Origin of the sequence: Candidatus Chlorohelix allophototropha, from assembly GCF_030389965.1 — a bacterium.
Classification (GTDB): Bacteria; Chloroflexota; Chloroflexia; order Chloroheliales; family Chloroheliaceae; genus Chlorohelix; species Chlorohelix allophototropha.
Genome location: NZ_CP128400.1, coordinates 980,416 through 1,038,086, shown reverse-complemented (window position 1 = coordinate 1,038,086; position 57,671 = coordinate 980,416). Strand labels below are relative to the sequence as shown.

Genomic DNA, 57,671 nt, shown 5'->3' with positions numbered 1-57,671 from the left:
CGATAATAACAGGAGAATTAGCTGGAAATGGATTTACCTTTAGCCGGGTTGAGGGTGTTATCGCTGGAACAAGCAATAGCTGTGCCGTTGTGTACACGCTACCTTGCCGATATGGGCGCGGATGTAATTAAGATTGAGCGACCGGAAGGAGGCGATTTTGCGCGTCAGTACGACAGCGCCGCTGGTGAGAATGTAAGTAGCTGGTTTGTGTGGGCGAACCGGGGCAAGCGCAGTCTCGCACTGGATATGAAGCAGCCTGAAAGCCTTGAAATTGTACATAAACTGTTGGCACATTCAGACATATTTTTGCAAAATCTTGCGCCGGGTGCGGCGGAGCGGTTGGGTTTGGGAGTTGAGGCTTTGCGCCAGAAATACCCGCGTTTGATTATATGTACTCTGAGTGGTTATGGGTTGAGTGGTCCCTACCGTGATCGGAAAGCCTATGATTTGTTGTTGCAGGGTGAGGCTGGGGTGTACGCGCTGACAGGAACGGCGGACGACCCGATGAAAGCCGGAATTTCGGTATCGGATATTGCGGCAGGGCTGTATTGTTTTTCCTCAATTTTACTGGCGTTGCGGCAGCGTGATACCACCGGGCAGGGGAATGTTATCGAAACCAGTTTGCTCGACTCGACCGTGGAATGGGTTGCGCCCTACCTATATTATTCTATGTACACCGGGCGTACCCCTCAGCGTTCTGGTTCACGTCACAATGTGATAGTGCCTTACGGTTTGTATCGTGCCAAAAATGGCAGCGTAAATCTGGCAGTGCAAAATGAAGAACAATGGCGTAGATTGTGTCGGGTGGCGTTGGTACGCCCCGATATTGCCAGCGATCCACGCTATGATTCTAATGAGAAGCGGGTGGCAAGACGTGAGGAATTAGAGGCTTTAATCGAGGAGATTTTTAGCGAACTGACGGTGGAAGAACTCGAAAAGCGATTGGAAGAAGCGGATGTACCTTTCGGGCGCGTTAATAGCTTAGAAACGGTGGCGCAGCATCCTCAATTGAGGGCGCAAGGGCGTTTTTCCACACTACAAGTTCCAGACGGACGTATGCTGGAGGCGCTGGTGTCGCCTTTTGGGTTAGTAAACCTGCCACGGGAACTAAAAGCTGTTCCCGCGGCAGGACAACATAATTCCGAAATCCTGCGCGAACTCGAAGAATTCGAGGCATAAGAAAAACTTCTATATCTGTCAATAACGCAGATATGGCTCAGGATTAAAGCTTTTTACTTCATCGTAAAAAGGGGATTATCGGGTGGCGTGGTGCCGTTCAGGTGATTTGAAGAGTAGACTAATTTTTAATGCTTTTAAGGACAGCGTCTGCCATACGTAGTTCTTCGCCTAAGCGAAAATATTCAATGGTATCGCCTGCTTGCTGCGCTTTGTTCATCAGGCGGCGCAATGTTGACACCAACCCTTCCAATTCGTTAGTACTCATTTTTAAGCTCCCCGAAAGACGTTAAGTTAATAAAAAGGGAGACGGCTTATGCCGCCACTCCACGACTAAAATGTATAATTCAAGGGTACGGGCAGACTTGAGCTAAAAATCTCACTCACAATGTCTGTTGGCTTTGCTCTCCTAAAGTTTAGGTATAATTGGATTATAGCAGACAGAATTAAACGGTAAAGGGGTTAGCCGTCTTATTTTATTGTGTGAAATAATTTGCTATGATTAATTGGTTTTTAATAGAGGTAAATGATAGGTAAATAGTGGCACTTTTTACTAGACCCGCCGATTAATATTTGAGAACCTTACACGTTCATCTGAGCCGAAACAATTATTGTTGAGCCGAAACGAAAAACTGGAGGAAAAAACGTGTACAAGCTGAATCCTGATATTGAAACTGCGGGGGAATATATTGAAGAGGTTAAAGGACACATGAGTGAAAACGAACCTCGCGGGCGCGGCAGACCGCGCGGTTCCGCCCAGAACAGGCAACCATCCAGCGATAGTGAACTGGTGTCTGCCTACAAGGCAAGAGCGGAACAGTTCGGCGCACGTAGTGAGGAAGCGGCGGAAGCATTTAAACCTATTTTTGAGCGGTATTGGAACCAAGCTTATTTTTGGGCGTTGAGTAAAATCGGTGCGGTTTATGCCGAAGACTTGGCTCAGGATACTCTTCAGACCGTTTGGGAGCGCTTGAACGGACGCGAGGTGGTTACAAATCTGCGGGGTTTGGTGCGCCACTCTTTTGAACGCGAATATGCTACCCTGTTGGAAAAGCTTTTGCAAGGGCGTAAGTTGCAACGCGCCAATCGCCACGAGGAAGGTCAAGAAGAACCTTCCAAACTAAAAGGGGCAGTGGTACTTTCTCTCAATGTTTCTGCGCCGGGGGTGGAAGGTGAAAGCGCCGAACTTATTAACTTAGTGGAAGATGCCTCCGCAAATGTACCGGACTCGGCAATTCGGTTGGAGCAAGTCAGAGTTTTGCACGATTTGATTGAACAAATGCCGCCCAATTATCGCACACCGCTGGTTTACCAGTGGCTACTTGGCAAGAAAATCAAGGAAGTGGCGGATGAATTGGGCTTGACGATGGATCAGGTTAAACACAATACATCTCGCGGCATCGTATGGCTCCGCAAGCGCATGCCCGGTCAGGCGCAAGACTGGCTACTATAACGGCGGTGGAAAGGTTGTGAAAGTCATGGGAAGAAGCGAATTACCGGGTGATGAACAGACAATCAGTGAACGGGAAGAGTCATTGGCATTGGCGGTAGCGGAATTTCTGGCAAAGCGCAACGAAGGTCAACCCATCGAGATTGATGCTTTTGCGAGTCAGTATCCTGAGCTTGAAATTGAACTACACGAATGGTTAGTACTGTTTGAAATACCGACACTCGCCGGACGCGCCATGCCTGACAGGGGTAAAGCGTGGGAAAGGTTTAAAACTAAAGTTTTTACGGGCGAAATTGTCGCCAGCCCTAGCTTAGGCGAATATATGCAACAATCTGCCGCCTTAAACGCAGGTGAATTAGCGGGTAGCGGGCTAAGCCCGGAAGTGGTGGAGGCGTTGAAAAAAGACGCAACACCCTTGAATGATTTGAAGAATTATGGATTGGCAGATTATGCTGCTCTGGCAAAACGCTATGGGGTAAAGGATGCAGCTTTCCCGCGTTTGCTGAAATGGCTGAAAAACGCGGTGAAGAGCCTGAGTGTACCAGCAACGCCAACCATGCGGGGAATGGCGTTTGCTCGTGATAGTGAAACCCGCACGCAGAATTTGAGCGAGGCGGAAATCCTTGAGGCGCTCAAAGGGGAAGAAGAACAGGAGTAAAAGCTATGACAGGGTATAGGGGCGGCAGATGGTCGGGCAGACCGAACCTTTACCAGATAGAAGAACGCGCCGGCAAGCTCATCGGCGAGTTTAAAGGTAGGCTGGAAGAAGCCGGACTGGAAGTGCCGGACATTCCGCCTGTTCCGGTGGAATATCTGGCATTGACGCTGACTGATTTTACAGTGCGAGGCGTAAAGGCATTGGAATGTGACGGGCGTTCGCTTTCGGGCTTACTTGACCCGGAGGCAGGGGAGATTTTGTACGAAGAAAACGAATCGCAAACACGCCAGAATTTCTCAATTGCACATGAGCTTGGACATTACTATTTACACTATATTCCGGCGCTTGAAGTTGCCCAACAGCCTACCCTGTTCGAGTTGGAAGAAGAGGGCGCAGCGGAAGCCGTGCGCTTCTTTCGTTGCGATTCCACCGAAATGGAAGAAGAGCAGGATAGCGCCCTGAAAACCATATTGAACGATGCAGAGGCACAGGCGCGGCTGGCAAAGATTATCAAATTCAAGCAGCGTGCCGATCGGTTTGAATGGGAAGCAAACGTTTTTGCTTCCGGTTTGCTGATGCCTCGCGAACTGGTGCAATGGCTTAACAAAAAACATGCCGGAGATGTAAAAAGTATGGCGCTGGAATTAGGTGTTTCGGTTTCGGCAATAAACTATCGGCTAAATGGAATGGGCTTGCGCCAGGATGAATTCAAAGGGGTTCGTTCGCGCAAGGCAGAAAGCCGCAAGGGAACACCGGGACAAGGCACATTTTTCTAAACCGGAAGATAGAGCAGGTAGTAGCAACTTTGCGATTATATCCTGTGCTGGCGAGGAGAAACATATGCCACCTTTACTGGCTGTATTTCTGGTTGTGTTTTTGGTTACCCTACTGACTTTACATTCGCTATATGCTCGCCGAATTTCACGGAGGGCGTATTTTTTTAGTTGTACGCTTTTCGGTTTGCTAGTATGGCTTGCCGGATTGCCTAAACCTTATCCTTCACAGGACGCAGCCTTTGCCAGTTTGGGAGTATTGGGCTTGGTGGGGGTAGTAGCGGGTTTGGTGGGCTTGGCGTTGCACTGGTCAACTCTCAAACTCAGAAAACAGCCTCAGCCTGTAAATGGAATAATCCGAATAGCACGCTTTTCCTCTCGCAAAAGAGTGCAACGCGCACACCCATTACCTTCACCCGCTTCTACTCGCCAACTGGTCTTTTGCGCCGAATGCGGTTGTTGGACTACGGCGAACTTTACTCATAACCATTCCCGGCTTAGATAGGGCAATCTCGAATAAAACTTCAAAGGATAGGAAACGAGGTAAATGCCTCGTTTTTTGCTTTATGCTAAAATGAATCGATTATTAGCCCGTCCGAAACAAGAAAGAACGGCTTACTACAGGAGCGGTTATAGTGGAGAGAGTCACCGTAATAGGTTCAGGGCAGATGGGGGCTGGAATCGCGCAAGTATTTGCGCAGGCTGGCTTTAGCGTTTGCATGCAAGATATTAACGCACCTCAACTGGACGCGGCTTTTTCTCAGATTGCAAAGTTCATCCGGCGCGGCGCTGAAAAAGGGCAATACTCGGCTGAAACTGCCGAAGCCGCTATAGCGCGACTCACTGCTACTACCGCGCTGGAAGAGGCGGCGCGGAGGGCAGATTTGGTAATTGAGGCTGTCTTTGAAAATATGACGGTCAAAAAGGAACTTTTCGGAAAACTCGATGCTATTTGTCCACCTGAAACTATCTTCGCTAGCAATACCAGCGGTCTATCTATTAGCGAAATGGCGGCGAACTCAGGGCGGCCCGACCGCTTTGTAGGGATACATTTTTTCAACCCGGTTCCGCTCATGAAATTGGTCGAAGTGGTACGGGGGGCTGAAACCGCTGAGGATGTAGTGCAGCAGGCGTTGGAACTGGTGGAACGGTTGGATAAAACCGCAGTGGTTTGCGAAGATTCTCCCGGCTTTATTGTGAACCGAATCAATCGCCCAGTGTATTACGAATCCCAATTGCTAATTAGTGAGGGCGTAACCCCACAGGCGATTGACAAGGCGCTGGTGTTGGGCGCAAGTTTCCGTATGGGTCCGCTGACTACCAGTGACTTGAGTGGGGTGCAAATTGGGCTGGCGGTGAGTGAGAATCTGCAACAAGAGTTCGGCGACCCCAAATATCGCCCGATTCCACTGATGCGAAAACTGGTGCGGGCGGGGCATATAGGGCGACGAGTTGGCAAGGGCTGGTATCTCTACCCGGAAAGCAATAGCGAACCGCAACCACGTTGGCAGGATATAGAAGTGCCGTCAATGGTTGCGCCTGAGCGGATAGCTTTTTGCGGGGAAACGGAGGAAGCCCGCCGTTGGGGTGGCAAGTTTGCACAGGCGGGCTACCGGATAGTAGAACCCGGCGAGGCGCAGGTAGTGTTTGTGCCGGAAGAATACGGCGAAGATTACAAAGAGACTTTTAAAAGAGTGGCGCAGGCAGCGCATGAGGACGCTATACTGGTTTCGCTGAACCCCTTATCATCTGTCACGGAACTGGGCGCGTTGGTGGGTCGTTCCGAAAAAACGATTGCAGCATGGTGCCCGCTGGTGTGGGTGCATAGCAAGTTTTTTGAAATCAGTATGGGTATAGATACTGACCCCGAAACGGCGGGACTGATTCGCGCCCTGTTTGATAAAATGAATTACCATACGGTGGTGATACCGGAGGTTCCGGCAGGGGTGGTGTTAAGGGTGATAAGTTGTATGGTGAACGAGGCGGCTTTCTGTTTGCAGGAAAAACTCGCTACTCCGCATGATATTGATGAAGCCATGCGGTTGGGTATGAACTATGGGCATGGTCCTTTTGAATATGCTGATCGCAGCGGGCTGGATAATATTTTACAGGTGTTGGAATATCTACAGGCTGAAACTGGAGACCCGCGCTACCGCCCTGCGCCTTTGCTACGTAAAATGGTGCGCGCCCGGCGACTTGGTATGGCTGCGGGGCGCGGTTTTCATGACTATTTTTAAGAAAAGATGAGTAGTACCGAGGAAAGCGCCCCGCTGGAAACCGAGTCAGCGGCAGCGGTAGGCGAGGAAACATCGCTTCCTGTTTCTGACAAACCCCGCTGGACAGAACTGGCGCTGGTTTTTTCTGTGGCGTGGTTATTCTTCGTGGCGCTAACCCCGCATATTATTCAGTGGCTAAATCCGGTGACTGGAGATGAGCCTTTTTACCTTATGACTGCGCAGAGTTTGCTGGCAGACCACGATATAGACGAAACTAACAATTACAATCGTCACGATTACTGGAAATTTTCCCCATCCTGTGACGAAATAATGCACCCCGGTTGGGCTGCTTCGCTCTATGTACCGGGAGTACTTGCTCCGGGTTTGCGCATCTGCCTGCCTCCCTATGACGAAATTTCGGTAGACTTAACGCCCCACTTTTCTAGTCAGACAATTCGCAGCGGCAATTATACCAAACACGGGTTGGGACTCTCGGTTTTAATATTGCCAGCTTATGCGCTGGGCAATATTTTCGGCATCCGGTTGGTGGTGGCGCTATTTATGACGGCACTGGCGGCTTTGCTAGGGTTGAATCTTTGGATGTTGGCGTGGGAGACCACCGGAAAACGCTCGGTGGCATGGGCGGTATGGGTATTGCTGACTTTCAGCTTACCGTTATTCGGTTACGCCTTCCTGATATTTCCGGCGATTCCAGCCGCATTGTGTGTAATCTATGCCTTCCGACGCATCCGTTTAGCGGCGCAAGCGGAAGACAAACGCGCAAATAACGCAATACAAGCTTTCATGATAGGTTTATGTTTGGGCTTTTTGCCTTGGCTGCATTCACTTTACATAACATTTACTCTTTCGCTGGCGACTTATTGGTTGCTAGGTGGGGCTTGGCGTTTTCGGGCTGAGAAAAAACGACTGGTTGCTTACTTGCGTCATCGCGATAAAGTGTGGGGTTTGGCGGAATCGGCGTTGCTGCTGCTGCCCGTATTAGTGCTTGGAGGGCTGCTGGCGACTTACTATCTCTATTACTTTGGAAAGTTGCTGCCGAATGAGCAAGATCACGCCGGATTCGTTGAGTGGGTTAATGTGGGGACGGGTGTGTTGGGTCTCTTTCTCGACCAAAAATGGGGTTTACTGTTCTACGCCCCTATTTATCTATTGGCGTTGTCCGGTCTTGCTCTGCTGGTGTTGCCCACTACCAAACAATTAATTTCGCGTCGCAACCGTCAAGATTTTATCTGGTTGGCAATAGTAATATTACCCTATTTTAGCTACATAGCTCGGTACAAACAGTGGTGGGGCGAGTGGTGTCCTCCTGCTCGTTACCTGACACCCTTCCTGCCTTTGTTGGCGTTACCGCTAGGGTTGACGCTGGAGAGTTTGTGGAGAAACTGGCGTGGGCGCGCGCTGGTGAGCTTTGTAGCAAACTGGAGTTTTCTTGTTAGCCTTGCCTTTGCGATTAATCCAAAGCTCTTTTACCACTGGCAAGATAATCAACCCGCTAAGTTGCTGCTCTTTTTGCAGGATAATATCGCTTTCTTGCACTCTGCCAATATAGCAAGCTGGTTTCCTTCCTATGTGACGGTGCTTGAACCGGCACATGGGTTGGATAATACACCTATCCAGGCAATTTGGGTACTAATTTTTACGTTGGTAGGGATTGGCGCAGCATATTTGAGCGTACATATCCCTAAGAAGAAAAAACACTTACAGCCTTGAATTATGGTATCATAGCAACCTGTAGCCGGGTGCAGACGTTATAAAAGAGGTGAAAAATTCTGCCAGGCGGGTTTGAGTGAGTTTGATAGAAACCAAAGAACAGACAAAAAAAATAACATCCGAACCGTTTTACCGCAAAGAAATGCCGCTGGCGTTGCTGTTTCTGGCAGGTGTTTTGTTGCTGAAAGCCGGGCTTACCCTGCTGCTATACCGCAGCGGCTACCTCGAATATGATGGGGATGGCTTTACCCGCTCGGTGCATGCTTGGGAATGGTTGCAAAATCCACGACTAGAAGTGGATGCATGGCTGCCGCTTCAGTTCTGGCTTAACGGCTTTCTCATGAATTTTTGGTCAGATTTATACTGGCAACCTCGTGCCGTTAACCTACTGGCTTCCTGTATTACCACCTTAAATCTTTTTTTTCTAGCGCGTTGGCTGTTTGGCAAGGGCTACGGCTATGCCTGTGCTGCGTTGGTGGCTCTTTTCCCTTGGGAAATCAAATTTGGCATGAGCGGGATGGCGGAAAGCCTCACCCATATGTTTTTGAGCATAGGCGTGATGTGGTTCGCGCGTTGGCTGCAAACACGCCGCCTGCTGCATCTTTCATTTGGCGCGTTGGGTTTGCTAGGTGCAACCATGCTACGTTACGAAGCGTGGTTTTATAGCCTTGCCTTTTGCGGGATAGCGCTGTTTCTTGTCTTGCGAAAAGCCAAGTTCTCTTGGAAAATTCTGCCGATATTAGCAATACCCTTTAGTTTTGCCTTTATCTGGTGTCTGGCAAGTTGGCTACAACTGGGGAAACCGTGGGGTTTTGTCAGCCTGACCAGCGAGATTAATGCCACGCTGGCTGCCGATGCGAACCAGAATGCGAACCTGTTAGAGCGTCTGCTATTTTATCCCCGCACCATGTTTAACCTGATGCCTTGGCTCACCACACTAGCGGTTATTGGCACTGTGTTGTTGGTTATTCGAGTGCGGCAAGCGCGCCCATATCTCGCCTTAGTGTGGGGCGAGTTCTGTATATTCATTATTACCACCCTTCCAACCAATAATATTGCGCCGGGCAGCGCACGTTATCCGGTTTCTAACTTGCTGTTGTTGTTGCCGGTAGTGGTTTGGCTGGTGAGCCGTGCAGTGGCAATAAGCACAAAGGCACTCTTTAAAAGCGTTTCGGAACGGAAATTGCAATTAATAACAATACTTGGCGGTGGCGCAATATTCGCGGTAATGCTCGGCTTGTTTGCAGAGACCACATTAGATCGTGCCGACGCTTTCCCGGATGGGAATGTTCGTCAGGTGGCGCTATGGTTCAAAGAACAGACCGAAAGCGGGAATTTACCTACCAACGTGGTTATTCCGGTGCATTTCCCCAACCCGAAAGCGGCGAACGGGGGCGATTACAGCTATATCTATGCCCTAACGGTTTTGACCAATCGCCCGGATGGTTGGCATTTCCCCAATTCTAAAGCACAAGGCTTGCGGGTTATCTCAGAAATTGAAGGCTTTTCGCGGACGGTGGTAGATGATAAGCCCTATGCTTGGTTGCATATTGACACTGCCGGGAATAAACAAACGATAGATGATTTAAAAGGTAGATACCATCATGTAGCAAGCTACGGCGCTTTTTCGATTGTTAGCGGGCCGCTCTACCGTCCGCTTAGTGTAACGCCACTCGAAGGGACGCTTGATCAGACCTATATTTTTACCGGAGATGGTTACGACCCCAACGAAAAAATTTCGGTGTGGGTAAGCTGGGACAATCAGGCGCAGAGTTTGCCTATCGTTATAGCAGATGCACAGGGACGCATCACCATTACATTCAAGCCTTTTAATGCGGTTACACAATCCGTAACGGCGAAGGGTTTGCAGAGCGGGCGGCAGGGTTTTGCCGAGATAAAAGTCAAAGCTTAATTCAAGGAGCAACGGGGATGTCTGACGATACCGACCGTGAGCAAGAGCGCACTGCCTATCTCAAGAAAATGGAAGCGGAGCGCGGCTATTTGCTGGATTTCCACAAGCTGATGGCGCATTATGATTTGGATTTCCTCAAAAGTTACAATGATTTGCTGGCGGCTGCCTATACTTCCCCTCGCTTGCTGGATGCCCGCACCAAAGAATATATAATCACCACTGCAATCATCGTGGCAGGTAGCAGCGCGGAACACATTATCACCCACCTCAAAGTGCTAAAACGGCTCGGAGTAACCGCTGAAGAGGCTCTACAATTCCTCGAACTGATCTTGCCACCGGCGGGCGTACCCGTCTTTATGAACGCATTGGAGTTGTGGAAGCAGGTTTGGGAGGTCGAAAAATTTGACTAGAGTAAGCTCAGGTGCTATAATCCCTTCTTGCGCTAATAAATCCAAAATAATTGCGGAAGTAAGTAATAAGAGGTAATAGCTGAAATGTCTAGACCAGCATTAGAAATAATCAATGAAATAACCGCGCCGATGTTACGCAGCGATATCCCGGATTTTGGCCCGGGCGATACTTTGCGCATAGGCGTTAAGGTAGTTGAAGGTAACAAAGAACGCATCCAGCAGTTTGAAGGAGTGGTAATCAGCAAGCGCAACGGTGGAATCAATAAATGTTTCACAGTACGCCGTGTCGCTACTCACGGTATCGGAGTAGAGCGCACTTTCCTGATTCATTCTCCTCGCATCGACAAAATCGAAGTTGTGCGTCGTGGTAAAGTACGCCGTGCCAAGCTCTACTACTTACGTGGTTTGAGCGGCAAAGCTGCTCGTATTCGTGAGAAGCGAGAAAGTAAATAATATAATAAAAAGGACGCGCTTCGGGCGCGTCCTTTTTATTATTCTCCTGTTATTGTTTCCACCAAAAGAACAGCTTTTGCCACCAAGATTTTTTTATTTCCGGCGTTCTAAGACGCTCCTCAGCTTTTTGTTTGCTTCCTCTCAAGAAACCGCTATCATAATCGCTGCGAACAATGGTTTTGTACTGGAACATTGAACGACGATGTACCAACGCAAACGGCAACTCCATCCATGCTTGGCTGCCTTTTTCCACAAAGAAGGCTTTATGTTGTTTGATTAATTGTTCAACATAATAGCGATTTTGCCCTTCACTACTGGCGAATACCAGATTTACCGGCACTTGCTTTGCAGTTAAGTCTTCCAATAAACCAAACAAGCCGACTTCTGTATCGGCGGGCGTCATAATATCGCAAATTATGGTTAGGTTCGAAAGTGTATTGAGTTGGAGAACTGGCAAAGCACTTTTAGGATTATTTGCAGTATATATTGTTAAAATATCCGGGGAATCATCCTGCGAGAAAACGATGGGCATAGTAACCAGTAAGCCCAAAGCAGAAGCTTGTACTACCTGTACGTTTCGGCTAACAGCAGCGCATTGGCTTATGATGCTGGAAACCAGCAAACTACATATTTGGTTGCTGTCGTCAATGATGAGGATATGATTTCCCCATGCTTCAACCAATGGCTTTTCACTAGTCTTCTCAGACATATCTTCCATTGCTTGCTGACTTTGTTCTGTTTCAACAGTTTTAAGCATATTAGTATTTTTTATCTTAATACCCATACCCGTATTCAAAAGCCTTTATTATTTGGCTCTGTATAAAGCTTAACCTATAATCGTGTAATTGTGCAATTAAAATAATATTAAGAATATAGCCAAGTAGTCCTATTACCTTTTTCCTATGGAATCATTAATTAATCTTGTAGCGTAACTGACTTAAAGTTGTGGGATTTAGTAGGATTTCAGTTTTGTAATCTGCGCTAAAGTTGAATCAAACCTTTTTTAAGTGCTACAACAACCGCTAATGTTCGGTCGTTAACTCCTAGTTTCCGAAAGGCGCTTTTAAGATGGGTTCGCACCGTTTCCTCACCAACGATTAACACTTCGGCGATTTCGCGGTTACTCTGTCCCCTTGCTACTCCTTGCAAAACTTGCTTTTCCCGTTCACTTAAAGGCTCATCGGCTCGCATCTCTTCCGTTGCCGGGGCGCTGAGTTTGTTTAATACTTTGCGGGTAACGGCGGGGTGAAGGTATCCTTCTCCTGCTGCCACTTGCCTGACCGCCCTTATCAACTCTTCGGGTGATACTTCTTTCAGAATATAACCGTCGATGCCACTTTGAAGGGCTTCAAAGATGGTAGCATTTACCTCAACCCCTGTGAGGATCATAATCTTGCAGGAAGGCAAGCTCATCTTTATGATTTTAGCTGCCTCAATGCCGTTGAGATAGGGTAACTTATAGTCCATTAAGATGAGGTCGGGTTTTAGGTGCAAGGCTGCTTCAACCGCTGTTCTGCCATCGCTCACTTCCCCGCAAACCTGCATATCCGGCTCAAGCCCTAGTACCAACGATAACCCCTTACGCACCACTTGATGGTCATCAACTACCAACAGGCGAATTTTAGGAGTTTGGGAGGTTTCGGTTGGTGTTTGTTGATTCATAGTGTGGCTAAAGGCACTTTAAATGGTAATTTTGCTAAAAGCCGAGTGCCTGCATCGGGAGAGGAGTAAAGCAAGAAAGTGCCTCCTAGCTGTTCTAGCCGTTCACGCATCGCTGCCAATCCTATGCCACCGTTGGCTCTCCCAACCTGTGGCAAAATTCCGGTGTCAAAACCGACCCCGTTATCGGTGACTTCCAATTCTACGCTCTGCTCAGATTCTCGCAAACTGACTATGACTTGCGTTGCTCCAGAATGTTTAGCAGCATTGGAGAGCGCTTCCTGCAACAGGCGATAAAGCCCCTTCTGCACATCTTTTTCAAGATTCAGCTTTTGTCCACTAAATTGCAATTGGATTTTGAAAGGATAGAGCCTCCCGGCTTTTTTAATAAAGGTTTCAACTAGGGTGTTGAAATCTGTGTCGCCGTTTTGTTCGTTCCACAGATCATTTATTATAGCACGTACACTTCCAAGCATGTCAAAAGCGTTGCTTTTAAGGTCGTTCAGGCGCTCCCGCACATGCTCAGGCTCACGGTCGTATAATTTCAAGCAGGCATCAAGATTAAAGGCGATGCCGAAAACCGATTGTGCCACCACGTCATGCATATCCATCGCAAGGCGGGCGCGTTCGGCTTCGATTGCCAACGCTTGGCTTTGGCGCAGGCTACCGAGGGCACGTGCCAACTGATCTGACAACAAACTCAGCAATTTTCTTTGTTCCTGTCCATTACCGTTTGTGTCGGACTCTGTTACCAGTAATGCCCCGAATCGCTCATCTTTGTAGGTTAGAGGGATGAGCAAATGCGGCTTTCCCTTTATCTGAACTCGGTATATTCGTCCTTCGCTATCTTCAAATAGTAAGGCTGATTCTTGCGTGGTTTGAATTAAACCGGCGGCTTCCTCGTTTTTTAGCAATTGCAGGTTATCTTCAGAAGTATGTCCGAAAAATTGCCAGATATAACGTACCGCCAGATGTTCAACCTGTGCCGATGTATTGCCATCTTGCAACGCGCGGCTGAAAATCCCTAACTGTTCCAATCGCCTATTCGCTTGCTCTAGGTCGCGATTTTGCTCTTCTAGATTAGCGCGATATTGTTCTATAGTGGCAGCATATTTGCGAAGTTGGTTAGAGATCACCGATTGGTAGCCATATAACACTGCGCTGCCAAAAAATCCGGTTAGCAGTGTAACCGATACTAGCCAATTCCCCCCTTTTTCCGTGATATAGATGCTCAAGGTGAGGGCGAAGGCGTAGCTCACACTGAGCGTAGTAGCGCTAAGCAACGCTCCTCTTAAACCGTAGAAAAAGGCGCTTTGGAAGATCGGTGCAAGTGAATAAAGGTAAAAGGGACTCGACCAGATACCGCTCATACCGTTCAAGGCAGCACACAGGATTAATTCCAAACCCACCAGCAAAAGCATTTGCCTGCGATGGGTGCGCCAGTTCCGATTCAATGGTGAAAACAACTGGTAGAAGGTTTGTAGCAGGGTATTTGCCCACGCTATGCTATATAATAAGTAATTCAAATCGGTGTTGGTTGAGCCTGCCATTAGTAATGCTACCGTTGGCGGAATCATAGCAAAACAACGGTACAGCGCTATCAGTTTGAAAAAAGTAGCTTCTTGCGATAAGGGAACAACTCTGAGCAATTGCATTTCCTCACACCTTAAACCCATTTTATTATAATTTTAGGCAAGATAGATGTGGAATCAGCATAACAAGCTGTATAGAAGAATACAAGGCATGTGAAACTTAAACCCCCACTTGGTTCACAATTTCACCCACTTGTGGGATGAATAAAAATTATTTTCCACTCTATAATAGATTAGTTCTACACTGGAATGTACCTAGTTCTAAACCCGTAACAATTACTAAGCAAAATCGTTCAAGCCCCTAGCTCCCAAAATAGACTAAATATTAGGTTAATTTTGATTACCTTATTGTTGTAACCGAGGAGGTTATATAAATGCAGAAGAAAAGTTTGGTTGCGCTATTATTGGCATTGCTTTTGTTATTAGCCGGTCTTACATCGGCTATTGCCCAGACCCCTCAAACAATTACAATCCAACTTGGTGCGGAGAATAGTTCCGGACAAAATGGAACTGCTACTCTGACCGATATTGGTGGTGGTAAAACTCGTGTGGATGTTAGTATTACTCCCGGCGCTGCGGGTGTAGCGCAGCCTATCCATATTCATGATGGGGTTTGCTCGTTGGGTAGCGATTTGAAGGGGGTCAAATACCCGCTCACCAACGTAGTGGATGGTAAATCTACTACTGAAGTCAATGTCACCATCGCTAGCTTGTTGTCTACGCCAACCGCTATAAATGTACATAGATCTGCTCAGGAAGTAGCGGTGTATGTATCATGTGGTAATATCGTAGCATCCGCGGCTGCGGCGACTACCGCTTTGCCTGCAACCGGTGCTGGTGGTGGCGCAGTTGAAAGTGGCAATCCCTTGTTAGGTTACGGTGCTATAGCTGCTGCTTTAGTGGTAGCAATAGCGGGCAGTATCCTAGTGTTGCGTCGCAGAGCTAATCTGAAGTAAAATAGCGGCTTAAACGGACTATTGGAAGAGGGGCATCACGGCTTCCTGTACCGCTGTGGTTGCCCTTCATTTTGTGGTAATACATGAGGCTCATGAAAAGACAAAAATCGATTAACTTCTTACTTGCTGGCTTATTTTGCTGGCTGTTATTGGCAGCCTGTAGTGATGAGGCAACTCAAACCCCCGCTCCTACCACTACTGTTTCTAATACTCAAGCTGTTGTCAATATAACTCCTATCGCAACTACTGGGGCTGCCACTGCCACTTTACCTCTTCTGACTCAAACTACAGCAACCACCACAACCGCTGCAACCACAACTACCACATCTACTACCACGGTGGCTGTGACGACCGCCACAACGCCTCCGGTATCCAAACCTACCGCGACTGCTACAGTGGCTGTGACTACTATTTCGGTGGTGGGTAGCACTGCTGCTGAGCGTGGCAAAAATCTATTTATTCTGGTGGGCTGCGCAGCTTGTCACGGACCAACCGCTCAGGGTGCATATGGTCCAAAAATAGCGGCTACAAAATTAAGCTATGCTGAGGTTTTAATGCAAGTGCGCAATCCTAGACCTACCACCGGTAATTCAATGATTCCTTTTCGACAGGAAGAAGTACCCGATTCTCAAGTAGCGGATATTTACGCTTTCCTGCAAAGCCTGAACTAGCTTAAGGCAAACTCCCCGATTCTGTAGTAAAATCAGGGCGGTTATTACTTGAAACGATTGAGGCGTAAATTCTACGCTTTTATATAGGTGTCTGCCTTATGGTTGCAACTAGCGGGAAAGAAAACGAAACCCTGCCACTCCAAACGCCCCCGCCTCCTAGAAATAGGCGGTTTGGAATTATAGTAGGCGCAGTGGCGTTATTGTGTTTGGGAATTTTGGCGGTGGTAGGTGTTCTGAGTGGCAGTAATACTTCCCAACCCAAAAGCGCCAGTCCTACCGCTTTGGTAAGTATTTCAGCTACGAGCGTTGTTAGCAGTAACCAACCCTCTCAGAAGATTTGCGATTTGCTAATTGATCCCAAAGACCCGAACAGCCTTTATCTGGCTACTGCTGTAGGTTTGAAGAAAAGCAGCGATGGCGGCAAAAGCTGGCAGGATGTGGGCGATACGCTTCGGGGTGTGGCAGTATTGAGCGTAGCAATAGATTCTGATGATGCGCAGCGTTCTTTATATGCTGCAACCGATGGAAAAGGGCTTTTCAAAAGCAGCGATAGCGGCAAAAGCTGGCAAAATTTGGGGCTGGCAGGTCGTTCGCTGGTAAAAGTTATTGCGCGTAACAACAACTTGCTGGTAGCCGCTAACGGCGCTTTGAACGGGGTCTATTTAAGCAGTGATGGCGGCAAAAACTGGATACCGCCGACCGCAGGTAGCTTTCCCCCTACCTCGAATATTATCGCAATTGCGCTCGACCCGAACGTAAACCAATATTTATACATGACGACTTCCTACGCGCCGAATGAAAAAGCGGAAGATTGGAGTCGGGTGAAGATTTCGCGGGATGGTGGGGTTAGCTGGAACGCGCTTGGTGATTGGTCTGAAAACACCACTACTCCTGACCCACGCAGTACGCTGCGAGTTCTGTTGGCAGCGCCCGGTGAAAGAGTGTTTGCCGGGGATGGCGACAGGCTGTACCGCCTTACCCCTGACCGCAAGAGTTGGGTGCAAGTCGGTAACGGGTTGCCTGAGCGTGGGGTTTATGCCGTTGCTTCCGATGCACAAAGGCGCGGGGTGGTTTACGCTGCTACCAATAGTGGCATCTACCGCAACAGCGACGGTACGCGCTGGGTAAAGCTTACCGAGGGCGATGGTATTACGCTAACCGGAAATAGTCTCGGCTTGCCTTCTTCCAACCTTTTGATTAATCCTTTGCTGTTGACTATGGTTTCGCCTACTCGCGCTTCTGATGCCGTTTACAGCAACTCACTACTATTTGCCCTCAACCGTGACGGTAAGTTGATACGCTACGAGAGCAAGGATTTTGGCAACGGGCAATATGCCAATATTATTACCGATGGTTCGGTTATTGCCGACTTTTCGCTGTACGGGGGGGTAAATCCGGCAGCGCGGGTCGCTGCGCCCGATTCGACTGTTACCGATACTACCCGCTTGTACTTTACCGAAACCGGGCATTATATTTCGGGTGGCTTTAAGAATTTCTGGGAGCGCAATAACGGACGCAATATTTACGGCTTGCCTATTACTGAAGAATTTAGTGAGTTCGATCAGCAGCAGAGCGTTCGGCGCACGGTGCAATATTATGAACGCGCCAAGCTGGAATTTCTGCCCAATCAGCCTCCCGGTCAGGAAATCAAGGTGGCGTTGCTAGGCAAAGAGTCGCAAGCCGGGAAGTATATTGTACCTGCTCGCTTTGTAGCTACCACCAACCAGCTTGTTTACTTTGACGTGACTCAGCATACCCTTAAGGGGGCTTTCAAGATTTTTTGGGACAGTAACGGCGGCTTGGCGGTGTTTGGCTACCCTATTACCGAGGAAATCGAGGAGAAGGGCGCAGACGGCAAGACGGTTTTAGTGCAGTATTTCGAGCGCACCAAGTTTCAGATTATTAACGCTACCGTTTCGCTTGCCCCTTTAGGCGTTCAGGTGCTACAGGCGCGGGGCTGGCTCCCCAAATCCTGAGTTGTATAAGAAGGAGTTGAGTGTATGGACGCTTTCCACAGAATTTTATCGCGGCGTGAATTGCCCGAAGTGGATTTGACTAAAGGGCGCAGCATTGCCTATTCCCGCACCACCACCAGTCGTATTATGGAAGTGCTGGATGCGAACGGGCATGGCAATGTGCATGGCGGCGTGATTATGCGTATGGTGGACGAGGCGGCAGCGATTGTGGCAATCAAGCACTCCCAACGTCCGGTGGTGACGGTGCGGGTAGATCGCTTTGATTTTCTCGCGCCTGCCTATATCGGCAATGTGCTGTATATCTATTCTGCGCTGGATTATGTGGGGCGTAGCAGTATGGAAGTGCGGGTAGAGGTTAACACCGAGGATTTAATTACAGGTGAGGTGCGGCATGTCGCCAGCAGTCAGCTAATTTTTGTGGCATTGGACGCTAACGGCAAGCCTACCCCTGTACCTCCGCTTGAACCAGCCGATGATGCGGAACTCGCCATTATCGAACGCGCCCTTCGCCGCCGCGAACGCGCCAAAAAAATCGAGGCAGAACTCAAGGATTTGTAGAGTACAGGTCTGATTGGAAGATTTAGATATGGTCGTGCCAAATGCGTAAGCCTTCTTTAAGGTTTTCTTCAAACCAAGCCTTATAATTGCGTACTAGCTCATTTTCATTTTCAGAATCTAAATCTGAGAAATGAAATTCGTTTCCTAATATTTCTAGATTAAAGAAGTCTTCGGTTAACATTGTTTCGTCTCTAAATATTTTTTTTTGTTTGCCAAATTTATCCAAAATATTTAATCCCGGATCCCAAATCCCACCTAAAACGCACATTCCTCCTCTAAATTCATAACCAATAGATTGGAAGAAGAAACCTATTTCAATTGTTTCAATATCATCAAATTCTAAAATTAAACACTTAAAATAAGCTTTTTTTGATGAATAATCTGCCCAATCTAAAATAAAGTTTATAACTACCCCAGGATGAGGAAAATCTGGCTCCTCAGTTGTTCTTACCTGTGCATAAGTCTCATTCCTATATTTGTCTTTATCGAATTCTTTAAATTCTTTATTTAGAATAGCTGCTATCTCAACTAATCTTTGATAGGTAATTTCTTCCAGCAAATGGGATAGTCGCGATGAAGTTTCTAGTAACTCTTTCTGGACTTTTTCTTTTTTTCTCCTGCGAGCTTCCACTCCTGATTTAATTATGACTTCAATCTCATCTTTTTCCAGAAGGATAGGCTCTGGGACAGAAGTTTCCACAAATTTAATAGCTTGCCTCGCCGCCCTCATTTGATTCTGGCTGAGCAATCCTATAAGCTTTACCAGATCACCACTATCAGCCTCTTCTAAGGCATCTATATATTCACTTCGTTGTTCACGATAGATAATTACCGGAAATAGATTAGCGCGAATCATGACAAGCGATGCCAATACACGCGCAACCCGTCCGTTGCCGTCCTGAAAAGGGTGGATTTGAGCAAAACGGTGATGGAGCCATGCTGCTTCAATTTCAGGAGCAATACCTTCATTTTGGTGGTTGATGTGCATTTCCAATAACCTGTCTATCTCAGCCGCAACGTGCTCTGGAGGGCAGTAGAAGAATACAGTGCCATCTGATCGAGTAGGATTATTCGGAAGCAGTTTCCAATCCCCTCTCCTGAGAGGTACTTCTTTTATTGTACCGAACACGTCTTTAGTTATCGTTGTATCCTGATGTTGCGTTATGGCTGCATGTAATTCCTTTATGAATGAACTCGATAACTTCCGCTCATTTTTAATAAAACTGAAAGCCATCTCAAGCGCATTCTTTTGGGCGTTTAATATTGGAACAATAATTTCAGCAGGCTTATCGGTTGAACCATGCTGGATATAGCTTTCCTGTATGCCTTTTTCGATTAGAGTTTGGGTAATACCACGATTAATACTATAAATATTCTCGATTATCCCGGTTTCAATAGACCATTCACGGGCAAGTTGCGAGTTAAACGTGCGTAATTCTTCCGAGTTGTTTTCTTCAAATTGTTTCTTGGCTCGAAGCCAGAATTTATGCATTCTTTTAAGATCTGGCGAAGCTAATTCATTCCAGTTATCCGGCAAATCTTTTATAAATTCATAGGAAGACATAAAAATCCTCTGGCTTTGTATAGTGCTTGAAATACCAGTATTAGTCGAAGAAGACGATTTCTTTCTTGTTGAAACGGTAGAGCATGGCGGGACGGTGTGCGCCCGAAATCTCCTTTTCGCCGGTGGCTTCCAACAAGCCCAACGAGAGGATTTTCTTGCGGAAGTTGCGCTTGTCCAATTGCCTATCCAGAATCACCTCGTACACCTTCTGCAATTCGCTCAAGCGAAACTCGGTAGAGAGCAACCCGTAAGAGATATTGCTGTATTCAAGCTTACTGCGTAGGCGATTCAGCCCGTATTCCACTATTTTCTGATGGTCAAAGGCGAGAGCGGGTATCTTCTTAACCGGAAACCATTGCGCCTCACCTGCATCCGAACCGGCTTTCAGTTCCAGTGCATCGGCGGTAATCAGCACGATATACGCGACGGTGATAACGCGGGTGCGGGGGTCGCGTCCGGGGTCGCCAAAAGTATAAAGCTGCTCAAGATAGACATCGGAAACGCCGGTTTCCTCTCGCAACTCGCGAATGGCGGCTTGTTCCAGCGATTCATTCATTTGCACAAAGCCACCCGGCAATGCCCAGTAATTTTCAAAGGGCCATGCCGCACGCTTGACCAGCAGGATTTTTAGTTCGTCTCCCACAATCGTGAAAACAAGCACGTCCACCGTTACAGAAGGTCGCTCGTACTTTTCGGCGCTGTATTTTTCGCTATCTCTCCGGGCAATTGTCATACCGCATCACCTTCTCGTTATTGATAAACTATTTTAGCATTTTCAGAGAGGATATGCTTCATATCCCTATAATAGTCCTATGAAAAAAACTGCTAAAAATACTATGTGAAGATAGGTACTAATAACTCATTTCGCTAAAAATGACGCAGAACTATAATTAATTCAGGTTAGAGCATAAGCCATTTCGAGCTAAAACAAAGGTTAACAGGGCGCAATTTAGCTATTATTTTATTTTTTCGGCGGTGTAAAGCCTAGTCGCAATAGCAATTTACTTTCTACGGAATACTACCCAGATGCTATCTAATACCCAACTTTACTACTGCCAAGGCGGCGCGAAATGCGCCGTCTTTTATTTTACCTCTCCGAAATCAACGAAACGATACCCTAACCCACGTTCGTTTAGAATATACTTTGGGTGCGAAGGGTCTTGCTCGATTTTTTGGCGCAGGTAGGTAATATAAAGCCGTAAGAGTTGCTCATCATCGCGATACTCGCGTCCCCACACTTTGGTTAGCAAGCTCTCATGGCTTAGCAATCGCCCGGCGTTACTGACCATATGGTAGAGCAATCGGTATTCGGTAGGGCGCAATTTCTGGCTTTCCCCGCGTACAATCACCTCGCGTTTGTCAAAGTCTATGCTGAAAATTTCATCAACCTTGATAAGCCCGTCACTGCGGCTGATGCTAGGCGGCATGGCGGCACGGCGCATTACTGCCTTAACCCGGCTCAGTAATTCGCGATGGTCGAAAGGTTTTGCCACGTAATCATCCGCGCCCAATTCCAGCCCGCGCACCTTATCAGCTTCGGTAGCCTGTACCGTAAGCATAATAACGGGCGTATTGCTGGCTTGCCGGATTTCTTTCAGCGCTTCAAAACCGTCCATTTCGGGCATCATCACATCCAGCAAAACTAGGTCTGGCAAATCGGAGCGCACTTTTTCAATCGCTTCGTAGCCGTTGTGCGCTTCTAGCACAAGGTAATTTTCTTTCTCAAGGATAGTTCGCAACAGTTCAACTAACTTTTGTTCGTCATCTACTACAAGAATAGTCTGATTCATAGTTATAAATCCAATCTATATCTTACCGAATAATACCGGGAGTTGCGCCGGAACCTCGCGCGGCAATGAAAAACAGAAACGTGAGCCGAGCGTACCCATATTGCCCGACTCTGCTGCTTCCACCCATATACGTCCGCCATGTGCTTCTACAATTGCTTTGCAAATATACAGCCCTAGCCCAGCCCCCTTGCGCTCACGCACATAGCGGCTGTCCAAACGACTGAAACGTTCAAAAATACGCTCACGATCGGCGGCTGGAACACCGATGCCCTGATCCGAAACCCGAATTATTACTTCGGTATTGGTAGGTTCTGCGCTGATAATAATGTCGCCACCGTGCGGGCTATATTTGATAGCATTCTCCACCAAATTCACCAGCACTTCCTGAATTTTATCGTAATCGCCCAGCACCGCAGGAAGGTCTTCCGGCAAATCCGTTCCTATTAAATGCTGGTTACTGACCGTTTTCATTTTCTGCGCTACTCTTCGGATAAGCCTTTCTAGGTCAATCGGGTTACGCTCTAGTTCGATGCCGCCCGCCTGAATGCGCGATGCGTACAGCAAATTATCCACCAACTTGCTCAGACGCTCGCTCTCTTCTTCGATGATTTTCATTTTCTCGCGTACCTGCGCGGGCTTGATTTCGGTAGTTTCATCGGCATATAGTCCTGCGTAGCCCTTGATAATGGCGATAGGGGTTTGCAATTCGTGGCTTACCACCGAAAGAAAGGTGTTTTGCAACTCTTCCGCTTCTTTCCGTGCCGTAATGTCGCGCGCCCCGATTACTCCACCCAGTACATCGCCTCGCGGTGAAAGTATCACCGAGTAGCTTAATTCGACGGCGCGTTCCTCCGCATCCTTGGTAATCAGTACCACTTCGGCATGGCGTTGCGCCGGACCGGAGGCTGTCATCAGTCCCATCTTAAGCGGGCATAATACTCGACAATGTTCGCCAAAGCCTTTTGGACTCAGACGCAATGCCTCATCACAATTGTGTCCCCGCAACTCATCCACCGACCATCCGGTGAGACGTGAAAAGGCAGGATTAAACCCGATGATGTTACAGTCGGCGTTGACAATCAGGATACCATCCGGGCTATAACTGAAGATAGTTTGCAACCATTGGTTTTCCTCCACCAAACGTTTAACCAAACGGGCATTGCGCGTTACCAATTCCGCCGGCTCAACGGCGAAACCGGGTTCGATTTCAGGCGAGATAAAATCTTCCTCCGGCTTGACCAACTGATGAGTAGAGCTTGCCATTGGGTAGTCCGTTAGATCGGTGGTTTCGAGGTGAACGCTGGCGGGTTGCAACAGGCACAGGGCGGCAATGAAACGACCTTCAGATTGGATTGGCAATGCCACAATGCGGGTGTTAAGCTGTTGCAAGTTAATCTCAGCCTGTAGCGCACCCAATTCTTCAGTTCCGCTGCCACTACGCTCTGCTAGTCGTCGGGTTAAATCTTCTAGGGTGGGTTGAATTTCCTTGAGGGCAGTTGGTGATAACCCGTAGGTGGAATAACGGCTTGGCGCTTCACGGTAAGCGTCCCAAAAGACCAACACGCTGGCTTTGCTGCCCAACGCTTGCACCAGATTTGTTATTGCAGTATCCAACAGATTGCGGGTTTCTTCGCTAACCTGCTTTTGGTTGTTGCGTAAACGCGGCTTTTTCATTATTCCAATCCATTTCCAATCATTACTCTATTTCTATTTTACCATATACGTTTATAAACAATTCTTGATTGCAACAACATTAAACGATGATTGTGTTATACTAAACTTATTGTTTAACAGGGAATTATGTAGTTATGCTTATGCAAGATAACCAGTTCAGGCTTATAAACCTTGACCAGAATACTGAGCCTTTAGAGATAGATGGGTTAATCGAGCGACTTGTGGCTTTGATGACCCGAATGTACGATTACCACGCCTCGCTCCATCAAGACTGGCAAACTTATGAAGGTTGGCAGCAGGGTAGTACGCAATGGCTCAAGCGTTCTCTTGCTTCCGAAGAGTGGTTGAGGGTATTACTTTTCCCGCATGATGGGAATACTGCTTGCGGTTATATACTTGCTAGTTTTCACTACGAAGCACCCCTGTTTATCCAGAATCGTTTTGGCTACATCGTCGATCTATGGATTGATGAAAAGTTTAGAGGTCGCGGTGGCGCAGAACTCTTGCTAAACGCTGCCTTTGACTGGTTTCGTCATGCCAACGTTAGTCGCCTCCAACTTGAGGTTGATTTGCGAAACCAGATTGGTAAGCGTTTCTGGCATAAGAAAGGGTTTGAGGATTTTCAAATAGTGATGCGCCGCAACCTTGCATGAACACACAATAAATCTGCTCATAAAATGTTTGCTGTAAAACGGGACAGGAGTGAGAAATGCCCAAGAAACTCAGGGTAGCAAAATATGATGATACAATAGAGGCGCTGTTGAGCCGCGCACGTGAACTGGATGTCTATGCCATAGGGCGCATAATGGACAGTCAAGGGCGTAGCATGACCATTAACAATGGAAGGCTGGAAGGAATCAGTACCGGCAGCGGCACTGGCATGGGGGTAAGCGTTTTTACCCGCGAAGGCTATACGGGCTTTGCCTCTAGTGATAAAGTTACTCCAGAATCTGCGCGCAAAATCGTAGAGACTGCTGCGAAACTGGCATTCAGTAGCAGCGTCTTTGGCACCGAACCAAACCTCTCTGTTTTTGAAATAGCTCCAAGTGGCGTTCAGACAATCGCTACCGATTATAAAACCCTTACCGAAACTTCATACGAAGAACAAGTACAACGCCTGAAAGAGTGTAACGAACAAATCCGGGAGTACGGCACAAATCTTTCGGTGAGAAGCTCACACTGGGTTAACGATTCACATTGGCGCATTGTACGCAGCGATGGAACCGATATGAGCTTCGATCTTCCACATGCCGCAGTTGGCGCAAATATCACCGTAACTGGCACAAGTGGCAATGCGGTAAGTACCTACGCGGCAGTTAGCGGTCCGGATGCCTCGGTGTTGCTGGACAACGCTTATAGTGAAAAGCTGGATTTACGCGCTCGCAAAATGGCTGATCTGGCACAAAAGTTGGTAGATGCACCGCGTATCAGGGGCGGTAATTATAAATTGGTGATTGATTACGCACTGGCAAAAGGGTTGGCGCATGAGGCTTTCGGTCACGCCAGCGAAACCGATGGCATGGAAACCAGCATTTTGGGCAAAGATGGCAAGATGCGGCTGGGCGAACAATTGGCAGCTCCCAGCGTGACTATAACCGATGGTTCGGTGCTAGGTGATTATGCTTACCAACCAATTAGCGCAAACGGTATGCCACGCCAAACCGTTGAAATCTTGAAGGATGGGATTTTACGGGCTGGGTTGGCGGATTTGTTTTCAGCTGCTAAAGCGGGCGTACCGATTACCGGGGCAGAACGCATCGAGAGCTACCGCAATTTGCCGGTGCCGCGTATGACCAATATCCGTATCAGCGTGGCTAATCCCATTCCCTTAGATACCCGATTTGAACTGGTTACTCCCCTTGAACTGCGTGAAGTGCTGCTTTCTAACGGTTTGATGCAGGCGGATGAGCAGGTATTGTACCTCTCCGGCTATAAAGGCGGACAGGTAAACCCCAAAGATGGCGATTTTGTATTTAACTGCGCCAGTATCTATGCGCTCCACGAGTTGGAAAATGGCAACCCTAAGCTCTACCAGCCCGCAATTTTCAGCGGGAAAGTGCTATCTGCACTCCACTCAATTCTTGCCGGAATCGGCCCAATCTTGCTGGACGCGCAAGGGCATTGTGGCAAAGCAGGACAATCTGTTCCTAGCAGTGGAGGCGCTAACAGCTTTATTGTAATCGACCGCAACGAGAATGTAACCATAGGGGGAGACTAGTGTATGCTGCCTGAAGATTTACCCGCCAATATACCCTACAGCGATTTTGCCGACCAAATGGTGGAATTGTTGCGCAAAGCCGAATTGGGTGCATCTGCTAATGTTCCCAAAGTTAAGGGTTGGCGTTTTGATGCCAGCGAAGGTCGCAGTGTTACACTGAGCATAGTAGATAATAAACTGGGTGGGGTGTATGGACCTGCTACCGCCCGTGACAGTTTGGGCGGTGGTCTATATCTCATTTGGGAAGATGAGATGCGCTCCCTTGCTTCTATAGACCGCCATACTATTCCAGAGTTTGAAGAGCGGTTGGCGGAGTGGCGTGCCGGCGCATATAGCGATGAAAGAGCGCCTGATATTCTTGAACCGCAGCCTACTCCCGATATAGTAATGTTTGACCCTGCTATTATGGATATTGTCGATGGTGATATTGCCGAGCTATTTCGCACCCTGAAGCAGGGAGAAACCGAGTTGCGCAGCAGTGAGGTGGAATTCCTCGATGCGGGAGCAAGCGCCAGCCTGAGCATGCGTTATCTGCGCAATTCTAAAGGTATCGACCTGACTTATCCTAGCACGATGTATAGTTACTCATTCTATGCCGATAGCCTTTACGGTAATGGCTATGGCAAGCGCAAAATCCCGCCCGCTGGTGAGCTTGAGCGGATAATCGAAGATGTGAAGGTTAATACCAAACATTTGAAGCGCGAAGCCGAGTTCAAGCCAAATCCTGACGGTTGTCGGATTATCCTTTCTCCCGGTGTGGGCGGCTCCTTTATGGGAAGCTATATTGCAGGCAACCTATCGGGCAGTGCAGTGTCTAACCGACAATCTGCCTATAAACTGGAAGATTTCAAGGAACAAAAGCAGGTCTTGCGTGAGGATATTTCTCTGTTTATTGATGGGTTGCGCCCCTTTGAACCTACCGCCAGTCGCGCTACCGGCGAGGGCATACCGGGTGGACAATCTTATTTGATTCAGAACGGCAAGCTGATAGCTCCTTCTCTTGATCTAAAATACGCCGGCATCACCGGGTTTCCGCCAACTCCCGGCGGTGGTTTGTATGTGCTGGTGGATGATGAGAAGAAAGCCTTTGAGCAGATGATAAGAGAGATGGAGTATGGTTTGTTGGTGTACGGGGTATTGGGTATGCATACTCAGGATACTACCAATGGTCGTTTCTCTCTTTCTGCGCCTCGTTCGCTGGTGATTGAAAATGGTAAAATCAAAGGCAAAGTGAAAGCAACTATCAGCGGCAATTTCTTCGAGTCGATTCTTGCGGATGATACCGCTTTTTCGTGGGAGCCATTTGAAGATAGCCCGGCTATCCAGTTTACCTGTTCGGTGCTGGTAGAATAACCGGGAAATGAAAAACTCTCCCTGCTTTTGATAATGGATTAACCTGCACCGGCGGGTGCAGGACTCCATTATCGGCAAGAAGAGCCTTTCTCAAAACATGCCTTTATATAGCTAGCACGTACCGAAACGAAATATCAATTCACTCGACACTTCGTTTCTTTCCATAAACCAAGAGACGCTTGCGCCAGATTAATTATCCGATACCAGTAATTCCATAATACGCTGCAACATTTCTGGTTCGGATACCTTGCCCTCGCCTGAACCCACGCAGAAGGCATATACTCCCTCTCCGGTAATACGGTCAACCCGCACTTTATACTGCCCGCTCTGTGGTACAGGCGCATAATGACTTTGCAATAACATGTAATCGGCACCCATAATATTAAACGGCTGCGCAAAAGCGGGCGGGATAAGACCTTCGGGTGGGATACCGGGTCCGGTAAGGGTCATACTGACTCGAAAACCGCGTTTGTTATAAGCTGAGGTAGTTACAAAAAGCATAAGGCGCGGTACAAAACCCGCTTCTGCCTCGAAGCTGTAATAATCAACTTCTCTACCCGATTCCATTCTGGCATAAACAGCGTGGGAATATTCAAGCTCATCCACATTGTAAGCGGTATCGGAATCAGGTGTGCCTTTCTCGTTGATTAAGCCGATATGCAAGCGTAAAGAACGAAGCAGCGCCGACATACAGAGCAGCAATAATATATGCAAACGCCACATTTTTCTTTTCTCCCTTCTTAACAACCGTTTCGGTTCATTATCAGCATATTGCACTCGGCTTGATTCGTAAGTAGTTGTAGCTACCTTTATTCGAATTATCGGATTCCTGCCAAAGATTCAGCGCGAGGCGCGGGTTTTTCTTTCCATTCTTGTGTCCAACCCACCTCGGTAAGATAAGCCTTAATTTCCGATTGGCGGCGCGCCTCATCCCAACCCAGTAATAACGCCATATCGCGACTGGCTGCTTCGATTGCTTGCTGCCCTTGATCTTTCGAAAAATATAGCCCACAGCGTCGCATCATAAAATCGCATAAGGTTAAGCATTGCTCACGTTCTATGGCGTGTTTAACTTGCGCTCGTACATCGGGATAAGCGCTATGTAAGGCTTGTGCCTGCGCCGGATTTGACCGGACTATCTCAAATATTTCGGTTATGCGGCTGCCGTAGAGCGTTGAAAGGTATTTAACCTGTGCCACGCTCAAGCCGATGGTTGTACCTTCTTCCGCCATTGTCAGAATGAATTGCTCGAAAGAACCTTCAAATTGTGCGCCGGGAAGTTTCGTACTGGAGGTCTGCCCTTCGCATTTCAACCCCAACTTTTTCAAGGCTGCATCGGTGGCTTCTTCGGCAATTCCCCGATATGCGGTCAATTTGCCGCCCACCACCGAAAGATAGTTCTTCAAGCCCTGTTTCTTCTCGAAATCCACTATTGCGTGTTTGCGCGAAACCGCCGATTCACTTACACCTTGGCTAGTTTCCTTCATCACCAGCGAGCGCACTCCAGCGTTGGTGAAAAAAATCTTGTCCCAATCTGCCTTTGGGAAGACCTGCTTCACGCTTGCCACCAGATATTCCACATCTTCCCTGTCTGCCCGAACGCTTTCAAGCTCATCTTTGAAATCAGTATCGGTAGTGCCTACCCAAGCATAGCCCAACCACGGAATTACAAAAAACAGGCGATTATCGCTTTCGGCGAAAAGCACCATTGCGTTGGTAGTTACATTCGTAGCGGTGAAATGGATGCCTTTGGTTTTGCGTACCCGGTGCGACGGGGCTTCCACCATCGCTTCATCTACCGGATCGAGCCATGGTCCGGTCACATTGACCACCAATCGCGCCTTTATCTTATGTTCCACGCCTGTAAGTTCATCCCGAACCAGCACGCCGGTTACGCTATTCCCTTCTTTAACTGCTTTTAGTACCTTTACATGGTTAAAGCACAACGCTCCATTTATTTCAGCGCTGATAATATTTTCTATAACCAACCGTTCAGTATATGGTACTTGTGCATCATAATAAATGAATGAACCCTGTAAGCCTTTTTCTTTTAAATTAGGCTCCATTTCGAGGGTTTGCTTCTTGCTGTAAAAGCGGTGATTGCGAAGGGTTTTATCGTAGCTCAGTACATCATATAGCACCATGCCCACCCGCATTTTCAGGCGATAGAACAGGCTCTTGCTATACATCGGTACCATAAAGGGTAGGGGCTTAACAAGGTGAGGGGCGTTTCGCAATAGCATTTCACGCTCTTTAAGGTCTTGCCGCACTAGCCCGAAATCAAACATTTCAAGGTAACGCAAACCACCGTGAATGAGGCGTGTGGAACGACTGCTAGTTCCACAGGCGTAATCCTCTTTCTCGAATAAAGCTACCCGCAAACCTCTATTCGCTGCATCGCTGGCAATTCCGCTGCCGATTACGCCCCCCCCGATAACGATTAAATCGAGACGCTGCCCGTCCAAATTATCTAGGCGATTGCTGCCTTCCATATATGATGTCCTCTTTTCTTGCAAATAAAAAAGGTTCTACTCCATCAGGCGAGCACCCCAAAGCTAGGAAGCGCCGAGCCATCAAGAGAGAACCTTTCTCCATATCTCCGAGTTCTCAATTAATTTCGATACATATTAATTCTAGCTCTTAAATTTTAGTTAGTCAATGATTTATTAATTATTGCTCATACTCTGAGGAATATGCGCTATTATTATTGTTGAGTTTTTTCCCGAACAGTTTGGCATTCCCATAAAAATGGCGAATACAAACTATTAAGATTGTCTATAGTGTAATGTAGATTAGACAATTTTTCACAAAACAAATTTTGTGTTAACATGTTGCAAATCCAAATCTGTAGTCGGATTGATTATTCAGGGTAAAAATGCTCAAAGGTATTTTGCACGTAAATCTGACAATTTCACCGGGCGCGGCAGCGTTGGCTGAAGCTCACCATTTTTATGTTCAGGTGCTTGGTCTTGAAGTGCTTGAACGACCGGATTCAGTCGATAGTGGCTCTCCGGGTTGGTGGTTAGGTTGCCAGAATGGGCAGCAAATTCATATCAGCGCAGAACAAAACCCGGATAAATATAATGCCCCGAGCAGTCGGCATGCCGCTTTTCAGGTGGAAAGTCTTGAAGTGTTACAACAACGCCTGCAAGAAAACGGAGTGACGATTATCAGCGATTCGCAATTTGCGGGACAGCGTCGCTTTTTTGTGCGCGACCCGTGGGGTAACAGGCTAGAGTTTGTAGAAATTCTTTAATACCTGCTTTTCAATACACCTCACATTTTCAGGAGGAAGTTCGATGTCGAACAAACTAATCGGGTTGGCGGAAGCCGCTGCTATGGTGCCTGATGGGGCAACCATATCCTTTGGCGGTTTCACTACGCAACGCCATCCTATGGCTTTTATTCATGAGCTTATCCGGCTCAGGCGACGCAATCTATATCTTTTTGGACATTCTCCCGGTGGCGATTGGGACATTCTTATCGGCGCGGGTTGCGTAAAACGGGTGGAATTGGCTTATGAAGCCGATGAAGCTTTTAACACTATCGGTTCACGCTGGCGTTTAGCGGTTGAGCGGGGGCAGATAGAGTGGGAAGATTACAGCAACTTTGCGATGGTTTCGCGCTTCACTGCCGGGGCAATGGGTATTCCGTTCATGCCCATCCGCAGTTTGCTCGGTAGCGATGTGCTGACAAAGGAAGTTTTAACGCCCGAACAACGTCTTGCCGACCCTCGCACCGCTTCCAAAAAGCTGGAAGTGATGAACTCCCCCTTCAATACGGGTGAAAAAGTGGTGCTGGTTCCGGCGATTCACACCGAGTTTGCGGTTATCCATGTGCAAAAAGCTTCTCTGAATGGCGTTGTACGCATCGAAGGGCAAAGCTTCGCAGACGTGCAACAGGCTTTGTGCGCCGATACCGTGATTGTTACGGCGGAAGAAATTGTGGATGAGGATCAATTGCGTGAGGAGCCAGAGCGCAACCTGCTTCCTTATTTTGCCGTAAAGCATGTTTGCCATGTTCCTTACGGTTCGCATCCGTATGCCGTCTTCCGTTATTATGATTATGACCCGCGCCAACTAAAAATCTATCATGATGGTTCGGACGATGACGCGACCTTTCAGCAATACCTCGATAAATATGTGTATGGTGTAAAAAACCATGCCGAGTATTTACAGGTTATTGGCGGGGAAGAACGGCTCAGTGGCTTGAAGGCTGATCCTGTTTATGGTTACAGCCCCAACCTGAAACGGAGGAGACTGGACTAATGGCAGAATATAGCTACACTCTGACCGAATTGATGGCGGTCACCGCTGCCCGTCAGATTAAAAACGGTGAAGTTGTTTTTGCGGGGACAGGCTTGCCGATGCTTGGCGCGATGTTGGCGCAGCGCACCCACGCGCCCGATTGCTGTATCATTTTTGAAGCCGGAACGATGGCGAGTCGTCTTGCGCACTTGCCCATGTCGGTAGGTGACCCTCGCGTAATGCGCGGTGCGGCTACTGCGGCGGGTTTGAGCGAAGTGTTTACCTACGTGTTGCAAGCCGGGCGCGTGGATGTGGGCTTCCTCAGCGGTGCGCAGATTGACCGCTACGGCAACATCAACAGCACCTCGATTGGCGCAGACCATCGTCACCCCAAAGTACGTTTCCCCGGTAGTGGCGGTTCTGGTGATATTGCTTGCCTCGCGCAGCGCACCGCCATTATCGCTTTGCACGAAAAACGACGCTTCCCTGCGAAGATTGACTATCTCACCAGTCCGGGCTGGCTTGAAGGGGGCGACAGTCGTCATGAAGCGGGTTTGACTAGAGGCGGACCGCATGTGGTGGTAACAACCAAAGCGGTTATGAAGTTCAAGCCGGTGAGCCACGAAATGTATCTGGAGAGCTATCATCCCGGTCTAACTGCTCAGCAGGTATCGGATGATACGGGCTTCCCTCTGGATACGCAAGACGCGATAGAGACTCCGATTCCTTCTCAGGAAGAATTGCGGATTTTGCGTGATGTAGTTGACCCCGACCGCATTTTCTTGAAGTAAAAAGCTAAAAAAGCCTCTTGCGCTAACAAGGCACGGGGCTTTTTTGATTCTGAACTTTCGCTTTGGACAAGAGGTTTAAACCCCCTTGTCTTTACTTGTTATTTCTCGCCGCTTTTAGGATTCAATATCTCGGTAGTGGAAGCGTGTTATTGCTATTCCTACAAATAGCGCACACAGCCCCAGCAAAATGTATTGTACCGTCCAATCCAGACCACTGATAATAGGCTGCCCGTAATGGTGGAATAGGGATGTATCAACTACCCAATCTGGAAACTTGAAAGTTGCTTTCAGGAATTCAATCAGGAAGCTGATAATTACCAATCCAGTTAGTACGCCCATAGTCCAGCCCGGTTTGAAAGCGCAGAATAGGAAACCGAAGGCTAGAATAACTCCGCCCAATACGAACGCTCCTGCAAAAGCCTCCATTGAGTAGTTGTTGACCAGCTTGACGTTCCCAACCTGTAGCATTATTTCAAAAACAAGCCAATTCAAGCCTACCACGAACGCCATCGCAATTAGGCTCGCAGTAAAGCGCGATAGTAATAATCTCCAACGCGCTTGTGGTGTTGCCAGCAACAGTTCGAGCCTGCCTTCTGTCTCATCGTTCGCCCAACTTGCCACCATTGTCACTGCATACGAGGCAAATAGCACCACCAGAAACAGGAAGAGCATTAGGTTCAGCAGATTTTCGTTAGTACCCATAGTCATGAAGCCTATTGCCTTGTAAAAATCGCTTTGCAGCAGGCTCAACATGCTATCTTTCATATTGTTGAAAATCGCTAGAATTAGCACCGTATAGGAGGCAATGCCCACTCCCCAGATGAGTGCGCCCAAAGCCAACGATTTGAGCGCAAACCAAAAACTGCCAGCCAGCCATGGCGCTTTAGGCTCTGCCAGCGAGCGATGGTTGTTTTCGGCTAAGGCTTTTTGCGGGAATAGCTGGAATACCCCGCTATGGTCACGGTGCAGGTACATATAGGCGGCGGCTATCACCAGCGGGATGCTGACCACTAACAGTATAATCAGTCCCATCCAGTCCATGCCTACGCTGCGGCAAAGCGGTTTGCTTAGGTTATAGTAATGGAAAGGTGAAAGCGGACGCATCCACTTGAGCATATCAACCACTTCGGACAGGCTGTTCAGCAGGTACGTGGCAGCAAGAAGTCCGCCACTCCAGCCAATCGCCCATTTGCGTGAACCTAGCTGGGAAAACAGCAGTGCAATATTGCCGAATATCAGGCTGACAGCTATGGCGTTGAGCATTTGCAGAAATGCGCCGCTCGTGCTGAGTTCGAGGTTAAAGGTTGCTGCGCCAGCCACCAAACCTACTGCCGCCAATCCTCCGATTAACAGCAGCATTGCGGTTAGCCCTGCCGATTTTTGCAAAAATACCGAAAGGCGCGAATGGGGTGTACTCAGCAGAATATCAAGGCTGCCTTTTTCTTCTTCGCCTCTTATCAGATTGCTGCCGATTAAAAAGGCTACTATGCTGAAAAGCAACGGGGAAAAAATCATAAACTCAGCGGTAATAAAGCCGCCCAGCGTATCCACATCGTAGGCTTTTCCGGCGATAAAGCTCATCGATTCAAACGCGGTTACATAGTCCTTGATTAGTTTGTCGCGTTCGGGTCCAGCGAAAAGAGCCGTGTAGGCTTGGCTGTAAAAAAACATGAGTAGCCCAAAACCGCCTCCCCAAATCAGAATATGGTAGCGCGTGTCTCGCAGCGTTTTGAAAAATATATTATGCAGCATCATGGCGCTCACCTCCCTTCTGGCAGGTTCGCGCTTTTGCCGTAGAAATCCATGAAGATGTTTTCCAGCGATGGTTCATGGCTTACAAAGTCGAGTATCTCGTATTGGGCGAAGTGCTTTACTACGCTGCCCAATATCTCCTGAGAAACGATACAACGTACCGTATCACCCTCAGCCGTTTCGCCTATCTCAAGTTGGTCAACACCTTCCAGCGAGCGCAAGAAATCAGTTTGCGCCTTGCCCTTGAAGCTGATTTCAAGGTAATGACATTTCAGGTCTGCCAGATCGCCAATGCTACCCACCTTCACCAGTTTCCCCTCGCGAATAAGCGCCACTCGGTCGCAGGTGGACTCAATTTCACTCATTATATGCGAGGAAAGAAAAACGGTAGCGCCTTCATTACGCAGTTCGCGCACTAGGTTGAACAACTCATGCTGGTTTAGCGGGTCAAGCCCGTTGCTTGGTTCATCCAGAATAAGAAGGCGTGGCTTGTGCATAATCGCCTGAATGATGCCCACTTTTTGCTTATTTCCGTGCGAATACTCGCGGAACTTTTTGCTTAAGTCGAGTTGCAGCCGCTCTGCTAACCCGGCGATATGTTTCCAATCAACCCCTCCCCGCAGGGAGGCGAGGTATTTCAAGGTTTGCGCTCCGGTCATTCCCGGATACAGCATAAATTCGCCCGGCAGATAGCCTGTCAGCTTTTTAATCTTCACGCTATCTTTCATACAATCCAAACCGAAAATGGAAGCACTGCCGGAAGTAGGATGAATCTCGTTCATCAGCAAGCGAATCGTGGTGGTTTTCCCTGCCCCGTTAGGTCCAAGGAAGCCAAAAATTTCACCTTCGGCTATTTCAAGGTTAAGTTCGGTAATTCCCCTGTTCCGGCCATACCTTTTGGTAAGATTTTCGGTGCGGATTGCCCGCCCAGGCCTGTCTGTTCCTATCACAGTCTTTGAAGGGGTAAGTGAAGTTTGCATAATTTCACCCCCTTATTGTGTTGGCGCAAATAAATCAGTGCATTAATTAGCACTTCATTTAAATCTTATGCCGTTCTGGTAGACAGGTAAATAGAATATGGTAAAAACGAGGCAAATAAAAAAGGTCGCCGCTGCTCATCGGTGACCTTCTGTTATAGGAGGAGTTTGAGAGAAGATTTAGGAGATTAAGTTCATAATTCCAGTAAGCTATTGGCTTACACTACTATGTTAACCTTTGTACTCTGTCGCTGTTATGCGCCTTATCACTCTTGGCGTGTGACGTATCGCACATTATTTAGATCACTGGAATAGCAAAAAAGAGCCATAAAAAAAGCCCCGCTTGCCTCGCACCGGGACTTAAGCGAATGATTTTTTTGAAATAGCTAGAAAGGGCAACCGTGTGGTTTGAGCGGTACTACTATTTGGATAGTGGTTCCGCTATCCCCGGACATTATGCTGGCTTTACCGCCCAATAATCCGGCACGTTCCTCAATATCAAACAGCCCCAAATGCCCTCCACAGATTGCTTTGTGGCGTGCTTCTGACATATTAAAACCCTTACCGTTATCCCGTATTTCCAGCTTAATATTGTCATTTAGCAGGCGTGACATACGAATATCAACTCTAGTAGCTTGGGCGTGTTTAATGATATTGGTCAGACTTTCTTGGGTAATACGAAATAAGCAGGTTTCAAGTTCTGGTGGTAGGCGGTCGGTATCGCCGATGCGGTCAAGTTCGAGTTTCACTTCAAAATTGGCACGTTCGCCCGCGCCACGACTCAACCAACGCACTGCCGGAACTAGCCCTAAGTCATCCAACATAGTGGGGCGTAAATCCAGCGCCAATTTTCGCAACTCATCCAGTGTTGCGGTTGCCATATCACGCAAAGAGCCGAGGCGAGTTTCCTGCTGTTCGTCTCGCGCCTGTCGGCGGGCTGCATCCAAGCCCATAATAATGGCGGTGAGCGATTGGCTAGCTTCATCGTGCAATTCACGAGCAATTCGTTTGCGCTCATTTTCCTGTGCCGTGATTACCCGCGCTGTCATAATTTGAAGTTGGTGCTGATCTTCCTGAATAACTCGCGCGTTATCTTCCAGCCGTACCAACATCTGGCGTAAAGCCCCGGTAAATTCGCGCACATCCGGGTCATTAATCCGCGAAAGCGCTACATGTGCGCGTGGGTATCCGGCGTGAATTTTCGTAAGCACTCTTTGTAATTCATGGAAGGGGCGGAAGGCGCTTTTTAGCGTGAAAAAGCTGATCGACCCGCTCAGGAGGGTGGCGCAACAGATGATAATTACAAAGGTAACAACATTGAAGCTACCTGCTTCTGCCAGTTGTGCAGTAAACCATGAGCCAATAATCGCACTGCAACTGATAATCAACAGGTTAGAGATAAGAATGCGCTGTAGTAGAGGTAATTGAAACCACAGGCTCTGTTTTTCGCGAATGGCTTTTTTGTTGAATGGTACTCCATGGTGCGCAGGTGCCGAAAAACGGCTATGCGTATCTTGCATCAGCGTGATTCCTCCCGGTGAGGCTGGAGTGTGAGCGGATCGAATAAAATGTTTGAAAAATAGACAACGAACCAGCAGGGATAATTTCTCCCTTTTTAAGTATCTCTCATGTAAGGGCTTTTTGACAGTAGTTTCTACTACGGATTTTTTTTGAGGGGTTTCTGATGAATCGGCTGTTCCATCAGAAGTGGGGCGGGCAGCCAATTGTGTATTTCCTTCCAGAATGGGCAAATCCTTGTCCGGCAATGGTTAACTTCAACCAACTAAATTATACTGTATCATTTTCTAATTGTATCGTTTTTGCCGTTGTGCAATTATGTTAAAAATGCGTTCAACTATGTTCTTTCCCATAGTTTTACAGAGCCATCAAGCTGCCCGCTGGCAATATATTTCCCATTTTTGGAAAGTACAGTAGCTTGTAATCCATAAGTTTGTTCTGAAGTAGTGGAAAAAAGCTCTTTTCCACTTTGTACATCCCACCCTCTAATTATCCGGTCTTCTCCTGCCGAATAAATTGTTTGTGTATCGGGACTGAATACCAACCAGCTTAGCCTGCGGTTAAAAGTTTCTATTCGACTGATTCTTTTTTGACCTACAACAGACAATATCTCAAAGCCTCTTTGCCACTGTGGGTTTAAACCCCAATAAGTGTCAAAGGCGCTAACTAACAACTTCCCATCCGCGCTAAATGAGAAAGCTGTTAGGTGCGCTTCTGCCCCATCAACCCTCGTTTCCTCCTCACTTCTCCCGACCGTCCAGAACCACAAACCTGCTAGCGCATCATACGGGGAATTTGCTAGGTAAGCCAATTGTGTATTATCAGGGTTGAAAGCTGCCGCCACAACCTCTCTATCATTAGTACCTTCTACCTCTTTTAAGAGTTTTCCGGTTTTGACTTCCCACATCTGAAGTGAAGCACTATAATCATTTTTTCCTATACTGGCGAGGTAGTTACCATCACTGCTGTATTGCAAACTTTCGATAGTTTTGGTATTTACCTTAAGTTCTCCGGTAGACTTGCCATTTTCTACCGACCAGAACTTGATTGAATTTTCTTTGCCACCGCTTGCTAGCGTTTTACCATCCGGGCTAAAAGCCAGCGCTTTACACGCTCCGCTAAAAGCTTTGATAGTTATTAACTCTTTGCCTGATGGAGCTGCAAAAATTTTGATTACCCCTTCGTCATTACCACTGGCAAAATCGGTACTATCGGGATTAAAGGCTACCGCGTTTATCGCTTGGCGATTGCCTTGTATTGTTTTCAGTTCCTTGCCGTTCTCTAGCGACCAAAATTTGATTGTACCCTGTTCGTCACCGCTTACTAGTTGCTTTCCGTTCGGGCTAAAAGCCAGAGAGGTATGCCGAGATAGTGTCCTGAAAGAAAATAGTTCTTTCTGAGTATTCAACGACCATATTTTAACTTCTCCGGTAGCTGTACCAAAAGCCAGCATTTGGCTATCAAAGCTGAAAGCAAGGTTTGCTACCTCTTCAGCTTGTACTTGGATAGTAGCCAGCTTTTTCCCATCAGTCCGATTCCATAGCACAATATTATTTTTTTTATCACTGTCCACCGCAGCTATAATTTTTCCGGTTGGGCTGAAAACTAAAGGGAAGTAACCGCTGGTTAGAGGATAAACCCGAATACCTATAGCCAGCGAGGTAAGTTTTTGTCCATTTAGCAGGTTAAAAAAGGAAATGGCTGTTTCTTCTTCTTGCGTAACCCCGACTGCCATTGCTCCATTTTCAGCGTCAAAGGCTATTGAACCCGCGTATCCGGTAGAACCAACCGCAAAACTGGCTAACTGTTTCCAGTCACCTACCGACCATAGTGTGTAGAAATCGGGTTGTTCGTTATTGCCAAGCACTGCCAGCGTTTTACCATCCGGGCTAAAAGCCAGCGCTGAAATCAGATAATATTTGTTTCCCAAGGCTAAGCTAGTTACTTGTTGTCCGGTTGTAACAGACCAGACCCTAACGGTACCATCTTTGCTACCACTGGCAAGAAACTTCCCGTCCGGGCTAAATGCCAGATTGGTAATGCTATCTGTATGACCTTTAAGGGTCATAATCTCTTTATCGGAGGAAGTATCCCAGAAACGGATTGCATAATCTCCCCCGGCGCTGGCTACCAATTTACCATCCGGGCTAAAAGCCATTGCATTAATTGATTTCATCTGACCAGTTTGAGAAGGGGTGGAAAAGATTAGGCTAAGCGGAGTTACGGGCGGATGATTAGTTGGTATTACAGTATTGGTTTCATCAGAACATGCTGCCAAAACCAATAAAACAATTATTAATCCCGTTGTAACAATTCGAGAATAGCTACTGTTTCGCTGCTTTATCATCTCTTTCCCTTTTAGAATCAAGCTTACCTATGTATCGCCTTAGTTAGGTCATTTTACTTTTTTATGCAGTTTTCGCCTGCGAATGATGGTTGAGCGATCGGATGACCATTGGGCGGGGGGAGCCATCAGTAATCCGGCAAGCGCCACAAGCACCCTGTCATAATTCACCCTCCAGCCTGCAAAATCTTCCCATGCCAATTCGCGGTCTACTCTAACAGGTACTCCTTCTCTTGCCAAATTTTCGTAGGCTTCATAAAATTCTTCTCTGGTAATGCTGATCGGGTCGGTTCTTTTTGGTTTAGGCTCAAAGGGTATCTGGTATAAGCTGGCAATATTCTGCAATGCTAGATATCCCGCTCGGATGCACAGGTCAGATTGAGCATCTTTTGGAATTTCGAGGGTAGAATTGACCATAGAGGCGGCATCAAGCACCGTTCCGGCAGCCGTTATCCATGAGTGCTGCGGGTCAGGCGAACGAAAAAAGGCTAACATAGAAAAAGAGGTGTGCGTTTCTTGCAACTCTACGAACCATAGTTCCCAACTTACCCATAGGTCGTTAAGTTTATCTAGCCTTTGTAAACGGTGAAAGCGTTTTATCAATTCTAGCGCAGAGGGCGGTTTACCAGCCCGAACTTCCAGCATATTAACTGCCGATTCTCGCTTGGAAAAAGCAGAATAGAGGGTTGGGATAAACGAAATCAAGAGGGCTACCATTATTAGCCCGATTAACGCTTCGGTGAAAGCTACAAATGTTGTCGGTAAATCGGGTAGGCTGGCAAAGCCGAGGGTAAGCATAGATGAGCCGCTATCAATAAGCGCTCTTTCGAGTGAATCAACTCCCAAACTTAAATATATCAAGGTATAGCCCAGTTGAATGACCATCAACCAAAAAGCCAATAATATCAAGAGAGAAACTGGCACGTAAAATGCCATTATCCGGTCGCGCCGCTCATAATAGCTGGAGCGTTTGACAAAAAAATCATAGATACGGCGCATCAGAAGAAACACAAAACGCGCCAAGCGGTCATTGGCGCTACGCGGGAGCATAAAAGTACGAATAACCGAGAGTAAAACCCAGATAACTAGGCTAATGCCTACCAGCCCAGCTATAACCCGCAGGACAATATCCACGAGCTTTTTAACCCTTTCTAATCAATATGTTAACTGCGTTTGAACCTGATTTGTGCCTATAATAAAGGGAGATTTAAATTGACTTGCCAGAGCATGTTATAATAAACACAATTATAAAGCATTGTTGCTCACTATTGGGTTTAAATGTCATTTTGGTTCATAGGTGCTGGGAAAATCAAAACGCTTGAAGCGTTTGCTGTAATTAGCGTACAAGCTATTGTTCTTGCTTGTAAGTTTTGATTTTATCTGGAGTAAAACATTTTTGACTAAGTCCGCTAGTGACATTACCGAAAAGTTGTATAAAGAACTGGAAAGCCGGATTCTAGGCACGATTGAACGTGACAGCGAAAGGCTAATCCAGCTCAGTCGCACAATTCATTCTGATCCTGAGATTGCCTACAAAGAATTCCGTGCCGTCGCCCTGTTAACCGCTTCTCTGGAAGAGCGCGGGTTTGAGGTTGAACGCGGTATTGCCGAACTTGACACCGCTTTTGTTGCTAGAGTCGGTTCCTCTTCCCCCCCCCAAATCGCCTTGTTAGCCGAATACGATGCCCTACCCGGTTTAGGGCATGGCTGTGGGCATAACCTGATGGCAACTGCCACGTTAGGCGCAGCGTGGGCTTTGCGCGAGGTGCTAGACCAATTGCCCGGACAACTGGCGGTGTATGGCACACCCGCCGAAGAAGGAGGTGGTGGCAAGGTGCTAATGGTAAACCGTGGCATTTTTAAGAAAGTAGATGCTGCTCTCATATTCCACCCCAGTACCCGCAATATAACCACTCGTGGCAGCCTTGCCGCCACCCGTATCGAGCTATCTTTCAAAGGGAAAGCAAGCCATAGCGCCGCCCATCCCGAAATGGGTATCAATGCGCTTGATGCGGTTATCCAGACTTTCAATAATATAAACGCCTTACGGCAACACCTGCGCCCCGATGCGCGGGTACACGGCATTATTACCAATGGTGGGCAAGCGGTTAATATCGTGCCAGACTTTGCCAGCGCTTCCTTTAGCGTGCGTGCCGCCGACCGCAAATATGCCGATGAGGTTTTGGAAAAATTCCGTCGCTGTGCCGAAGCCGCTGCACTGGCAACCGGCGCGACACTCGATTTTAACGTATTAGAACATACCCGCTACGACAATATGGTTCCTAACGGCGTAATGGCGCGCCTCTTTGCCGAAAAGCTGGAAAAGCTTGGTCTGGAGGTGGTTCAGCCTGAGCCAAACGAAGCGATGGGTAGCACTGACATGGGTAATGTCAGCCAAGTCGTGCCATCCATCCATGCTTATCTAGCTATAGCCCCGGAGAGCGTTTCAGGACACAGCGTAGAGTTTCGTGAAGCGGCTTATTCCGATGTGGGTCAACGGGGGATGCTCAATGCTGCCCGCGCTCTAGCGTTAACCGCGCTGGATTTGTTGGCAAAGCCAGAATTATTGGCGGCTGCCAAACGTGAGTTTGCTGAGCAGGCTTCCAAAGGTGTTGTAAAAGGTTGATTAACAGAAAATTAGGATTTTATCCGTCGCATTCATTTGAAAGTATGGGGCGCGTTCTTGCGCTAATGTTACTGGTTATGAGCCTTGTAACTGCGGCGATGACTCATGTGTCTATTCCTACCCGTTTAGGTGAGCTAAATACTGTTTCCACCGCAGATTTCCCGCAAGTGGTGAAGCAAAATGCGGATGCTTTGGTAGCAGTTCAATCCACCAACGCCAATAACGCGCTGGTAGCTTATCGGGGCGGAAACTCCACCGTTCAGATTGGCAATGAAAAGGTAACCCCGCCTGCTTGGAGCGGCAACTGGCTCAACTTTGGTTTGATGGACTCCACTACAATCCGGTTTAACGAGCCTTTTAATGTATTGCGGGTGGAATGGCTGGCGAATGTGCCTGTTCGCACTGCCCTCCAAATTGATGTACGCGCTAGTGGTGACGGGCAAAACTGGACGCTCTGGGAGCTTTTAAATCAGAGTGGGCAAGTAGCCCGCTTCGACTCCAATAAATTATATCTTTACGCCGAATATCGCATCCGTATGTTTTCGGCGGACGAAGGTATAAGCCCTGAGTTTATGGGTATTTCGCTGGCAGCCAATAGCCAGAACGTCAATACCTTTTTCAACGGTAATAACGCTAATTTAGCTATGTTGGCTGCCAACCAACCTGCTACCTACAAGGTGTATGGTACGCGGCAAGGGATGGTAGGGGGACGTACTGCCAGCGGACATGTTATAGTACCGAATGATCGCTTCGTTTCGCTGCCAAGTTGGCGTTCTCTCTCCAAAAAAGGCAGCAGCGATTACCAAGTTCGAATTGTTGCCCCGAACGGTAAAAGCGGCGTTGCCCCGGTTTATGATGTCGGTCCGTGGAGTAATCAGGATAATTACTGGACAGCCCCTCGCGATATGTGGAATGACCTACCGGTAGGGATGCCGATGGCTGAAAAAGCCTTCTTTAACAACTACAATAATGGCAAAAATGAGTTCGGGGATGATGTAGTCAACCCAAGTTCCATAGATGTCGGCGATGGTACATGGTGGACTGACCTCGGTTTAGGCGGCGCTGGTTGGAAAGATGGCAATCGCTTGGCGGTTAGCTTCCTGTGGGGCGCTAACATTACACCGGTGCAGCTTAGCAATGTTCAGATTAAGAATATCGGTAGCGGCAATGCCACTATCTCTTGGAACACCAATGTTCCTACGACTGACTGGTTGGAATACGGCTTCGACACTAACTACCGTTTCCACACCACTCCGGGAACTTTTATGGGCACCAACCATGTGGTTTATCTGGGTGATCTTGCCCCGAACCGCACCTATAATCTGCGGGCGAGAACCAGAGATATTATTGGGCAGGAGGTGGCTTCCGATAAGCTGACCTTTACTACCGGAAGTGGTATGACTACCCAACTGACCAATTGGCAAACCGATCAGGGCTTGAAGACCACTATTTCCCCCGATTTCGGTTCGGTCAAGATTGAGGGTAAACGGGTGGTGGATAGCTATTGGAATGATAATCCGGTCAACAATTACACCGCCGGAGCAAGCACAATCCCCGGCAATGTTGGTAATTCGGGTGGACTGGATGTCGAATTTGCGCCGATATGCGATGCCAACGGGCAGAATTGCAACTTTGGCAGCGGTTCCGGCTATAAAGCCTATGTCCAGATAGTAAATGATGTCGGTGAGGAGGTCAGAGTAGGGGTGATAAGCGATTCGATAATCAGCCCGAACGGGTTGACTATTATGGTCGAAGGTACTACCGCAAACGGACCGCTCTGGCGTTATTCCGATCCCAACTTGCTCGATCCGCGCCAATCTCATCACTTCCTAATTGTGTGGGATGGGAATCAAGTCAGGGTGAAAGTTGATTACGGCAGTTTCCTCGACCCCACGCCGATTACCACTAGCGGTATCAAATGGAATTTCGCGGCGGCGGCTCGCTACAAAGGCGATTCGGTGAACGTGAATCTTAAAGAAATCAATTTTAGTTGGGGTTCGGTTAATCCTGCTCCTGCTCCTGTCAGCCAATAACTTATTGAGATGACAGTTAACGCCCCTCCGCCCAATCGGGTGAGAGGGGTTTTTAATGCCCCTTCAAACGAGTTTCGAGAAAACGGGGCAGATTGCGTCCTAATTTGAGACGGGCGCGAAAATCAGTGAGCGATATTAGCCGGGTTTTTTGCACTATATGCCTCTTTTTCAAAGTTTGCGCCAGTAACCGCATCGCGTCCAATTTGCCCATAAGCGCGGGAATAAATACACCTTGCTGTCCAAAGCGGGCTAACTGATAAAATTGCCCGGTTATTATGGCAGGACTGTACGCCAGCACCAGCGGCAGGGGCATATTTTTCAAGATAGTGGTAAGGCTATTTCGGGAAGCGCGTTGCGCCGTTTGGGGTCGCACTTTTCGAGATGAAGCTGAAACCTGATGATAGGCAACCGCACCGGGAACATACAAGCAACGATAACCCAGCAATTGTGCCCGATAACTCAGATCATCTTCATCTCCGTACATAAAGTAATCCTCATCCAGCAAGCCTGTTCGCTCGAAAAGCTCTCGCCGAAAGAGCGCGGCGGCTCCGGCAGGTCCAAAAACTTCTTGCGGTTGGTCGTAGGGGGCGGCATTCGGACGCAAGAAACCGCGCTCTCTGGCGATACCATCTTGCCCGATAAAAATTCCCGCCGAGTTTAGGGTGTTATGGTCAGAATGTAGGCAAATGCGCGGTGCGGCAAAACCGAAGCCTTTCCCCTCTACTTTTATAAGTTCGTTCAGTAACTTTTCAAGAAAATCCGGCGCTGCTTCGGCATCGTTGTTAAACCAGCAGAGATAGGGGGCAGTACCCGCTCGAATTCCGGCGTTGATTCCACCTGCAAAGCCCCGATTTTCAGGTAATTCCAACAACTCCACTTCTGGATAGTGTCTTTGCAAAAATTCCACCGAGCCATCGGAGGAGGCATTATCCACCACGATAATTTTAAAATCAGGGTATGTTTGCGCCCTCAGAGAATCAAGACAGGCGCGAAGGAGTTCGCGCCCGTTCCAGTTTGGGATAATAATTTCGACTTGAGCCATGGTGTTATTGCTTTTTGCGACTCTTTGGTTTGGTGACAACCTCATTGTCTTCTTTGCCGTTCTTGATGGGTTCTAAATCAACTCCATTGAGTGGCAAATTATGTTCACCGGGTTTGTTCAGAGCTGCTTCCAGCACCTCATCGATATTATCAACCAGTACAAAAGTTATCTCTTGCCGCAATTCAGGCGTTAAGTCGTCAAGGTCACGTTCGTTCATTTTAGGTAGAATAACAGTTTTAAGCCCGGCACGCCGCGCTGCCAGCACCTTCTCCTTGACCCCTCCGATAGGCAAGACCTTGCCGCGCAGGGTTATTTCCCCCGTCATTGCTATATCCCCATGCACCGAGCGTCCGGTTAGCAACGAGACAATCGCGGTGGTTATGGTGATACCTGCACTTGGTCCGTCCTTTGGAATCGCGCCTGCCGGAATATGGATGTGGATATCGTTTTTTTCGAAGAAGGCTGGCTCAATACCCAGATGCGTGGCGCGAGAACGCACATAACTTAACGCTGCCTGCACAGATTCGCGCATGACATCGCCCAGTTGCCCCGTTACCATCAGATTTTTGCTACCGGGCATACGGGTTGCCTCAATGAACAGAATATCGCCACCTACTTCGGTGACTGCCAATCCGGTCGCCACGCCCGGTTGTTGGGTACGCTCCGCCACGTCATAGAAATAGCGTTGTTTGCCTAGCAATTCGGTTACTTTGGCTTCGTTTATCAGGGTTTTTTCGGTATTGCCTTCTGCCACAGTTCGGGCTACTTTCCGAAGTACCGTTGCAATCTCCCGCTCAAGATTGCGTACCCCTGCCTCACGGGTGTATTCGCGCACTAGACGGTGTACTGCCGCTTCTTCAAATACGGCATCTTCCTCGGTGAGTGCGTTTGCTTTCAACATTTTAGGAATCAGATAATTGAAAGCAATTTTAACTTTCTCATCCTCGGTGTAACCAGATAGTGTTAGAATCTCCATACGATCGCGCAACGGTGCCGGGATGGGGTCGAGCAAGTTGGCGGTTGCAATGAACATTACTTTGGACAGATCGAAAGGCACGTCCAAATAATGGTCGCGGAAATCGCTGTTTTGCTCAGGATCAAGCACTTCCAGCAAGGCTGAACTCGGATCACCCCGATAATCCATCCCGATTTTGTCCACTTCATCCAGCATAAAGACCGGGTCGGAAGATTCGGCACGGCGCAAAGCCTGAATTATACGCCCCGGCATCGCCCCGATATAGGTGCGACGGTGTCCGCGAATCTCAGCTTCATCGCGCATACCGCCCAGCGACATACGGGTAAACTTACGCCCCAACGCTCTTGCGATACTTTGTCCCAGACTGGTTTTACCAACGCCGGGTGGTCCCACAAAACACAATATAGGCTCACGCGGACCCGTGTAATGATGCACCTCCTCAAAGGTAGGTGGGCGATGGGTTGGATCATCCTCCGCAAGGGATTCCGAAGGTACTGCCTCTGCGACCGCTTGTGCTGCTTTCTGGCGCTCAAGGCGTAGTTTGCGCACCGCTAGATATTCCAGAATACGCTCTTTGACCTTTTCGAGGTCGTAGTGATCCTCATCGAGCGTCTGACGCGCTTTGATAATATCTAGCGCGTTTTCGGTAGTTTTATTCCAAGGTAGGCTAACCAGCCAGTCCAAGTAAGTTTTGATTACGCCATACTCGGCGGCGGCGGGCGGTAGGCGAGAGAGGCGATCGAGTTCACGCTCAGCTTCGCGCCGTCCTTCTGCCGGTATATGTGATTTCTGGAGAGTTTCGCGTAACTGGTTTATTTCGGCAACTTGGGGGTCTTCCTCGCCCAATTCTTTCTGGAGAGCTTTTAACTGTTCACGCAGAAAGTACTCGCGCTGTGATTTGTTGAGTTCTTCCTGAACCTGTGACTGGATTTTGCGACCAAGTTCTAGCACTTCCAGTTCTTTAGTAAGAAAGGCGTTGAGCTTTTCCAGCTTTTCACGCACGTTGACAGTTTCAAGAATTTCCTGACGTTGCTCAAGATCCATCCGTACACTGGTGCCGATAAGGTAGGCAAGCTGACGAGGTTGCTCTATGTTGATGGCAGCCATCAACAGTTCGTCCGGGATTTGCGGTACGAGCGACACCAGTCGTTGGAAAAGAGTAATCGAGTTGCGCATCAACGCCTCAACCTCTACTCCTGTTTCCTCAACGTCCTGTATAATCCGGATACGCGCTTTTAAATATGGTTCGGTCTGGATATATTCCAGCACCTCAATTTTTTCAATTCCTTGAACTGCGAGGCGAATAGAACCATCCGGTACTTTGAGCAACTTGTGTACCAGTGCCACTGTTCCGATTTTAAAACTGTCGTCGGGTCCCGCCTGTTCTTGTTCAATATTTTTCTGAGCGACTAACCCTACCAGCCTATCTCCACCTATCCCTACTACTTCTTCGATCAGGCGAATTGAACGTTCTTGTCCAACTGCCAAAGGGAAAACCGTTAGTGGGTAAACTACCGTGTCTTTTAGCGGTAGGATTGGCAATATATCGGGGATTTGAGGCTTGTTGTCCTCTTCATCCTCGGAATCACTGTCGCCCTTGTTCTTTTCAGCTTCAATCTGAGCTATCAAACGTAGTAGGGCGGCAGCTTTATCATCATCTAGGTTCTTCAGATCTGCTAGGTCAATATCCTGGAGACCCTGCAATATCTCGCTGTTAGTTTTTGCATCAACTTTTCTAGATCGACGTGGCTTTTTAGGACTAGCCTCTAAAGCTTCTGTCGGTTCTTTCTTACGTCGCACATTTTTGCGGATAGGTTTTGGTTTATCTGCGATTGGCTCCGGATTTTCCGGTTGTACCTTTCGCTTACGTGTCTTCTGATTATTTTGATCGTCAGGCATGTTTCTCCCCAGGAGTCGGAAAATTTATCCCGCTCGGTATTAGTTTATTTAATAATTATATTCTACTTGAATGAGCTTGCAATTTCAAGGAAACGGTTTATAATAATATAAAACCGACTGAGCGGTTTTATATAAATAACCCGCACTAATTTCCCATAAAATCTAGGCTTAACAATGCCCAAACTCGGTGTAGAGGAAGAACGCAAAGAAAAAATAATGATGGCAGCGCGGCTTTGTTTTGCCCGCAAAGGCTATGACCTGACCACCATCGAGGATATAATTACCGAGAGCGGTATCAGTAAGGGTGGCATTTACTACTGGTTTAATAACAAGCATGAAATATTTTTGACCCTGTTGGAATTGTGGGTTGAAGATGTTACAGCCCATTTCCAGAAGGTTAGTGAAGCCCCCGCCGATTTTTTCCAGCGCCTTGAAGCCCTAACCCGTATCGCTGGAGAACTGGTAAAACAAGAAGAAGAATTGGCTCGCCGTTACAATTTTGATGTAATGGGGCGGCTTTTCGTTCAATTCTTGCATCAGGCGATGGTTGACCCGACCGTACAGGTGCAACTTGAGAAAATGTACTCTTTTCTGGATAGTTTGCATGCTAGACTAATCCGGGAAGCAATTGATGTTGGGCAAATCCGGGCGGTTGATGCCGAATCAGTCGCTCTTTTGATAACAGCCGTTTATGATGGGGTCAATATCAGGGCAATGGCTGATCGTCGTGCCCTTGATCGTCGTCGTCTTAATCGGGTATTTCTGGAACTTTTCAAAGCCTATCTGGGCAATGAAGCAGGTGATGTGAAAGGAGGTTTGAGCGCAGGGTATTAAATTAAGAAAATCTATTGAAGAATCAACTTTAGATTGTGCAAATAATCATGCGGGTGGTAAATACTACCCGCAATATTTTTGTTTGACCACATTGCAAAATTGCACTAAAATTTTGAAATAGTCACTTATTTATTAAGGGGAAATAATTTAGAAGCTATGCCAAAAGCCCTTGAAGGTGTAAAAATTCTCGATTTGAGCCGGATTCTGGCGGGTCCTTACTGTACCCAGATTCTAGGCGATTTGGGTGCAGAGATTATTAAGGTAGAGCAACCCGGTTTGGGCGATGGTAGCCGTGCTTGGGGACCTCCCTTTGCTGGAGGTGAAGCGGCTTATTATCTGTGTGTCAACCGCAATAAGCGCAGCATTACCTTGAATCTGAAAAAAGAAAAAGGGCGCGACTTACTACGTAAGCTCGTCAAGGAAGCCGATGTACTGGTCGAGAATTTTAAATTCGGTGATATGGCAAGCATGGGGCTTGATTATGAGAGTCTTAACAAGCTAAACCCTTCGCTTATTTATTGCACTATTAGTGGCTATGGTTCGGTTGGTCCTTATAAAGAACGACCGGGTTATGATTTTGTTTTGCAAGCTGAAACCGGCATTATGAGCATCACCGGCGAAGCCGAAGGCGATCCGATGAAAGTGGGCGTAGCTTTAGTTGACATAACTACAGGGTTATACGCAGCTAACGCCATTCTGGCGGCGCTTTTCGCCCGCGAACGTTCTCCAGAAAAGCGCGGTCAAAAGGTCGAGGTGTCACTGTATGAGTGTGCGCTGGCATGGCTGGCAAATATCGCCAGCAGCTATCTTGTGACTGATAAGCTACCACTCCGCTATGGAAACGCTCATGCTACGGTTGTGCCCTACCAACCTTTCCACACCGCTGATACAAGCATTGCGGTGGGAATCGGCACGGATAATCAGTTTGCCAAGTTTTGCAAGTTGGCAGGCTGTTCTGAATTAGCAGAAGACCCGCGCTTTAAAGAAAACCAGAACCGGGTGCGAAACCGAGAGATGCTGGTTCCCTTGTTGCAAGCAATTTTCCTGAATCGTCCCACTGCCGAATGGCTCAAACTGATGATTGCAACTGATATTCCGGCAGGTGCAATAAATACCCTCGACCGAGTTTTTAGCGATCCGCATACCCTTGCACTTGAAATCGTCAAGGAAATTGAGCACCCCACTGCCGGAATCTTAAAAGTGGTGGGGTCGCCTATTCACATGAGCGAAACTCCGCCTACAATAAAGTATGCGCCACCGTTGCTAGGGCAACATACCGCGCAAATTTTAGCGGAACTGGGCTATTCCCCGCTCCAGATGGAAGAGTTAAAAAACGAAGGGATTTTATAGCACTTTTAATTTCTTCAAATAACTAATTATTTTCAGAGAAAATGAAAAATCCCCCGCTAATTTTAATGCAAAGAAACGGGGGAGAATCTATATAAAGGCAGGTTTAGCGGTGCAGGTCTGTCAGCATTACTTGTGCGGCGTTATAACCGGAAGCGGCGCTAACTCCACCCCCCGGATGCGTGCTTGCTCCGGTTAGATAAAGACCTTTTATCGGAGTGCGATAATTGGCAAGCTGGGAGAATGGTCTCCAGAAAAACATTTGCTTGAGCGACATATCAACATGCATCAGATTACCCTTCAACAGCCCGTTGATTCGCTCAAGATCAACCGGAGTTTTGATATAAATTCCCTCTACTTCTTTTCGGAAGCCGGGGGCATATTCTTCAACTACCTCCAGACATTTCTCGGCTTCTCTCTCGCGTATATCTTCCCAATGCTCGCCATTTGACAATCGGTAGGGGTGAGTTTGCGCCCAAATATAAAAGGCATGGTTGCCCTTTGGTGCCAATGTATCATCTATCACGCTAGGAGTCATGGCAATTACGGCAGGCTTACTAGGCGGCAAACCTTTTTCAGCCTCGTCGTAGGTACGCTGCAAATATTCGATTGAGGGGCATAACAGTTGCATTCCTCGGTGCTGTTCTCCCGCTTGCACTTTTCCATCTACCATCACGCTTGGCAATGCATTATAATTGGGTAGGTTGTTGACGGTGCACCGCAGCGTCATGCCAAAACCGTCTGACACCTTGATTTTTTCAACCTTATTCTGAAATTTGGAATTGAGCGTGCCTTGTGGTAATAAATCCAGCAAGGTAGTTTGTACATGCGCGTTGGAAACTACTACCGGGGCGTAAAACCGCTCTCCATTATCAAGTTCAACCCCCTTGATTATTCCTTGCTCTACAAGTAGTTGCTTTACTTCGGCGCAAGTCTGTACCTCGCCGCCGTAATGTTCGAGGCAGCGCGCCATAGCTTGAGTGAGCATGCCGCTGCCACCGCGTGGGCGACGTACTCCCAGCATATGATACAGGCTTTGTTGCATTGCCATTAGCTCGCCGCTTGCCATTTCTTTCGGACCGGGACCACTTTGTGCGCCTAGCCAAGCTAAAGCCCCTCGCACTTCCGGCGACTCGAAGGTGCGCTCAATAACTTTGCCGTAGGGACTGAGGATGTCGCGCAACATAAAAGGATTAATACCCATTCTGGTGAATTCGCCCCGATGTTTTATTTCGCGCGGTATTATCTTTTTTGCTACTTGGGAGATTCGTGGGGGGGTGCAAAAGACTTCCATTATAGTTTCGTTGAATTTCATCCAACGCCGCATAAATTTGCGATAGGCTTCGGCATCGTGTGGTGAAAAACGGGCGATGGTTTCGGCGGTGCGGTCAACATCGCGATAAAAAATTATATAGTTTCCGTTCGGAAAAGGTGCAAAAGCCCAAGGGTCAACATCTATATATTCAAGCCCGAATTTCTCAAGTTCAAGTTCGCTTACGACAGGTGTCCCGTGAATAACTACGTGAAAACTGCTACAAGTATCGAGCTTGAAACCGGGAAAAATATCGCTTTCGGTGACTACTGCTCCACCCACAATATTACGCCTTTCCAATGCTAATACCTTGTACCCGGCTTTAGCCAAGTAGCAAGCTGCCGCCAACCCGTTGTGCCCTGCCCCGACTAGAATTACATCAAATTGATTTGTCATTTAATTTCTCAGTTCTGGGAGATATAATTTATCAAAAAGCAGCAATTTAGATGGACTAAGTATATCAGGAATTATTATAATTTGTGAAGTTAGTCACTAAAAGCCCCTCTTTCATTGGTAAAAACCTCTTGAAAACCCCACAATTATTAAACAAACCATCCTATTTTAGGGTTACTTATATTAAACAACAAATTTTCGAATCGACAAAAAACAACTTAGAATAGAATCCAGTATTTAGAATAGAAATAATAATCCAAGCACATTAAAATATAATTTACAATAATATATTAATATGCTTAGAGTTTTTATTAAGATACAATTATTTAAAACAGCTACTTATAGCAAAAGGCAAGTTAAAGTTTGTAGTGCGTGCTTTTGGTATTTACAATGGATATATGGTGACTTGCCGTACTATTTCATAAGATATTTGAACTCGAAATATCTACTTTAACTTAATTCCTATACAACATTACTTCAGAATCAAGCATTAAAAAATGCTCAATCTACCCTATTATAACCAAACCTCTTGCATCCGAGATTTAGATAACTGCGCTGGTTTTGAGAAAAATTATTATAATTGTAGCTACGAGAATATTAATTAAAAATAATTAATTAAAAACGGAGATACATTATAATCCTAGAGGTCATAATCATTATAGATACAATAATTGTAAATATTGTGATCTTTAGTGCATCCATTTAATTAAACGCTTTTAATTAAAAACATTGCTATTGTGTCTATTTCGAACCTGAATTAAAATGAATGGAACTGAGTAGAGATAAGTTTGGGTATACTCAGAAGAAAAATTAAATCTAAATGAGTGATCAAATTTTAATGTAATTTAATTCTGGAATTTTAGTTCTATATTAAGTAACTATACAGATACTCAAATTCGAACCAAATTTTCAGTCTGCTCACTACTACAATCAGTAAAACACCCAAACCTGAGAATCTTAATATTTACTGTTTCGAGTGGTTACTAAACCTTATGAGTTAAAATACATTAAAATTTCGCCAATATCCAGATCGCAGATTTTTCTCTGATCAGAATAATAGGGCGGTAATGGTAATCCGTAACGATAGAAACAAGGATCGTGACAATGACGCTGATTCTGGTAACCAGCTTGATGCATCAGAAGCAGTAGAATTTGAGTTGAATAATTTTGTCAGTAACGGATATGATGCAGTCAAAGTTATTCAACAACTTATTAGGTCTCACGAGCGTGAGATTCGCCGGGTATGCTATGATATTCATGATGGGGTTGCCCAAACCCTAATACCCGTACTCCACTACTTACAAATCCTCGAGAATCTCCCTCCAGAACGCCGTGATGAATATACGAATTTGATATTAAAGGCTCGTATACTAGTGCAACAGGCATTAGGCGAAGCCAGAGCCGTAATTGAAGGGTTACGCCTAGATGATTTAGGAAACCTGAGTCTCTTAGATGCTCTTCAACTTGAGCTACAACGTTGCAAGGAAGAGCAAGGTTGGGCATACGAATTTGAAGCCGAAGAACCTGATATTCCCCGTGATCATCAAGAAAAAATATATAGCATTCTAAAAGAAGGTTTAAATAACATTCGCAAGCATGCTGCTGCCAAACGGGTTGAATTGCATATGATGTTCCTTGAGGATGGTAGTTTCGAAATTGTATTGCGAGATTGGGGTGTCGGTATTGACCCAAAGAAAATCAGGAGGAATGGCAAAGGTGGTTTAGGACTGATAGCAATGCAAGAACGTGCTCAGGAAATTGGAGCAACACTTGAATTGAGCAGTATGAAGAACCAAGGCACAACAATACGCTTAAACCTTCCAGTAGATAAATCAGAATGATGAGGGCATCGCTATGATAAGTCAAACAGATGACTATTTTCAAGAATCTGTAATTACATCCTACTCCCCATCTACCCCAATCACTGTGCTAATTGTAGATGACCATCAAATAGTATTGGAAGGACTTCGATCAATTTTGAGCGAAGATCCTGGGGTTAGTGTAGTAGGTGAGGCACGAGATGGAGCTGAGGCTATTGCACAGGCATTAAAATATAAACCCAATGTAATATTGATGGATATAATGATGCCTGGTATGAACGGTATTGAGGCTACAATCCGCCTTAAAGCCCAATTACCCTGTACTAGGGTAGTAATGCTTACTATGTATAGTGCCGACACGAATATCATCGAATCGGTCAGGGCAGGGGCAGTAGGGTATGTATTAAAAGACGCTTCGAAGGAATTGCTCTGTGAAACGATTCGGAATGCTAATGCTGGTCATGTGCTGGTGAAAAGCGAAATGCTCCGCCATGCGCTTACGGTTATGGCAAATGTACGTGGGCAAGCGCTGGCACGCGGCGGTGAGGGTCTAGCAAATTATCATCTCAGCGAGCGAGAGTTGGATGTGTTAAAGCTGGTTACAGAGGGCTGGACTAATCGTCAGATTGGAACAAGTTTGATGATTTCAGAAGAGACAGTTAAAAAGCACATGCAGAATATTATTACCAAATTGGGGGCGCAAGATCGCACCAATGCAGCGGTCAAAGCAATCCGCTCAGGGCTGGTGAATTAAAAAAAATTAGCACCATTACCCAAGTCAGGTATTACCCAAATAGGTAGTATCAAATGGGTAGGACGGAATGGCTTAAGAGAGTAATAGTATTAAACAAGAGAGTAAGGCATAGTAGTACTGTAAGAAAAGAGAGTTGGGGCGCAGTCAGGAAACTGCTGCACCGAAATGAAACTTACGGATTAACTAACTAATTATTACCTAAAACTTGTTTTGGGAAAGGAGCCACTATCATGGCAGTCGAGAAAACCAATTCATCCAGCAGCCTCGTCGAAGTTATTGACCGCATTTTGGACAAAGGTATCGTAATTGATGCTTGGGCTCGTGTATCTTTGGTAGGTATTGAACTTTTAGCAATTGAAGCCCGTGTAGTTATTGCTTCGGTTGAGACTTATTTGAAGTATGCTGAGGCCATCGGTTTAACCCAAACCGTTGCTGCCCCCGCCGCCTAATACTTTCTCTGGCATTTGAACTTTAGGGGCGCTCACACATTATCCTCAAGGGTAAGTGGAGCGCCCTTACAAGTCCTAGTAACTGAAAAGTTAAATGTCGTCACGCTAGATTAGAGAAAGGTGCAGGCTGATGATAACTGAAAAAGATCCCAACTCTCCTAAATACGTCCTCGATCTACAAAGCGAAGTTAGCGGTCTAATGAGCGAACTTGTCAGGGAACGCGTTGAATTTTCTATCAAGCTTCGTGATAATCTTGCTGAACAACGTAAAGCCCGAACACAAAGTGTTGCTGACATGCTTGCTAATTTTGCTAAAGAACGTGCCGAACGTGCTAGTGAGATGCGCGAGAATCTAAACCGGAATAGAGCCAGTAGAGCCGAAGAGGTAGCCGAAGATATACAAAATTTGCGTGGGCAACGGGCTGTTCTACACCAAGAATTGCATGAAAACCTAGCCGCAGATTTTGCTGATCGCGCTGCCGACCTTGCAGAATTACTGGGTCACTTCTCGGCGAATCGCCAGAGTCAAGCCAGGGATCAGGATGAGAAATTAAAGTCCGATCGGGTATCGATGCTCACGGAGATCAGTAATCTGCTCCAGAGTTTCATGTCAGATAGGGCCGAAATGTCAGAAGAATTGCACCAGACCTTGCAGACAAATGCCAACAACCGCCGGCAAAGCGTAGATGAGTTTTTGAAGGACACTGGTTCTTCCAGAACAACATTTTCCGCTGAACAGGCTGTAAAGTTGCAATCCGACCGGCTTGCGTTGCTCAATCAGATGCTGGATATGCTAAACGGCTACCAGACTACGCGGGCAGAAAAAGCAAGCGAACAGGAACAGCAGCTAAAAGCAGATTCACAGAATCGGAAACAGAGTGTTGATGATTTTCTGAATGACACCTCTGCTTCCAGAGCTAGTGGTGCAGAAAAACAGGCTGAAGAGCTTCAAAATGACAGAATGGAATTACTATCGAATATTTTGGATATGCTTCGCAACTTCCAGGGTAGTCGCTTCCAGATGTCAAATGATTTGCACCAGCAACTCAGAACAGACTCTCTCATCCGCCACAATAGCGTCGAAGAATTTACAAGAGTAGCGAACGCCTCCCGCGTTGCCGCCTCTATGGAGCAAGCTGCAAAGCTGCGCCAGAATGTATTGCAAAGGCTTACTGAAGTTGCCGCGTTACTGGCAGGGTTCCGCAATGAGCGGTTCGGTACTACACCCGAAACTACGCCTGCTCCCGCAACCAAAAAGCCTGAACCTAAACCGCAACCTGAGTTAAAAGTAGAGAGTACTCCGGTAGAAGTGCCAGCCAAACCTGCCGAGCCTGAACCGCCCGTCACTATGGTGGCAGAGGTTACTCCTGTGGTAGAGCCTAAAAGTGAAGCAATAGAATCCGTCACGCCGGTTGTTAAACCTGAACCCGAAGCAGTGATGAGTATAGCTGAAACTAACCACACTAGTACGCTTATTGGAACCGCTGATATTTTCTCTCTTCTGGCATTAAACCCAGATGGGCTAACTAATGAGGAACTGGAACATCATTTCCTACCTCTAGGGCTAAGCCGCCAACAACTCAGATCCCATCTCAAAAAACTGATGGAGAGTGGTAAAGTGCGAAAGAGTGACAAGGTTTACCTGGCAATATGATTTGAAGGGTGCAATTGGTAAATATTCCGATTGCACCCTTACCTGTCGATAATTAAATTTCGTCTTAAACTACCGGCACCTGCCGGGTTTTCTGTGCTTTGGGGAAGGAATACTGACCATGGCTACTAATGCGACTGTATCAATTAATACTCCGCCTCCGCCCGTACTAAATTTAAGACCCCGCAGCGGATTTGCAAATACTCCCTTTATCCAAGAATTAATGGAACGAGGCATGGCTTATATCAAAGCCGGATTTGCTGTTCATTTCTGTGGGCCAAGTGGCAGTGGTAAAACTACTCTGGCAATGCATCTAGCTAACCTGTTAGGGCAGCCTTTAATGCTTTTAACCGGCGATGATCAGTTTGGCACCTCCGACTTAGTGGGTGGACAATTTGGTTACAGACGCCGCAAAGTAGTGGATAATTTCGTACATAATGTGCTTAAGACCGAAGAAGATATGACCCAACGCTGGGCTGATAGCCGTCTGACGATTGCTTGCCGCGAAGGTTATACTTTGGTATATGATGAATTTACCCGTTCCCGCCCAGAAGCTAACAATGTTTTGCTTTCGGTTCTGGAAGAGAAATTAATGGTGCTACCGGTAGCACGTGCTGGCAATAGCTACTTAAAAGTACATCCCAATTTCGCTGCTATTTTTACCAGCAATCCAGAAGACTATGCCGGAGTTCATAAAACTCAGGACGCGCTACGCGACCGCATGATAACTATATATTTAGATTATTTTGACAAACCCACCGAAACGCTTATTACTTCAAATCGCGCCGGTATGGATGTTGAACGCGCCGAACGAATCGTTAGTCTGGTTCGAGCTTTTCGTGAACAAAGTACTGGAGAACTTAAACCCACCGTACGGGCTGCCATTATGATTGCAAAAGTGGTAGAATTACAGAAATTTGAAGTAAGTGCCCATGATACGCACTTCTTGCAAGTTTGCTTTGATGTATTGGGTGGCGGTTTGCTACGTAGCTCTGGTTTACATCCACTCGAAAGACTAAAACATCGCCAGATAATTGCGCAACTGGCTGAAGAATTTTGTTAGGATTAATAGATAAAGGGGAGTGTCATGAAGCCAAAGCAAAAAACCCTCCGCGATACCCAGAACCGTCCTACTTTTAGCGCAATACCCCGCACTTCTGGGTCTATGTTCCTGATGTTGAACCGCTTGGCTACCGAGAGAGAACGGCTTTGTGTGGATGAAGCGGAATTACTAGCTCGGCTGGAACAAAAACGTAGGCGGATTTCCAAGATAGATACTGAGATTGATTATTATCGTAGCCAGATCGATTTATTGAATCGACCACCTGTTCCCAGAGTTGCTCCGGTGAAAAAGCTACCAACTATAGATTCTATCATGCATGGTGATGATGAAGAACCGGAAAATCCGGAACCAGTGATCCTTGAATATTAAGGAGTACTAAAGTGTCTGACGAAGGGGTAAAAAAAACAAAATCGGGCTATAAAGGTCGCTATCTCTATTGCTTTACCTTGTCCGATAACGCTATTCCTGAGTTAGAAATAGCCGGTGTACCTGTTCCTAACTCGCAAGGTGTCACCAGAGTGTATTCGATTATAGTCGGGCGTGTAGCAGCCGTAACAAGTGATTCTCCCATCACCCGCTATAGTATAAATCGTACCAACTTGCTTTCTCACGAAAAAGTGGTTGAGCATGTAATGAATACGGTTAAGGGTCCCGTTCTGCCGGTTAAATTTGGGACAGTTGCCAATTCTGAAAAGGAATTGGTCGAGACGTTGCTAACTAATCGCGAAACAGAACTGGCTGAGCTTCTTGAAAGTTTTAAGCAGCATGTTGAGGTTGGTATAAAAGCGCTCTGGCAACGTGAGCGTATTTTCGCCGAACTTGCTGCTTTGCCAGAAATTCAAAGTATTAGAGCGCGGCTTGGCGAATCGCAACAGGATAAAATTGAGCTAGGACAAACGGTTGAACGTGCGCTGAATGATTTGCGAGAAAGAGACGCTCAACTGATTCTAGCGCGTTTGGAACCGTTGGCTAGAGAGGTAAAACTCAATGCAATTACGCTTGATATGCTGGTGTTGAATGCCTCTTTCCTAGTAGATAACGAAAAAGAAACTG

General features: G+C 47.2%; 49 protein-coding genes (1 of these 49 running past the window's edge). 31 read left to right on the top strand and 18 right to left on the bottom strand.

The features are described 5' to 3' along the window. The first annotated feature begins 27 nt into the window (after nucleotides 1-27). Nucleotides 28-1,179, top strand: a complete 1,152-nt coding sequence (locus OZ401_RS17115) for a CaiB/BaiF CoA transferase family protein (RefSeq protein ID WP_341471662.1) — start codon at nucleotides 28-30, stop codon at nucleotides 1,177-1,179. A gap of 118 nt (nucleotides 1,180-1,297) precedes the next feature. On the opposite strand, the gene OZ401_RS17110 is transcribed toward OZ401_RS17115, so the two are convergent. After that, entirely contained in the window at nucleotides 1,298-1,444 is a 147-nt protein-coding gene (locus tag OZ401_RS17110) for a hypothetical protein (RefSeq protein ID WP_341471661.1), read from the bottom strand. A 378-nt stretch (nucleotides 1,445-1,822) separates the two neighbouring features. Between OZ401_RS17110 and OZ401_RS17105 the strand changes: the two genes are divergently transcribed. From OZ401_RS17105 to rplS, 9 genes are all read left to right on the top strand, one after another. Next, entirely contained in the window at nucleotides 1,823-2,629 is an 807-nt protein-coding gene (locus OZ401_RS17105) for an RNA polymerase sigma factor (protein ID WP_341471660.1), read from the top strand. Nucleotides 2,630-2,654: 25 nt separating this feature from the next. Next, nucleotides 2,655-3,284, top strand: a complete 630-nt coding sequence (locus OZ401_RS17100) for a hypothetical protein (protein WP_341471659.1) — start codon at nucleotides 2,655-2,657, stop codon at nucleotides 3,282-3,284. A 5-nt stretch (nucleotides 3,285-3,289) separates the two neighbouring features. Continuing rightward, on the top strand, nucleotides 3,290-4,060 hold the full coding sequence (locus OZ401_RS17095; protein WP_341471658.1) for an ImmA/IrrE family metallo-endopeptidase: 771 nt from the start codon (nucleotides 3,290-3,292) through the stop codon (nucleotides 4,058-4,060). 64 nt (nucleotides 4,061-4,124) lie between these two features. After that, a complete protein-coding gene (locus OZ401_RS17090) occupies nucleotides 4,125-4,562 on the top strand; it encodes a hypothetical protein (RefSeq protein ID WP_341471657.1) in 438 nt (145 codons plus the stop codon). Between the two features lie 130 nt (nucleotides 4,563-4,692). After that, nucleotides 4,693-6,294, top strand: a complete 1,602-nt coding sequence (locus tag OZ401_RS17085) for a 3-hydroxyacyl-CoA dehydrogenase NAD-binding domain-containing protein (protein ID WP_341471656.1) — start codon at nucleotides 4,693-4,695, stop codon at nucleotides 6,292-6,294. A gap of 6 nt (nucleotides 6,295-6,300) precedes the next feature. Continuing rightward, the gene (locus OZ401_RS17080; protein WP_341471655.1) at nucleotides 6,301-8,004 is read left to right on the top strand and encodes a hypothetical protein; all 1,704 of its coding nucleotides are present in this window, start codon (nucleotides 6,301-6,303) and stop codon (nucleotides 8,002-8,004) included. Nucleotides 8,005-8,080: 76 nt separating this feature from the next. Further along, nucleotides 8,081-9,916, top strand: a complete 1,836-nt coding sequence (locus OZ401_RS17075) for an ArnT family glycosyltransferase (RefSeq protein ID WP_341471654.1) — start codon at nucleotides 8,081-8,083, stop codon at nucleotides 9,914-9,916. 17 nt (nucleotides 9,917-9,933) lie between these two features. Beyond that, nucleotides 9,934-10,326: a carboxymuconolactone decarboxylase family protein gene (locus tag OZ401_RS17070; RefSeq protein WP_341471653.1), complete on the top strand. Its 393-nt coding sequence runs from the start codon at nucleotides 9,934-9,936 to the stop codon at nucleotides 10,324-10,326. An 84-nt stretch (nucleotides 10,327-10,410) separates the two neighbouring features. After that, nucleotides 10,411-10,779 carry a 50S ribosomal protein L19 gene (gene rplS / locus OZ401_RS17065; protein WP_341471652.1) on the top strand — a complete coding sequence of 123 codons (369 nt, stop codon included), beginning with the start codon at nucleotides 10,411-10,413 and terminating at the stop codon, nucleotides 10,777-10,779. A gap of 49 nt (nucleotides 10,780-10,828) precedes the next feature. Here the strand turns inward: rplS and OZ401_RS17060 are convergent, their stop codons facing one another. The 3 genes from OZ401_RS17060 to OZ401_RS17050 all read right to left on the bottom strand — a co-directional run bounded on the left by OZ401_RS17060 (nucleotide 10,829) and on the right by OZ401_RS17050 (nucleotide 14,093). Beyond that, on the bottom strand, nucleotides 10,829-11,536 hold the full coding sequence (locus OZ401_RS17060; protein WP_341471651.1) for a hypothetical protein: 708 nt from the start codon (nucleotides 11,534-11,536) through the stop codon (nucleotides 10,829-10,831). A gap of 224 nt (nucleotides 11,537-11,760) precedes the next feature. Next, on the bottom strand, nucleotides 11,761-12,441 hold the full coding sequence (locus tag OZ401_RS17055) for a response regulator (protein WP_341471650.1): 681 nt from the start codon (nucleotides 12,439-12,441) through the stop codon (nucleotides 11,761-11,763). Then, nucleotides 12,438-14,093, bottom strand: coding sequence for a sensor histidine kinase (locus OZ401_RS17050; protein ID WP_341471649.1), 1,656 nt, complete (start codon nucleotides 14,091-14,093; stop codon nucleotides 12,438-12,440). The genes OZ401_RS17055 and OZ401_RS17050 overlap by 4 nt, the downstream gene beginning before the upstream one ends. A gap of 311 nt (nucleotides 14,094-14,404) precedes the next feature. Here OZ401_RS17050 and OZ401_RS17045 point away from each other — a divergent pair, with 311 nt between their 5' ends. The 4 genes from OZ401_RS17045 (at nucleotide 14,405) to OZ401_RS17030 (ending at nucleotide 18,191) form a co-directional block, all read left to right on the top strand. Beyond that, nucleotides 14,405-14,986, top strand: coding sequence for a hypothetical protein (locus tag OZ401_RS17045; protein ID WP_341471648.1), 582 nt, complete (start codon nucleotides 14,405-14,407; stop codon nucleotides 14,984-14,986). Between the two features lie 92 nt (nucleotides 14,987-15,078). Beyond that, entirely contained in the window at nucleotides 15,079-15,657 is a 579-nt protein-coding gene (locus tag OZ401_RS17040; protein WP_341471647.1) for a c-type cytochrome, read from the top strand. Between the two features lie 98 nt (nucleotides 15,658-15,755). Next, nucleotides 15,756-17,633: a WD40/YVTN/BNR-like repeat-containing protein gene (locus OZ401_RS17035; RefSeq protein ID WP_341471646.1), complete on the top strand. Its 1,878-nt coding sequence runs from the start codon at nucleotides 15,756-15,758 to the stop codon at nucleotides 17,631-17,633. A gap of 24 nt (nucleotides 17,634-17,657) precedes the next feature. Beyond that, nucleotides 17,658-18,191 (top strand): acyl-CoA thioesterase, encoded by a 534-nt coding sequence (locus OZ401_RS17030; RefSeq protein WP_341471645.1) that lies wholly within the window; start codon nucleotides 17,658-17,660, stop codon nucleotides 18,189-18,191. Between the two features lie 22 nt (nucleotides 18,192-18,213). Here OZ401_RS17030 and OZ401_RS17025 read toward each other — a convergent pair whose 3' ends face one another. The 4 genes from OZ401_RS17025 to OZ401_RS17010 form a co-directional block, all read right to left on the bottom strand. Continuing rightward, nucleotides 18,214-19,755: a Fic family protein gene (locus OZ401_RS17025; protein ID WP_341471644.1), complete on the bottom strand. Its 1,542-nt coding sequence runs from the start codon at nucleotides 19,753-19,755 to the stop codon at nucleotides 18,214-18,216. Nucleotides 19,756-19,795: 40 nt separating this feature from the next. Next, complete coding sequence (locus tag OZ401_RS17020) at nucleotides 19,796-20,488, bottom strand: NUDIX hydrolase (RefSeq protein WP_341471643.1); 693 nt, start codon at nucleotides 20,486-20,488, stop codon at nucleotides 19,796-19,798. Nucleotides 20,489-20,837: 349 nt separating this feature from the next. Continuing rightward, nucleotides 20,838-21,545 carry a response regulator transcription factor gene (locus OZ401_RS17015; protein WP_341471642.1) on the bottom strand — a complete coding sequence of 236 codons (708 nt, stop codon included), beginning with the start codon at nucleotides 21,543-21,545 and terminating at the stop codon, nucleotides 20,838-20,840. A gap of 15 nt (nucleotides 21,546-21,560) precedes the next feature. Beyond that, nucleotides 21,561-23,219: a PAS domain-containing sensor histidine kinase gene (locus tag OZ401_RS17010; RefSeq protein ID WP_341471641.1), complete on the bottom strand. Its 1,659-nt coding sequence runs from the start codon at nucleotides 23,217-23,219 to the stop codon at nucleotides 21,561-21,563. A 134-nt stretch (nucleotides 23,220-23,353) separates the two neighbouring features. On the opposite strand from OZ401_RS17010, the gene OZ401_RS17005 reads away from it, so the two are divergent. The 3 genes from OZ401_RS17005 to OZ401_RS16995 are packed head-to-tail and all read left to right on the top strand — an operon-like array spanning nucleotide 23,354 to nucleotide 26,790. Further along, the gene (locus OZ401_RS17005) at nucleotides 23,354-23,872 is read left to right on the top strand and encodes a GNAT family N-acetyltransferase (RefSeq protein ID WP_341471640.1); all 519 of its coding nucleotides are present in this window, start codon (nucleotides 23,354-23,356) and stop codon (nucleotides 23,870-23,872) included. Nucleotides 23,873-23,928: 56 nt separating this feature from the next. Then, entirely contained in the window at nucleotides 23,929-25,437 is a 1,509-nt protein-coding gene (locus tag OZ401_RS17000; protein ID WP_341471639.1) for a TldD/PmbA family protein, read from the top strand. 3 nt (nucleotides 25,438-25,440) lie between these two features. Beyond that, nucleotides 25,441-26,790, top strand: a complete 1,350-nt coding sequence (locus tag OZ401_RS16995) for a metallopeptidase TldD-related protein (protein ID WP_341471638.1) — start codon at nucleotides 25,441-25,443, stop codon at nucleotides 26,788-26,790. Nucleotides 26,791-26,979: 189 nt separating this feature from the next. On the opposite strand, the gene OZ401_RS16990 is transcribed toward OZ401_RS16995, so the two are convergent. Both OZ401_RS16990 and OZ401_RS16985 read right to left on the bottom strand, forming a co-directional pair. Then, complete coding sequence (locus OZ401_RS16990; RefSeq protein ID WP_341471637.1) at nucleotides 26,980-27,513, bottom strand: hypothetical protein; 534 nt, start codon at nucleotides 27,511-27,513, stop codon at nucleotides 26,980-26,982. A 95-nt stretch (nucleotides 27,514-27,608) separates the two neighbouring features. After that, nucleotides 27,609-29,282: a glycerol-3-phosphate dehydrogenase/oxidase gene (locus OZ401_RS16985; RefSeq protein ID WP_341471636.1), complete on the bottom strand. Its 1,674-nt coding sequence runs from the start codon at nucleotides 29,280-29,282 to the stop codon at nucleotides 27,609-27,611. A gap of 383 nt (nucleotides 29,283-29,665) precedes the next feature. Between OZ401_RS16985 and OZ401_RS16980 the strand changes: the two genes are divergently transcribed. Genes OZ401_RS16980 through OZ401_RS16970 form a run of 3 tightly spaced genes read left to right on the top strand, consistent with a single transcriptional unit; the run spans nucleotide 29,666 to nucleotide 31,828 of the window. Next, a complete protein-coding gene (locus OZ401_RS16980; protein WP_341471635.1) occupies nucleotides 29,666-30,046 on the top strand; it encodes a VOC family protein in 381 nt (126 codons plus the stop codon). 43 nt (nucleotides 30,047-30,089) lie between these two features. Next, the gene (locus tag OZ401_RS16975) at nucleotides 30,090-31,058 is read left to right on the top strand and encodes a CoA transferase subunit A (RefSeq protein WP_341471634.1); all 969 of its coding nucleotides are present in this window, start codon (nucleotides 30,090-30,092) and stop codon (nucleotides 31,056-31,058) included. Continuing rightward, nucleotides 31,058-31,828: a CoA-transferase subunit beta gene (locus OZ401_RS16970; protein ID WP_341471633.1), complete on the top strand. Its 771-nt coding sequence runs from the start codon at nucleotides 31,058-31,060 to the stop codon at nucleotides 31,826-31,828. Before OZ401_RS16975 ends, OZ401_RS16970 begins: the two co-directional genes overlap by 1 nt. 114 nt (nucleotides 31,829-31,942) lie before the next feature. Here the strand turns inward: OZ401_RS16970 and OZ401_RS16965 are convergent, their stop codons facing one another. From OZ401_RS16965 to OZ401_RS16945, 5 genes are all read right to left on the bottom strand, one after another. Beyond that, the gene (locus OZ401_RS16965; protein ID WP_341471632.1) at nucleotides 31,943-33,583 is read right to left on the bottom strand and encodes an ABC transporter permease subunit; all 1,641 of its coding nucleotides are present in this window, start codon (nucleotides 33,581-33,583) and stop codon (nucleotides 31,943-31,945) included. A 5-nt stretch (nucleotides 33,584-33,588) separates the two neighbouring features. Further along, nucleotides 33,589-34,560: an ABC transporter ATP-binding protein gene (locus OZ401_RS16960; RefSeq protein WP_341471631.1), complete on the bottom strand. Its 972-nt coding sequence runs from the start codon at nucleotides 34,558-34,560 to the stop codon at nucleotides 33,589-33,591. 383 nt (nucleotides 34,561-34,943) lie between these two features. Further along, nucleotides 34,944-36,077 (bottom strand): sensor histidine kinase, encoded by a 1,134-nt coding sequence (locus OZ401_RS16955; protein ID WP_341471630.1) that lies wholly within the window; start codon nucleotides 36,075-36,077, stop codon nucleotides 34,944-34,946. Nucleotides 36,078-36,412: 335 nt separating this feature from the next. Further along, nucleotides 36,413-38,422 (bottom strand): WD40 repeat domain-containing protein, encoded by a 2,010-nt coding sequence (locus tag OZ401_RS16950; protein ID WP_341471629.1) that lies wholly within the window; start codon nucleotides 38,420-38,422, stop codon nucleotides 36,413-36,415. Between the two features lie 48 nt (nucleotides 38,423-38,470). After that, the gene (locus OZ401_RS16945; protein ID WP_341471628.1) at nucleotides 38,471-39,553 is read right to left on the bottom strand and encodes a hypothetical protein; all 1,083 of its coding nucleotides are present in this window, start codon (nucleotides 39,551-39,553) and stop codon (nucleotides 38,471-38,473) included. A gap of 262 nt (nucleotides 39,554-39,815) precedes the next feature. Between OZ401_RS16945 and OZ401_RS16940 the strand changes: the two genes are divergently transcribed. Beyond that, nucleotides 39,816-41,045, top strand: coding sequence for a M20 family metallopeptidase (locus tag OZ401_RS16940; protein WP_341471627.1), 1,230 nt, complete (start codon nucleotides 39,816-39,818; stop codon nucleotides 41,043-41,045). A 65-nt stretch (nucleotides 41,046-41,110) separates the two neighbouring features. After that, nucleotides 41,111-43,078, top strand: coding sequence for a fibronectin type III domain-containing protein (locus tag OZ401_RS16935; RefSeq protein WP_341471626.1), 1,968 nt, complete (start codon nucleotides 41,111-41,113; stop codon nucleotides 43,076-43,078). A gap of 52 nt (nucleotides 43,079-43,130) precedes the next feature. Here the strand turns inward: OZ401_RS16935 and OZ401_RS16930 are convergent, their stop codons facing one another. Beyond that, on the bottom strand, nucleotides 43,131-44,120 hold the full coding sequence (locus OZ401_RS16930) for a glycosyltransferase family 2 protein (RefSeq protein ID WP_341471625.1): 990 nt from the start codon (nucleotides 44,118-44,120) through the stop codon (nucleotides 43,131-43,133). Between the two features lie 4 nt (nucleotides 44,121-44,124). Further along, entirely contained in the window at nucleotides 44,125-46,995 is a 2,871-nt protein-coding gene (gene lon / locus OZ401_RS16925; RefSeq protein WP_341471624.1) for an endopeptidase La, read from the bottom strand. Between the two features lie 174 nt (nucleotides 46,996-47,169). Here lon and OZ401_RS16920 point away from each other — a divergent pair, with 174 nt between their 5' ends. Together OZ401_RS16920 and OZ401_RS16915 are read left to right on the top strand one after the other, a co-directional pair. Beyond that, nucleotides 47,170-47,829, top strand: a complete 660-nt coding sequence (locus OZ401_RS16920) for a TetR/AcrR family transcriptional regulator (RefSeq protein WP_341471623.1) — start codon at nucleotides 47,170-47,172, stop codon at nucleotides 47,827-47,829. 156 nt (nucleotides 47,830-47,985) lie between these two features. Beyond that, entirely contained in the window at nucleotides 47,986-49,179 is a 1,194-nt protein-coding gene (locus tag OZ401_RS16915; protein ID WP_341471622.1) for a CaiB/BaiF CoA transferase family protein, read from the top strand. A gap of 103 nt (nucleotides 49,180-49,282) precedes the next feature. Here the strand turns inward: OZ401_RS16915 and OZ401_RS16910 are convergent, their stop codons facing one another. After that, complete coding sequence (locus OZ401_RS16910; RefSeq protein WP_341471621.1) at nucleotides 49,283-50,884, bottom strand: phytoene desaturase family protein; 1,602 nt, start codon at nucleotides 50,882-50,884, stop codon at nucleotides 49,283-49,285. 1,064 nt (nucleotides 50,885-51,948) lie between these two features. Between OZ401_RS16910 and OZ401_RS16905 the strand changes: the two genes are divergently transcribed. From OZ401_RS16905 to OZ401_RS16875, 7 genes are all read left to right on the top strand, one after another. Continuing rightward, nucleotides 51,949-52,722: a sensor histidine kinase gene (locus OZ401_RS16905; protein ID WP_341471620.1), complete on the top strand. Its 774-nt coding sequence runs from the start codon at nucleotides 51,949-51,951 to the stop codon at nucleotides 52,720-52,722. A gap of 13 nt (nucleotides 52,723-52,735) precedes the next feature. Next, on the top strand, nucleotides 52,736-53,455 hold the full coding sequence (locus OZ401_RS16900) for a response regulator (RefSeq protein WP_341471619.1): 720 nt from the start codon (nucleotides 52,736-52,738) through the stop codon (nucleotides 53,453-53,455). 230 nt (nucleotides 53,456-53,685) lie between these two features. After that, nucleotides 53,686-53,904, top strand: a complete 219-nt coding sequence (gvpA, locus tag OZ401_RS16895) for a gas vesicle structural protein GvpA (RefSeq protein WP_341471618.1) — start codon at nucleotides 53,686-53,688, stop codon at nucleotides 53,902-53,904. A gap of 130 nt (nucleotides 53,905-54,034) precedes the next feature. After that, nucleotides 54,035-55,558: a hypothetical protein gene (locus tag OZ401_RS16890; protein ID WP_341471617.1), complete on the top strand. Its 1,524-nt coding sequence runs from the start codon at nucleotides 54,035-54,037 to the stop codon at nucleotides 55,556-55,558. 118 nt (nucleotides 55,559-55,676) lie between these two features. Beyond that, complete coding sequence (gvpN, locus tag OZ401_RS16885) at nucleotides 55,677-56,618, top strand: gas vesicle protein GvpN (RefSeq protein WP_341471616.1); 942 nt, start codon at nucleotides 55,677-55,679, stop codon at nucleotides 56,616-56,618. A 24-nt stretch (nucleotides 56,619-56,642) separates the two neighbouring features. Next, nucleotides 56,643-56,987 carry a hypothetical protein gene (locus tag OZ401_RS16880; RefSeq protein ID WP_341471615.1) on the top strand — a complete coding sequence of 115 codons (345 nt, stop codon included), beginning with the start codon at nucleotides 56,643-56,645 and terminating at the stop codon, nucleotides 56,985-56,987. A gap of 11 nt (nucleotides 56,988-56,998) precedes the next feature. After that, a protein-coding gene (locus OZ401_RS16875) for a GvpL/GvpF family gas vesicle protein (RefSeq protein ID WP_341471614.1) crosses the window boundary here: on the top strand, nucleotides 56,999-57,671 show its 5' portion. It continues 113 nt past the right edge of the window; the window shows 673 of its 786 coding nt (coding positions 1-673); its start codon is at nucleotides 56,999-57,001; its stop codon lies off the right edge, out of view.

Coding starts and splice junctions, on each gene's coding strand:
- OZ401_RS17115 (WP_341471662.1), top strand. CDS start 28: ATGGATTTACCTTTAGCCGGGTTGAGGGTGTTATCGCTGGAACAAGCA.
- OZ401_RS17110 (WP_341471661.1), bottom strand. CDS start 1,444: ATGAGTACTAACGAATTGGAAGGGTTGGTGTCAACATTGCGCCGCCTG.
- OZ401_RS17100 (WP_341471659.1), top strand. CDS start 2,655: ATGGGAAGAAGCGAATTACCGGGTGATGAACAGACAATCAGTGAACGG.
- OZ401_RS17095 (WP_341471658.1), top strand. CDS start 3,290: ATGACAGGGTATAGGGGCGGCAGATGGTCGGGCAGACCGAACCTTTAC.
- OZ401_RS17090 (WP_341471657.1), top strand. CDS start 4,125: ATGCCACCTTTACTGGCTGTATTTCTGGTTGTGTTTTTGGTTACCCTA.
- OZ401_RS17080 (WP_341471655.1), top strand. CDS start 6,301: ATGAGTAGTACCGAGGAAAGCGCCCCGCTGGAAACCGAGTCAGCGGCA.
- OZ401_RS17070 (WP_341471653.1), top strand. CDS start 9,934: ATGTCTGACGATACCGACCGTGAGCAAGAGCGCACTGCCTATCTCAAG.
- rplS (WP_341471652.1), top strand. CDS start 10,411: ATGTCTAGACCAGCATTAGAAATAATCAATGAAATAACCGCGCCGATG.
- OZ401_RS17060 (WP_341471651.1), bottom strand. CDS start 11,536: ATGCTTAAAACTGTTGAAACAGAACAAAGTCAGCAAGCAATGGAAGAT.
- OZ401_RS17055 (WP_341471650.1), bottom strand. CDS start 12,441: ATGAATCAACAAACACCAACCGAAACCTCCCAAACTCCTAAAATTCGC.
- OZ401_RS17050 (WP_341471649.1), bottom strand. CDS start 14,093: ATGCAATTGCTCAGAGTTGTTCCCTTATCGCAAGAAGCTACTTTTTTC.
- OZ401_RS17045 (WP_341471648.1), top strand. CDS start 14,405: ATGCAGAAGAAAAGTTTGGTTGCGCTATTATTGGCATTGCTTTTGTTA.
- OZ401_RS17040 (WP_341471647.1), top strand. CDS start 15,079: ATGAAAAGACAAAAATCGATTAACTTCTTACTTGCTGGCTTATTTTGC.
- OZ401_RS17035 (WP_341471646.1), top strand. CDS start 15,756: ATGGTTGCAACTAGCGGGAAAGAAAACGAAACCCTGCCACTCCAAACG.
- OZ401_RS17030 (WP_341471645.1), top strand. CDS start 17,658: ATGGACGCTTTCCACAGAATTTTATCGCGGCGTGAATTGCCCGAAGTG.
- OZ401_RS17025 (WP_341471644.1), bottom strand. CDS start 19,755: ATGTCTTCCTATGAATTTATAAAAGATTTGCCGGATAACTGGAATGAA.
- OZ401_RS17020 (WP_341471643.1), bottom strand. CDS start 20,488: ATGACAATTGCCCGGAGAGATAGCGAAAAATACAGCGCCGAAAAGTAC.
- OZ401_RS17015 (WP_341471642.1), bottom strand. CDS start 21,545: ATGAATCAGACTATTCTTGTAGTAGATGACGAACAAAAGTTAGTTGAA.
- OZ401_RS17010 (WP_341471641.1), bottom strand. CDS start 23,219: ATGAAAAAGCCGCGTTTACGCAACAACCAAAAGCAGGTTAGCGAAGAA.
- OZ401_RS17005 (WP_341471640.1), top strand. CDS start 23,354: ATGCTTATGCAAGATAACCAGTTCAGGCTTATAAACCTTGACCAGAAT.
- OZ401_RS17000 (WP_341471639.1), top strand. CDS start 23,929: ATGCCCAAGAAACTCAGGGTAGCAAAATATGATGATACAATAGAGGCG.
- OZ401_RS16995 (WP_341471638.1), top strand. CDS start 25,441: ATGCTGCCTGAAGATTTACCCGCCAATATACCCTACAGCGATTTTGCC.
- OZ401_RS16990 (WP_341471637.1), bottom strand. CDS start 27,513: ATGTGGCGTTTGCATATATTATTGCTGCTCTGTATGTCGGCGCTGCTT.
- OZ401_RS16985 (WP_341471636.1), bottom strand. CDS start 29,282: ATGGAAGGCAGCAATCGCCTAGATAATTTGGACGGGCAGCGTCTCGAT.
- OZ401_RS16980 (WP_341471635.1), top strand. CDS start 29,666: ATGCTCAAAGGTATTTTGCACGTAAATCTGACAATTTCACCGGGCGCG.
- OZ401_RS16975 (WP_341471634.1), top strand. CDS start 30,090: ATGTCGAACAAACTAATCGGGTTGGCGGAAGCCGCTGCTATGGTGCCT.
- OZ401_RS16970 (WP_341471633.1), top strand. CDS start 31,058: ATGGCAGAATATAGCTACACTCTGACCGAATTGATGGCGGTCACCGCT.
- OZ401_RS16965 (WP_341471632.1), bottom strand. CDS start 33,583: ATGATGCTGCATAATATATTTTTCAAAACGCTGCGAGACACGCGCTAC.
- OZ401_RS16960 (WP_341471631.1), bottom strand. CDS start 34,560: ATGCAAACTTCACTTACCCCTTCAAAGACTGTGATAGGAACAGACAGG.
- OZ401_RS16955 (WP_341471630.1), bottom strand. CDS start 36,077: ATGCAAGATACGCATAGCCGTTTTTCGGCACCTGCGCACCATGGAGTA.
- OZ401_RS16950 (WP_341471629.1), bottom strand. CDS start 38,422: ATGATAAAGCAGCGAAACAGTAGCTATTCTCGAATTGTTACAACGGGA.
- OZ401_RS16935 (WP_341471626.1), top strand. CDS start 41,111: ATGTTACTGGTTATGAGCCTTGTAACTGCGGCGATGACTCATGTGTCT.
- OZ401_RS16930 (WP_341471625.1), bottom strand. CDS start 44,120: ATGGCTCAAGTCGAAATTATTATCCCAAACTGGAACGGGCGCGAACTC.
- lon (WP_341471624.1), bottom strand. CDS start 46,995: ATGCCTGACGATCAAAATAATCAGAAGACACGTAAGCGAAAGGTACAA.
- OZ401_RS16920 (WP_341471623.1), top strand. CDS start 47,170: ATGCCCAAACTCGGTGTAGAGGAAGAACGCAAAGAAAAAATAATGATG.
- OZ401_RS16915 (WP_341471622.1), top strand. CDS start 47,986: ATGCCAAAAGCCCTTGAAGGTGTAAAAATTCTCGATTTGAGCCGGATT.
- OZ401_RS16910 (WP_341471621.1), bottom strand. CDS start 50,884: ATGACAAATCAATTTGATGTAATTCTAGTCGGGGCAGGGCACAACGGG.
- OZ401_RS16905 (WP_341471620.1), top strand. CDS start 51,949: ATGGTAATCCGTAACGATAGAAACAAGGATCGTGACAATGACGCTGAT.
- OZ401_RS16900 (WP_341471619.1), top strand. CDS start 52,736: ATGATAAGTCAAACAGATGACTATTTTCAAGAATCTGTAATTACATCC.
- gvpA (WP_341471618.1), top strand. CDS start 53,686: ATGGCAGTCGAGAAAACCAATTCATCCAGCAGCCTCGTCGAAGTTATT.
- OZ401_RS16890 (WP_341471617.1), top strand. CDS start 54,035: ATGATAACTGAAAAAGATCCCAACTCTCCTAAATACGTCCTCGATCTA.
- gvpN (WP_341471616.1), top strand. CDS start 55,677: ATGGCTACTAATGCGACTGTATCAATTAATACTCCGCCTCCGCCCGTA.
- OZ401_RS16880 (WP_341471615.1), top strand. CDS start 56,643: ATGAAGCCAAAGCAAAAAACCCTCCGCGATACCCAGAACCGTCCTACT.